The organism is Pseudomonas sp. JV449, assembly GCF_032424295.1.
GTDB classification, from domain to species: domain Bacteria; phylum Pseudomonadota; class Gammaproteobacteria; order Pseudomonadales; family Pseudomonadaceae; genus Aquipseudomonas; species Aquipseudomonas marginalis.
On record NZ_VYKD01000029.1, the window covers coordinates 1 to 55,466 of the forward strand.

The 55,466-nt window shown below is 60.6% G+C and carries 54 protein-coding genes and 1 rRNA gene (1 of these 55 running past the window's edge); 26 read left to right on the forward strand and 29 right to left on the reverse strand.

The annotated features are described in order from the left end of the window. Positions 1-444 (reverse strand): 16S ribosomal RNA (locus tag F6S08_RS26140); the annotation flags it as partial. Between the two features lie 602 nt (positions 445-1,046). On the opposite strand from F6S08_RS26140, the gene F6S08_RS26145 reads away from it, so the two are divergent. The 3 genes from F6S08_RS26145 to F6S08_RS26155 all read left to right on the forward strand — a co-directional run bounded on the left by F6S08_RS26145 (position 1,047) and on the right by F6S08_RS26155 (position 2,698). Next, positions 1,047-1,376 carry a hypothetical protein gene (locus F6S08_RS26145; RefSeq protein WP_065926021.1) on the forward strand — a complete coding sequence of 110 codons (330 nt, stop codon included), beginning with the start codon at positions 1,047-1,049 and terminating at the stop codon, positions 1,374-1,376. Positions 1,377-1,400: 24 nt separating this feature from the next. Next, positions 1,401-1,772: a PH domain-containing protein gene (locus F6S08_RS26150; RefSeq protein WP_065926020.1), complete on the forward strand. Its 372-nt coding sequence runs from the start codon at positions 1,401-1,403 to the stop codon at positions 1,770-1,772. Between the two features lie 347 nt (positions 1,773-2,119). After that, the gene (locus F6S08_RS26155) at positions 2,120-2,698 is read left to right on the forward strand and encodes an RNA polymerase sigma factor (RefSeq protein ID WP_065926019.1); all 579 of its coding nucleotides are present in this window, start codon (positions 2,120-2,122) and stop codon (positions 2,696-2,698) included. Positions 2,699-2,760: 62 nt separating this feature from the next. Here F6S08_RS26155 and F6S08_RS26160 read toward each other — a convergent pair whose 3' ends face one another. Beyond that, positions 2,761-3,453, reverse strand: coding sequence for an EndoU domain-containing protein (locus tag F6S08_RS26160; RefSeq protein ID WP_315872533.1), 693 nt, complete (start codon positions 3,451-3,453; stop codon positions 2,761-2,763). Positions 3,454-3,667: 214 nt separating this feature from the next. Here F6S08_RS26160 and F6S08_RS26165 point away from each other — a divergent pair, with 214 nt between their 5' ends. The 3 genes from F6S08_RS26165 (at position 3,668) to F6S08_RS26175 (ending at position 6,012) form a co-directional block, all read left to right on the forward strand. Further along, the gene (locus F6S08_RS26165) at positions 3,668-4,291 is read left to right on the forward strand and encodes a hypothetical protein (RefSeq protein WP_027607593.1); all 624 of its coding nucleotides are present in this window, start codon (positions 3,668-3,670) and stop codon (positions 4,289-4,291) included. A gap of 301 nt (positions 4,292-4,592) precedes the next feature. Then, positions 4,593-5,747 (forward strand): S-type pyocin domain-containing protein, encoded by a 1,155-nt coding sequence (locus F6S08_RS26170; protein WP_065947191.1) that lies wholly within the window; start codon positions 4,593-4,595, stop codon positions 5,745-5,747. 19 nt (positions 5,748-5,766) lie between these two features. Continuing rightward, positions 5,767-6,012 (forward strand): colicin E3-like toxin immunity protein, encoded by a 246-nt coding sequence (locus F6S08_RS26175; protein ID WP_370737660.1) that lies wholly within the window; start codon positions 5,767-5,769, stop codon positions 6,010-6,012. A 228-nt stretch (positions 6,013-6,240) separates the two neighbouring features. On the opposite strand, the gene F6S08_RS26180 is transcribed toward F6S08_RS26175, so the two are convergent. From F6S08_RS26180 to F6S08_RS26190, 3 genes are all read right to left on the reverse strand, one after another. Next, positions 6,241-6,807, reverse strand: coding sequence for a hypothetical protein (locus F6S08_RS26180; protein ID WP_065926017.1), 567 nt, complete (start codon positions 6,805-6,807; stop codon positions 6,241-6,243). A 124-nt stretch (positions 6,808-6,931) separates the two neighbouring features. Continuing rightward, on the reverse strand, positions 6,932-8,284 hold the full coding sequence (locus F6S08_RS26185) for a sensor histidine kinase (protein WP_315872534.1): 1,353 nt from the start codon (positions 8,282-8,284) through the stop codon (positions 6,932-6,934). Next, a complete protein-coding gene (locus F6S08_RS26190; RefSeq protein ID WP_137212827.1) occupies positions 8,281-8,943 on the reverse strand; it encodes a response regulator in 663 nt (220 codons plus the stop codon). The genes F6S08_RS26185 and F6S08_RS26190 overlap by 4 nt, the downstream gene beginning before the upstream one ends. A gap of 147 nt (positions 8,944-9,090) precedes the next feature. Here F6S08_RS26190 and F6S08_RS26195 point away from each other — a divergent pair, with 147 nt between their 5' ends. From F6S08_RS26195 to F6S08_RS26215, 5 genes are read left to right on the forward strand one after another with little or no spacing between them, the layout of a single operon-like run. Next, positions 9,091-9,357: a PepSY domain-containing protein gene (locus F6S08_RS26195; RefSeq protein ID WP_065926014.1), complete on the forward strand. Its 267-nt coding sequence runs from the start codon at positions 9,091-9,093 to the stop codon at positions 9,355-9,357. Continuing rightward, entirely contained in the window at positions 9,357-9,902 is a 546-nt protein-coding gene (locus F6S08_RS26200) for a cytochrome b/b6 domain-containing protein (protein ID WP_315872535.1), read from the forward strand. Before F6S08_RS26195 ends, F6S08_RS26200 begins: the two co-directional genes overlap by 1 nt. 22 nt (positions 9,903-9,924) lie before the next feature. Then, a complete protein-coding gene (locus F6S08_RS26205; RefSeq protein ID WP_065926012.1) occupies positions 9,925-11,193 on the forward strand; it encodes a sialidase family protein in 1,269 nt (422 codons plus the stop codon). Continuing rightward, positions 11,193-11,792 carry a hypothetical protein gene (locus tag F6S08_RS26210; protein ID WP_065926011.1) on the forward strand — a complete coding sequence of 200 codons (600 nt, stop codon included), beginning with the start codon at positions 11,193-11,195 and terminating at the stop codon, positions 11,790-11,792. Before F6S08_RS26205 ends, F6S08_RS26210 begins: the two co-directional genes overlap by 1 nt. Continuing rightward, positions 11,792-13,813 (forward strand): LTA synthase family protein, encoded by a 2,022-nt coding sequence (locus F6S08_RS26215; RefSeq protein ID WP_315872536.1) that lies wholly within the window; start codon positions 11,792-11,794, stop codon positions 13,811-13,813. The genes F6S08_RS26210 and F6S08_RS26215 overlap by 1 nt, the downstream gene beginning before the upstream one ends. Here F6S08_RS26215 and F6S08_RS26220 read toward each other — a convergent pair whose 3' ends face one another. Together F6S08_RS26220 and F6S08_RS26225 are read right to left on the reverse strand one after the other, a co-directional pair. Further along, a complete protein-coding gene (locus tag F6S08_RS26220; RefSeq protein ID WP_065926010.1) occupies positions 13,814-14,188 on the reverse strand; it encodes a c-type cytochrome in 375 nt (124 codons plus the stop codon). 42 nt (positions 14,189-14,230) lie between these two features. Beyond that, entirely contained in the window at positions 14,231-14,773 is a 543-nt protein-coding gene (locus F6S08_RS26225; protein ID WP_235865605.1) for a 3-demethoxyubiquinol 3-hydroxylase, read from the reverse strand. Positions 14,774-14,971: 198 nt separating this feature from the next. On the opposite strand from F6S08_RS26225, the gene F6S08_RS26230 reads away from it, so the two are divergent. From F6S08_RS26230 to F6S08_RS26240, 3 genes are all read left to right on the forward strand, one after another. Further along, entirely contained in the window at positions 14,972-15,352 is a 381-nt protein-coding gene (locus F6S08_RS26230; RefSeq protein WP_065926009.1) for a response regulator, read from the forward strand. Between the two features lie 196 nt (positions 15,353-15,548). Then, positions 15,549-16,163, forward strand: coding sequence for a biliverdin-producing heme oxygenase (locus tag F6S08_RS26235; RefSeq protein WP_065926008.1), 615 nt, complete (start codon positions 15,549-15,551; stop codon positions 16,161-16,163). Then, a complete protein-coding gene (locus tag F6S08_RS26240) occupies positions 16,160-18,403 on the forward strand; it encodes an ATP-binding protein (protein WP_315872537.1) in 2,244 nt (747 codons plus the stop codon). The genes F6S08_RS26235 and F6S08_RS26240 overlap by 4 nt, the downstream gene beginning before the upstream one ends. Before the next feature lie 22 nt (positions 18,404-18,425). On the opposite strand, the gene F6S08_RS26245 is transcribed toward F6S08_RS26240, so the two are convergent. Next, on the reverse strand, positions 18,426-19,745 hold the full coding sequence (locus F6S08_RS26245) for an ATP-binding protein (protein WP_137212828.1): 1,320 nt from the start codon (positions 19,743-19,745) through the stop codon (positions 18,426-18,428). After that, the gene (locus F6S08_RS26250; RefSeq protein WP_065926005.1) at positions 19,742-20,452 is read right to left on the reverse strand and encodes a response regulator; all 711 of its coding nucleotides are present in this window, start codon (positions 20,450-20,452) and stop codon (positions 19,742-19,744) included. Before F6S08_RS26250 ends, F6S08_RS26245 begins: the two co-directional genes overlap by 4 nt. A 164-nt stretch (positions 20,453-20,616) precedes the next feature. Here F6S08_RS26250 and F6S08_RS26255 point away from each other — a divergent pair, with 164 nt between their 5' ends. The 5 genes from F6S08_RS26255 to F6S08_RS26275 all read left to right on the forward strand — a co-directional run bounded on the left by F6S08_RS26255 (position 20,617) and on the right by F6S08_RS26275 (position 27,113). Continuing rightward, positions 20,617-21,405: a VacJ family lipoprotein gene (locus F6S08_RS26255; protein WP_315872538.1), complete on the forward strand. Its 789-nt coding sequence runs from the start codon at positions 20,617-20,619 to the stop codon at positions 21,403-21,405. Between the two features lie 454 nt (positions 21,406-21,859). After that, positions 21,860-23,758 (forward strand): alkaline phosphatase D family protein, encoded by a 1,899-nt coding sequence (locus F6S08_RS26260; RefSeq protein WP_315872539.1) that lies wholly within the window; start codon positions 21,860-21,862, stop codon positions 23,756-23,758. Positions 23,759-23,893: 135 nt separating this feature from the next. Further along, positions 23,894-24,895, forward strand: coding sequence for a diguanylate cyclase domain-containing protein (locus F6S08_RS26265; protein WP_315872540.1), 1,002 nt, complete (start codon positions 23,894-23,896; stop codon positions 24,893-24,895). 149 nt (positions 24,896-25,044) lie between these two features. Next, the gene (locus F6S08_RS26270; protein ID WP_315872541.1) at positions 25,045-26,295 is read left to right on the forward strand and encodes an aspartate aminotransferase family protein; all 1,251 of its coding nucleotides are present in this window, start codon (positions 25,045-25,047) and stop codon (positions 26,293-26,295) included. 101 nt (positions 26,296-26,396) lie between these two features. Next, positions 26,397-27,113, forward strand: coding sequence for a hypothetical protein (locus F6S08_RS26275; RefSeq protein WP_065925999.1), 717 nt, complete (start codon positions 26,397-26,399; stop codon positions 27,111-27,113). A gap of 50 nt (positions 27,114-27,163) precedes the next feature. Here F6S08_RS26275 and F6S08_RS26280 read toward each other — a convergent pair whose 3' ends face one another. From F6S08_RS26280 to hmpA, 9 genes are all read right to left on the reverse strand, one after another. After that, on the reverse strand, positions 27,164-28,246 hold the full coding sequence (locus F6S08_RS26280) for a pyridoxal phosphate-dependent aminotransferase (protein WP_315872542.1): 1,083 nt from the start codon (positions 28,244-28,246) through the stop codon (positions 27,164-27,166). Positions 28,247-28,405: 159 nt separating this feature from the next. After that, positions 28,406-29,104 (reverse strand): 7-cyano-7-deazaguanine synthase QueC, encoded by a 699-nt coding sequence (queC, locus tag F6S08_RS26285; protein WP_065925997.1) that lies wholly within the window; start codon positions 29,102-29,104, stop codon positions 28,406-28,408. 104 nt (positions 29,105-29,208) lie between these two features. After that, positions 29,209-30,096, reverse strand: a complete 888-nt coding sequence (cyoE, locus tag F6S08_RS26290; protein WP_027607620.1) for a heme o synthase — start codon at positions 30,094-30,096, stop codon at positions 29,209-29,211. Positions 30,097-30,107: 11 nt separating this feature from the next. Then, on the reverse strand, positions 30,108-30,449 hold the full coding sequence (cyoD, locus tag F6S08_RS26295) for a cytochrome o ubiquinol oxidase subunit IV (protein WP_010206434.1): 342 nt from the start codon (positions 30,447-30,449) through the stop codon (positions 30,108-30,110). Further along, complete coding sequence (locus tag F6S08_RS26300; protein WP_010206435.1) at positions 30,449-31,075, reverse strand: cytochrome o ubiquinol oxidase subunit III; 627 nt, start codon at positions 31,073-31,075, stop codon at positions 30,449-30,451. The genes cyoD and F6S08_RS26300 overlap by 1 nt, the downstream gene beginning before the upstream one ends. A gap of 3 nt (positions 31,076-31,078) precedes the next feature. Continuing rightward, complete coding sequence (gene cyoB, locus F6S08_RS26305) at positions 31,079-33,097, reverse strand: cytochrome o ubiquinol oxidase subunit I (RefSeq protein ID WP_065925995.1); 2,019 nt, start codon at positions 33,095-33,097, stop codon at positions 31,079-31,081. Between the two features lie 3 nt (positions 33,098-33,100). Further along, positions 33,101-34,042, reverse strand: a complete 942-nt coding sequence (gene cyoA, locus F6S08_RS26310; RefSeq protein WP_027607622.1) for a ubiquinol oxidase subunit II — start codon at positions 34,040-34,042, stop codon at positions 33,101-33,103. Between the two features lie 792 nt (positions 34,043-34,834). Beyond that, the gene (locus F6S08_RS26320; RefSeq protein ID WP_027607623.1) at positions 34,835-35,341 is read right to left on the reverse strand and encodes a disulfide bond formation protein B; all 507 of its coding nucleotides are present in this window, start codon (positions 35,339-35,341) and stop codon (positions 34,835-34,837) included. Positions 35,342-35,507: 166 nt separating this feature from the next. Further along, the gene (gene hmpA, locus F6S08_RS26325; RefSeq protein ID WP_315872543.1) at positions 35,508-36,689 is read right to left on the reverse strand and encodes an NO-inducible flavohemoprotein; all 1,182 of its coding nucleotides are present in this window, start codon (positions 36,687-36,689) and stop codon (positions 35,508-35,510) included. 147 nt (positions 36,690-36,836) lie between these two features. Here hmpA and norR point away from each other — a divergent pair, with 147 nt between their 5' ends. Next, positions 36,837-38,381 carry a nitric oxide reductase transcriptional regulator NorR gene (gene norR / locus F6S08_RS26330; protein WP_065925992.1) on the forward strand — a complete coding sequence of 515 codons (1,545 nt, stop codon included), beginning with the start codon at positions 36,837-36,839 and terminating at the stop codon, positions 38,379-38,381. A 66-nt stretch (positions 38,382-38,447) separates the two neighbouring features. Here norR and F6S08_RS26335 read toward each other — a convergent pair whose 3' ends face one another. Further along, positions 38,448-39,359: a DMT family transporter gene (locus tag F6S08_RS26335; protein WP_315872544.1), complete on the reverse strand. Its 912-nt coding sequence runs from the start codon at positions 39,357-39,359 to the stop codon at positions 38,448-38,450. A 138-nt stretch (positions 39,360-39,497) separates the two neighbouring features. Here F6S08_RS26335 and F6S08_RS26340 point away from each other — a divergent pair, with 138 nt between their 5' ends. Next, a complete protein-coding gene (locus F6S08_RS26340; protein ID WP_065947204.1) occupies positions 39,498-40,370 on the forward strand; it encodes a helix-turn-helix domain-containing protein in 873 nt (290 codons plus the stop codon). Here the strand turns inward: F6S08_RS26340 and F6S08_RS26345 are convergent. From F6S08_RS26345 to F6S08_RS26380, 8 genes are all read right to left on the reverse strand, one after another. After that, complete coding sequence (locus F6S08_RS26345) at positions 40,367-42,868, reverse strand: LuxR C-terminal-related transcriptional regulator (RefSeq protein WP_315872545.1); 2,502 nt, start codon at positions 42,866-42,868, stop codon at positions 40,367-40,369. The genes F6S08_RS26340 and F6S08_RS26345 overlap by 4 nt on opposite strands. Before the next feature lie 166 nt (positions 42,869-43,034). After that, entirely contained in the window at positions 43,035-44,393 is a 1,359-nt protein-coding gene (locus tag F6S08_RS26350) for a DUF1329 domain-containing protein (RefSeq protein WP_027607629.1), read from the reverse strand. Between the two features lie 26 nt (positions 44,394-44,419). Further along, on the reverse strand, positions 44,420-46,201 hold the full coding sequence (locus tag F6S08_RS26355) for a DUF1302 domain-containing protein (RefSeq protein ID WP_315872546.1): 1,782 nt from the start codon (positions 46,199-46,201) through the stop codon (positions 44,420-44,422). A gap of 482 nt (positions 46,202-46,683) precedes the next feature. Next, a complete protein-coding gene (locus F6S08_RS26360) occupies positions 46,684-47,595 on the reverse strand; it encodes an SDR family oxidoreductase (RefSeq protein WP_065925987.1) in 912 nt (303 codons plus the stop codon). A 237-nt stretch (positions 47,596-47,832) separates the two neighbouring features. Continuing rightward, entirely contained in the window at positions 47,833-48,735 is a 903-nt protein-coding gene (locus F6S08_RS26365; RefSeq protein ID WP_137212836.1) for an alpha/beta fold hydrolase, read from the reverse strand. Next, a complete protein-coding gene (locus F6S08_RS26370) occupies positions 48,735-49,517 on the reverse strand; it encodes a class II aldolase/adducin family protein (RefSeq protein ID WP_074847601.1) in 783 nt (260 codons plus the stop codon). The genes F6S08_RS26365 and F6S08_RS26370 overlap by 1 nt, the downstream gene beginning before the upstream one ends. A gap of 153 nt (positions 49,518-49,670) precedes the next feature. Further along, a complete protein-coding gene (locus F6S08_RS26375; RefSeq protein WP_065947207.1) occupies positions 49,671-50,357 on the reverse strand; it encodes an LrgB family protein in 687 nt (228 codons plus the stop codon). Continuing rightward, entirely contained in the window at positions 50,347-50,733 is a 387-nt protein-coding gene (locus F6S08_RS26380; protein ID WP_115488650.1) for a CidA/LrgA family protein, read from the reverse strand. Before F6S08_RS26380 ends, F6S08_RS26375 begins: the two co-directional genes overlap by 11 nt. A 98-nt stretch (positions 50,734-50,831) precedes the next feature. On the opposite strand from F6S08_RS26380, the gene F6S08_RS26385 reads away from it, so the two are divergent. Beyond that, positions 50,832-51,728 (forward strand): LysR family transcriptional regulator, encoded by an 897-nt coding sequence (locus F6S08_RS26385; RefSeq protein ID WP_065925983.1) that lies wholly within the window; start codon positions 50,832-50,834, stop codon positions 51,726-51,728. On the opposite strand, the gene F6S08_RS26390 is transcribed toward F6S08_RS26385, so the two are convergent. Beyond that, on the reverse strand, positions 51,709-52,164 hold the full coding sequence (locus F6S08_RS26390; RefSeq protein WP_065925982.1) for a flavodoxin: 456 nt from the start codon (positions 52,162-52,164) through the stop codon (positions 51,709-51,711). The two genes, F6S08_RS26385 and F6S08_RS26390, sit on opposite strands and share 20 nt — an antisense overlap. A 129-nt stretch (positions 52,165-52,293) precedes the next feature. On the opposite strand from F6S08_RS26390, the gene F6S08_RS26395 reads away from it, so the two are divergent. Together F6S08_RS26395 and F6S08_RS26400 are read left to right on the forward strand one after the other, a co-directional pair. Further along, positions 52,294-52,761: a PAS domain-containing protein gene (locus F6S08_RS26395; protein WP_065925981.1), complete on the forward strand. Its 468-nt coding sequence runs from the start codon at positions 52,294-52,296 to the stop codon at positions 52,759-52,761. 59 nt (positions 52,762-52,820) lie between these two features. Next, complete coding sequence (locus tag F6S08_RS26400) at positions 52,821-53,426, forward strand: hypothetical protein (protein ID WP_065925980.1); 606 nt, start codon at positions 52,821-52,823, stop codon at positions 53,424-53,426. A 2-nt stretch (positions 53,427-53,428) separates the two neighbouring features. Here the strand turns inward: F6S08_RS26400 and F6S08_RS26405 are convergent, their stop codons facing one another. Further along, positions 53,429-54,388 carry a MerR family transcriptional regulator gene (locus F6S08_RS26405; protein WP_065947208.1) on the reverse strand — a complete coding sequence of 320 codons (960 nt, stop codon included), beginning with the start codon at positions 54,386-54,388 and terminating at the stop codon, positions 53,429-53,431. Positions 54,389-54,602: 214 nt separating this feature from the next. On the opposite strand from F6S08_RS26405, the gene F6S08_RS26410 reads away from it, so the two are divergent. Together F6S08_RS26410 and folM are read left to right on the forward strand one after the other, a co-directional pair. Further along, the gene (locus F6S08_RS26410; protein WP_065925978.1) at positions 54,603-55,163 is read left to right on the forward strand and encodes an antibiotic biosynthesis monooxygenase; all 561 of its coding nucleotides are present in this window, start codon (positions 54,603-54,605) and stop codon (positions 55,161-55,163) included. Between the two features lie 57 nt (positions 55,164-55,220). After that, positions 55,221-55,466 carry the 5' portion of a dihydromonapterin reductase gene (gene folM / locus F6S08_RS26415; protein WP_065925977.1) on the forward strand. 465 nt of this gene lie beyond the right edge of the window, so 246 of the gene's 711 nt are visible here — the first part of the coding sequence; the start codon lies at positions 55,221-55,223; its stop codon lies beyond the right edge, outside the window.

Below are 55,466 nucleotides of genomic sequence, written 5' to 3' on the forward strand. Positions count from 1 at the left end.
CCTCCCAACTTAAAGTGCTTTACAATCCGAAGACCTTATTCACACACGCGGCATGGCTGGATCAGGCTTTCGCCCATTGTCCAATATTCCCCACTGCTGCCTCCCGTAGGAGTCTGGACCGTGTCTCAGTTCCAGTGTGACTGATCATCCTCTCAGACCAGTTACGGATCGTCGCCTTGGTGAGCCATTACCCCACCAACTAGCTAATCCGACCTAGGCTCATCTGATAGCGCAAGGCCCGAAGGTCCCCTGCTTTCTCCCGTAGGACGTATGCGGTATTAGCGTCCGTTTCCGGACGTTATCCCCCACTACCAGGCAGATTCCTAGGCATTACTCACCCGTCCGCCGCTCTCAAGAGAAGCAAGCTTCTCTCTACCGCTCGACTTGCATGTGTTAGGCCTGCCGCCAGCGTTCAATCTGAGCCATGATCAAACTCTTCAGTTCAAACATCTTTGGGTTTTTAAGAAACCCTAAACTTGGCTCAGCAATCGTTGGTTATTCTTTGATTTCTCGCGGAGTAACTTGTGATGCTGATAATCTTGTTGACTATCAGTCTGACTCCACAAGCACCCACACGAATTGCTTGATTCAGTTGTTAAAGAGCGGTTGGTTAAGAGCTTTCGTCTCAACCGAGGCGCGCATTCTACAGCAGCCTCATTTGCTGTCAAGTGATTATTTTCAGAAGCTTTCGAAGATTTCTTCAACAACTTCAACCACTTGCGCTTCCGATCTCTCGTCAGCGGGAGGCGAATAATACAGTATTGAATTACCTGGTCAACCCCTCTTCTGGAAAATCTTTTCCTTAACAGAGAACCCACACCGCGACGCAACGACGCCCACCTTTAAAAGAAGCGCATCGTTGCGTCTATATAGATAGAAGGGGTACTTGGCCAATAGGGGATGCGACTGCCAAGGATCACTCCGGTGTCCCCGTGAAGTCAGGCGACTCTTTAATACCGCAAGAGAGCCCGGTACGCATCGGGTCTTTGTTTTCACGCCCAGAACAGGGATCATCGCCCTCCCCCAACCCCAGAGGAACCGACACCATGGAATTGACGCTGGAAGCTGTTGCGCTCTTTGCACTCAAGCTCGTGCATGAGGAGGACGGCGGCAGCCCGGTGTTGAGGGACGACCTGGTGATGGATAGGTATGAGCGGGAGGTGTTCGGGTTGCTGGTGCGGCAGGGGGATCTGCCGGGAGTTCTGCTGAAGATAGACGAATGTGTGATGCAGGCACTGGTCGCTTTGGGTGGGGCCGATACGGTATTGGGACGTGAGCTGCAGCGGTTGTCTACCAACGTACAGCAAGCCTCAACGCTGGAGGAACTCAAGCCACTGCTCGCGACACTGAAGGACTACCTTAAAGCCATTCAGTAACGGACTCACCACAAGGACCTTCACATGATCGACTTCAACAACAAAGGCTTCTTCAAACTCAAGCAAAACAACGAATACGCCGAACGCGTCGCGGCCCTGCTGCTGGACGGCGAAGAAGTCATCGACGCCTACAAAGCCATGCGCGATGGCGTGGTCTTCACCACCAAACGCATCATCGCAGTGAACGTACAAGGCATAACAGGCAGCAAGAAGGACTTCACCTCGCTGCCGTACAAAAACATCGTCGCGTACTCGGTGGAAACGTCCGGGACGTTTGACCTGGATTCGGAACTGGAGATTTACTTTTCGTCGCTGGGAAAAGTGAAATTTGAATTCACCGGCAAGACCTCGATTGTCGAAATCTCCCGCTTGATCTCCAAGCACTTGCTGACCTGATCAGCAGGCATGCTCAGAGCATCAAAGATGACGCCTATTGATCGTCATCCTGCTGTTGAACCGAGCCCGATTACCTAAAAGTAAACCGCCGCTTACTACACGCAACCTCATCAACTAAGTGGAGCCCCCAGTCAACAGCTGACGCTACCCACATTCACCAAGCCAGAACTCAGGAGCATGAGGCTACCGCCCCCCAATCTGCATTTCCTACACCGTCTCCCCTTATTTCACTAGCCCACGTTCACAAACCCTGTCGTTATTCCGTCCTGCTTGCTCCGGCCAGTGCCTCACACGCTTTGCAAAAAAAGCCTGTCGGGCCTGGCGCCGCAGTTGATCAGGGAATGATTATGGCGAGTGACAGGGATGCGAAGCCGCACGGTGTCGAGCACGGCTGTGCGCCGAATGAAATTTGGCTGTTCTTGATCCATCACGACGCAATCATTCGTCAGCGCTGTCGACGGTTGCTGCGCCGCCCCCAGGATGCAGAGGACGCCTTGAGCGAGGTGCGCCTGCATTTGTTCAACCTGTTGAGCAAGGCCCCCGAACGCTTGAATAGCGTGGAGAATGTGCCCGCCTGGCTCAAGCGGGTGGCGCACAACTTTTGTATCGACCGCCTGCGCAAAACGCCGGTCACCTGCAGCCTTGAATGGCTTGATCACGATCTGTATGAAAGCGTCACCTGGCAACCGCCGCATGATGACCCGGAGCGCAATGCGTGCGGACAAGAAGCCTTGCAGGCCCTTAACCTGGCCATCGGCCGGTTGCCAGCGACACTTTCGCAGGCGTTGGCGCTGCGTTGCATCGATGGCCTGGAATACGAAGGTATGGCAGGGACGTTGCTGATCAGTGAGTCCAACGCCCGAAAGCGTGTGCAACTGGCACGGCAGCAATTACGGGGTTTACTCGGTCCGATTTGCGGCACTTGATCCATTGGCAAGCCCCGCAAGAACAAGCCTGCCCCAAATCATTGGGGCAGGCTTTTCCATACTCAGAAAGCCGCGATCGGGAAGGCGGAATTCACCCACCAAACCAAGGCAGCACCAGGTGCAGGGGGAATACCGTTGAGATAGCCGCCAACCGTAAATGCCAGCCCTTGCTCATCAACACAATAAGGATTGGGAACGACGGCGATCACCGTCGGCGCGGAAGGCCCGAAGAAAATCTGGCTGTTTCCCCCACCCATCACCAGGCCAGAGCTCAGGTGCATGAAGGCATAGCGAATCGACGTGACAACCTGCTGTTGCGTGCAACTGTCGGGGAAGAACGTGGAAGGCCCTGCCTTGGCCACCCACGTCCCCGTCGCCACGTTAAACACTTCTACGTTGGCGTTTGCATAACGGTAATCGTTAGGTGGATTAAGCCCGTAAGGCACCATGTATGTACGAGGACCGATGGTACGAGCGGCAACCGGGTCAAGCGCCAGTGGCCCCACCTGCGGATCATGGTTACCGGGCCGAGAGTGAAACCCCACCGCATTGCCAGCGGCGTTGATCTCGCCACAGAAGATATGCCGTTGGTTTATCTGCGGGTTGCTCCGGCTGTTAGGGATAGCCACGTTGCTGACCTGCACCGGTAGCGGGATCACCGCGGCTGAAGCCGCAGCGCAGTCCATCTGCGCAGCAGCCGACAGGCTCAGTAGTGCGCTGGCCACACCCGTGGCAACGACGGTAAGTGCGTGCATGACAAGACTCCTTTCTGACAATCGGGACGGAATGTCCCTTCGTCAGGACGCAACGCGACTACAGTTGTGAAGCGTACATGACCGCGTCTGCACGGCTTTCTTGCACCGAGAGGAAGAAGTTGAAACAGATCTTCACAAGCGGTGACTCGGTACGTCAGGAGGGATAAGCCAAGGCATGTTGCTCCGGCTTGAACAGGGAACAAGGAGAAGGACAATGACCACATTCAATGTGAACTTTGCTGTCGATGATATGGAAGGCAAGACCGTTCTGGTATTTCTCAAACCCCAACAGCCTCAGCGCGATTATCGGATTCACGCCTGGCAGATCCTGACCGGCTCTGCCGGTGCCACGGAGTCGTTCGACTACGAGGCCATTATTGAAACCGATGTCACCACCCTTGGTGAAAAAGACAGCAATACCATCATCTCGGGCCGTCGCACGCTTAACCCTGGTACCTTGCTTCAGGCGGTCAGCCCTAACGGATTGTCGCCGTACCTTGAGCCAGCGGCGCTTTCACTGGCCAAGGAGAAACTCACACCGCAGCAGTGCGGCATCATCAACAAAACCAACCCGTACCTGCAGTTCGACAGCAACTGGTACGTCAACGGTCGGCCTGTAGTGACCATGCCAAAAGTGGACTCGAGCATGACCGTAAGCTTTGAATACGAGCCCAACTTTTACTTCATGGTGGCAACGCCTCCGATGGTCGGGCAGACCTATATCGTGCAGAACTTCTCGGACATGACCCAGTTCATCGCCCCCATCACCGCCACTGAGGTGAACGTGACGGTAAGCCGTGCCAGCGGCCTGTGGTCGTTCGATTTCGCGCCGATGTAACGTTGAACCACGCGGCGAGCAAATCGCCGCGTGCCTTACCTGACCACACCCGTCCCCTCGCTGCGTGGCGTCTCGCCGGGTTGGATACGGAGAGTGTCATGCCAGTTGAAAACCCGGCCTTCACCGATAATTCCCACATTTGAGTCACTGAACGAAACAAACGAAAATCGAAATAATCGAAGCAGCGCGACTGACTCAAACATCAGTCTACTTTTCCGACACTAGCCAACGAATTAAGCCGATATCAGCTTCTGATCCCCCCTCGTAGCCTCACTCCCTAGCACAAGGAAGTGAGCCATCCATGTCAGAACGCTTTTACCCCCCCACCGAAGAAGAGTTACTCAAACAGCGAATCCTGACCCCACAGCCGTCGCGGGCGCCGTATTCGCCATCTGTTGATTTTTACGAGCCATCCCCTGCTCCGGCACCCACGCCAGCCAAACCTCCCGGCTGCGTCTTCATCAAGCCCTGCCAACTGCCTGACGGCATCACCCATTACTTCAACCCCGCCGATTATGTCCCGTTGGAGCTGATCAAAGAGTACGGCAATTTAAGCCTGCTGGGTGGGCGTGAGGTAGACGGTCGGCGCGCAGTTGCCTTGCGCAAGATCGGTGGCAGTGCACTACCGGCGGGTCTAGGACAGTTGGCGTTGCGTTCGGCGTTTTTTGAGTCGGCAGCCACTGCAGTCGGATCCGTCGCCGGTGGCCTGTTGACGGGTTTGGTGGCGTTGGCCTGGCCATCAGAGTTGGGAGATAGCGCGCTCTACAGCGAGGCGCAATTGCGTTCGATGCAAAGGGCGCGTTCGCAGATGCGTTTGCATATCGAGCAACGCGAGGACGGCACGCTCAAGGGGTATGGGTTTTACACCGGCAATAATCCTGATTGGCAAATGATTGATGTGGTGCAGTTCCAAAGCCGTGGCGATCAATTTGTGGCGGATTTGGGTGAGGGTGTCGAGCTGATCTGGACGCCCGCCGTTGATCCAAGTGACACGCTGGGTATTCCGACCCTGGAGGCTGCGCCGCAAGCACCGGTGATCTGGATTTACCCACCGACGGAGAAAGCGGCGCAGATTCTGGTAAACCCGATTTATCCGCCGGAGTATCGGGATTTTATCCTGGTGTTCCCGGTGGAGTCGGGGGTTCGACCACTGTATGTGGTGGTTAGTGTTAAGGCTGGGGATCACAAGTACCACAGGGCTCCAAATACTGAACAAATAACTGGCTTTGGAAACCTGATAAAAGCAAAACCCATGACTCCCAGACAGGGCGGTGCCGGGCTGAGAGAGCGTTGGATTGAGGAAAAAGGCAGGAGAGTTTATGAATGGGATTCCCAACATGGAGAGTTGGAAGTTTATCTTGCAAGTGATGGGAGCCATTTAGGTGCGTTCAGTCACATAACCGGCGAGCAGCTAAAAGAGCCGAAGAAAAAACGAAACATCAAAAAATATCTATGAGGGACACATGGGACTAAAAATGAGATTGGAATGGTTCGACAGAACCACAGAGCGGCTACGCGGAACGGAGGACTCAGCGGACCTAGGAAACGACTACTCCGTGATTTCTAAACTTGGACTGTCGATAGACGAGGACGTCAATAACGGTATGTTTGAACTGCGGCGGGAATGGCTATCACAGATACAGACACACTTCTCTCATGAAATTGCTCTTTCAGAAAGCGACTACTTCATCGCGTTTGATTACGAAGGTGCAAACGAATAACACAGACTTAGAGAATTCATCTTCATGCGCAGACTGTCGTTCAGGCAGGCCTCCACGAAGTTGGCTTTCACTTCATCCACGAGGACGAAAAAGGAAACGTTTTCGAATCAGAGCATTGGTACTTCGGCGAAGTCAGCACGACCGATGAAGACCCTGGCGGAGAGCGCTGGAAGTATCAAACCTTCAGGTCCTTCCAAGCGCAGCATCCGCATTTGTTCGGCCGTCCAACTAACCCTCTTTCGCCTCACTCCCCTCCCCCCCAATCAGAACCCGTTTCCCCGGATCCGTAATATCAAACACCTGCTGCGCACACGCCGAAGGTTTGAACTGGAACTCCACCAGATACACCTTGCCCTTTTCAGGCTGGAAGCTACTTAGCAGAGGCCCGCAAATGGCGTAGATGCCAGGGCGTGAGTCGGTGGACGAACTGGCAACGGTCAACTTCTTGCCAGGATCTGCCTGGATCTCCAACTGCGGGAAGCGCTTAAACCCAGCGCTGGCCACCGTCTGGTTGAGCTTTGCAATCCAGTTGAAGACGCGGCCTTCACCTGTATCCATCACCGTGCCCAGGGTTTCCATGCGTTGATCGGGGTCGCCTTCGCGACGTATCGAGAACTCGACGGGAGCGGTGCCGCCGTAGGCTTTCATGATGACTTTGGCGTGCTCAGCATCGACAGCCACGGTTTTCTGGCGCAGCTGGATGCCGTCCTTGAGCAGGCTGGGCGATGAGTCACGTGGGTTGGATTGGCAGGCACACAGCGCCAGGGCCAGGGAGAGCAGTGCGATTCGCTTCACGGGAGGATGTCCTTATCAGGGTGACAGATGATGATGACTGGACCAGTGATTAAACAGAATGTTCCGCAGTGGAGCGACCGCGATGCAGGGGCTCGACAGCTCCCACATTTGAGCCGTGATCGCTTCAGGCCTCGCTGAACACCAACCGCGCGCACAACCCGCCCTGCTCACGGTTATGCAACGCCAACCGGCTGCCGATCTTGCCCACGATCATCTCCACAATCGCCAGCCCCAGCCCTGCGCCATTGGCATTGCCACGACTGTAGAACCGCTCGAACAAACGCCCCATTTCCGCCTCATCAATGCCCGGCCCCTGGTCCTCCACGCTAAGGCAATGGGCACCAATCACCACTTTCACTTCGCTGCCCGGCGGGGAGAAGTTGAGGGCGTTGGTCACCAGGTTTTGCAGGGCGATGGCCAGCGCCACCGGTTCGGTTTCGATCCAGCAGTCTTCATCCCCTTCCAGCACCAACTCCACGCCTTTCTCCATGGCCAGCGGTGTCAGTTCGGCGAGTTCTTCGCGCACCAGCTCGGTGAGTTGTACGCGGCTGCGCTTGGGATTGTTCAACTGCGGTTCGATACGCGCCATGGTCAGCAGTTGGCTGCCAATGCGGGTGGCGCGGTCGACGCCGTTGACCAGGAAGTCCAACGCTTCGCGCCGTTGCTCGACCGTTGCGGCACTTTGGGCGTTTTGGGCGTGGATGCGCAGGATCGCCAGGGGGGTGCGCAGTTCGTGGGCGGCGTCGGCGATAAAACGGCGTTCGCGTTCCAATAGATCATCCACCTGGACCAGTAGCCGGTTGAGCGCGGTTTGCATCGGTTCCAGGTCGCTGGGCAGCGGCTTGAGGCGCAGCGGTTGCAGGGTATCGGCGGTTCGCCCGCGAATCTTGCGGGCCATGGCGCGCAGGGGTTTGAGGCCCCAGCCGATCACCAGCCAGATCAACACCGTGAGCAACGGCACGCCGATCAAGGTGGGCCAGAGGGTGTGGCGCATGATGCGCTGGATCACGTCCTGACGAATATCGTCGCGCTCGCCCACCCAGATCAGCAGGCCTTGCTGCGGGTCGGCAAGGAGAAAGGCGCACCAGTCGTTGCCGTTGTCCATGATGTCGTGGGAGCCCAGGGTAGCCGGCGGTGCGGCCAACACTGGCGCTTCGGCGGAGCGTACGAGTAATTGGCCGTCGCTGCGCCACACCTGGAAGGTCAACCGGGTTTCATAAGGGTGGGCAACGCCGTCTTCGCCGACACGGCTCATGGCCTGGTCGAAGGCCTGGTACAGACGGTCCCAATCAGCCTCGCCGGGGTCGCGTTGGCGCAGCACGCCTTGCAACAGGCGCGCGCTTTGGGCGAGCTGGGCGTCGTAGACTTCTTCGATTTCGTGGTGGCTATCGCGCAGCACCAGCCAACTGATCAGGGCGTCGCCCAACAGGATCAGCACCAGGACAGGGATGAGGATGCGCGCGCGAACCGAGGTCATGGTTTAAGCGCCAGTACATAGCCAACGCCGCGCACGGTGCGGATCAGCTCGGTGGATAACTTTTTACGCAGGTTGTGGATCAACACTTCCAAGGTGTTGCTCTCGACCCGGTCCTGCCAGCCATACAACGCGCGGGACAGGCGCTCGCGGGTCACCACTTTGCCGGGGCGTACCATCAGTTGGTGCAGCAATTGGTATTCCATCGGGGTGACGATGATGTCTTCCTCCAGATACCGCACTTGTTGGGTGGCCGGGTCGAGGCTGACGCCGGCATGTTCCAGCATCGGTTGCGCGCGGCCCTGACTGCGGCGCAACAAGGCGCGCACGCGGGCCTTGAGTTCTTCCACATCGAAGGGTTTGACCAGGTAGTCGTCGGCACCGGCGTCCAGGCCGGCGATGCGCTCGGCGGTGCCGTCGCGGGCGGTGAGGATCAGCACCGGCAGGTCGTGCTGCTCGGCGCGCAGTTGCTGCAACAGGTCCAGGCCATCGAGGCGCGGCAGGCCGAGGTCGAGCAGCAACAGGTCGAAGCTTTCCATGCGCAGGGCATGCAGGGCCGCAACGCCATCCTGCAACCAATCCAGGGTGTAGCCTTCAACGCCCAATGCCACGCGAATCCCTTGGCCAAGGGCACGATCATCTTCGACAAGGAGTAGGCGCATAGCAAAACCTCTGTAGGAATCGGCGGCATCATGCCGGGTTCTGGCCGAGGCTATTTCGGCAAAGATGTTACCGAGCGTTGCCAACTAAGGTTGCGCTAAGGTTGATTTTGCACTGTGAAATCTCCCACATCTGCTGAGAGCTTTTCCATGCGCAAAATTCTCCTGCTGTCCCTGATTATCGCCAGCCCCCTGGCCCTTGCCGGTCCGCAATGCACCACCGCCGAACGCTCACAATGGCAAGACGAAAAAGCCTTCCAGGACAAGCTCAAGGCCGAAGGCTACGAGATCAGCAAGTTCAAGGTCACCGACGGCAACTGCTACGAAATCTACGGTTTCGACAAGGACAAGCGCAAGGTAGAGATCTACCACGATCCGGTCACCGGCAAGGCCGTGAAGACTGAGATCAAAGGCTGATGCCAGGCGAATCCCTGCGCCTGTGGGACCCGCTGGTGAGGCTGTTTCATCTGTCGATCGCCGGGGTCTTTGTCGCCAATTACTTCTTTAACGAAGCAGGCGACGACTGGCATGTCTGGCTGGGCTATTACGCCATGGCCTGGCTGCTGGTGCGCGTGGTGTGGGGATTCATCGGGCCGCGCAGTGCACGTTGGGCGGATTTCTGGCCGACCCCGAAACGCTTGAAAACCCATCTGCGCTCGCTGCTCAACCGCCGCCCGCAGCATCGCCTGGGCCACTCGCCCCTCGGCGCGCTGGTGATGCTGTTGATGTTGCTGGCGTTGCTGGTCGTCGGCATCAGCGGCTTTTTGATGCAGGAAGTGGATGCCCTGTGGGGCGCCGATTGGCCCCTGCAAATCCATGAGACCGCCGCCAATGTGCTTTTGGGCCTGGTGTGCATCCATGTGCTGGCCGCGGTGTTTGAAAGTATCCAGGTGCGGGACAACCTGCCGTTATCCATGCTCACCGGTCGCAGGAAGCGCCTGCCGGATGAGCCTGCGCAGTAATCCTTTTCTCGACAGGTTCTCTATGCGCTCCGCCTTACTGATCTGCAGCCTGCTCGGCGTGTTCCTGGCCGCATGGCTAAGCCATCCGCCCCATGTACTGGCACACTTTGCCCAAGTGGCGCCGAACACCTCGAAGGTGGCGGCGGCCCCGCAATACACCAGCCGTTTTGTGTCCTCGCAGCTCACTGACTTTGTCCACGCTTCCTCGGTCACCGCCCTGCCCGGCGGCGACTTGATGGCCGTGTGGTTTGCCGGTTCCCGTGAAGGCGCCGCCGATGTGCAGGTGCGCACCGCACGCTTCGATGCCCGCAGTGGCGAATGGGGTGCCGAGCAGGTGCTGGCCACGCGGGAAAGCACCCGCGACGGCACCCAGCGTTATATCCGCAAGCTCGGCAATCCGGTGATTGCCCTGGGGCCGGATAAACGCCTGTGGATGTTTTATGTGTCGGTGTCGGTCGGTGGCTGGGCCACCAGTGCAATCAACCTGATGGTGTCCGACGACCTCGGCGCCAACTGGTCCGCGCCCCGACAGTTGGTGACCTCACCGTTTTTCAACATCAGTACCCTGGTACGCGCCGCGCCGGTGTTCCACGCCGACGGCTCCATCGGCCTGCCGGTGTACCACGAGTTCATGGGCAAGTTTGCCGAGTACCTGTACTTGAGTGCCGACGGCGCGGTAATCGACAAATTCCGCATCAGCCGCGGCAAGAACTCCCTGCAACCCACTATCGTGCCGCTGGATGGCAAGCGCGCGGTGGCGATGTTGCGCTACGCCGGCGACACCCACCACCGCGTCCTGGCCAGCCGCACCGAAGATGCGGGGCAAACCTGGAGCGAGCCGTACCCGCTGGAACCGGCAAATCCCAATTCATCGTTGGCGGCGGTGGGTACCGAGGACGACGGGCTGCTCGTGGCCCTCAACGACCTGCAGGACGGCCGCTTCAAGCTCAGCCTCTACGGCACCGACGCCCAGCTCAGCCAATGGCGCACCGTGGTGCAACTGGATGAGTCACCCGACCCGCTCGGCCAACCGTTCTCCCCCGAGGCCTATAAAGCAATCATCGGCGAAGGCTTCCGCGCCTCCAGCGGCGCCAAACGCCTGCCGCTGGAACAGCGCTTTCTCAGCAACCTCGATTACCGCGTATGCAAACCCCAAGGCTGCGATTTCGAATACGAGTACCCGTACTTCAGCCGCAGTCCGGACGGCATGTACCACGTGGTGTACTCGTGGAATAACACCTTCATCAAACATGTCAGCTTCAACGAAGCCTGGCTGGCGGAGCGTCTGTGATGGTTTCTGTGTGGCAGGCCCATTTGAGTTTTGTGCTGCTGGGGTTTGTGCTGTTGAGCGCGCTCAGGTTTACCGCTCCCTGGCGGCCATGGCTGCTGCCGGTGCTGGTAGCGGTCAGTTTTATCCCGGTCAACGAGCTGCCGCTGGCGGCGTATGTGCGCAGTTTTACCGATGACCTGGCCATCTGCACATTGGTGCTGTTGGCGTGGGTCATGCTCAGCCGCCTGGGCTTAGTGCAACCGCTCGCTCGTCGGCATCAAGTGCAGACGTTGCTGCTGTTTGGCCTGCTGAGCCTGGTGCTGTACCCGGCCACGTTGGGCCTGACCTACTTCGACCCGTACCGTTGGGGCTTCAACCCGCGACCGATGATCGCCCTGATGGCGGCGGCCGCACTGTTGATGCTGTGGCTGCGTAATACGCTGGCGGTGTGGATGCTGGCGATGGGCACGTTGGCTTTTGCGTTACGGCTCAAGGCGTCGGAAAACTATTGGGATTATCTGGTCGACCCGTTGCTGACCGGTTACTGCCTGATCGCCGGCGCGGGGCTGCTGATCAGCGCCGCCTGGCGCCCTCTTTTGAAATGGCACCGGGGTCAATGATGAGTGCGTTGCAATCACGCCGCCTGCGCTACGGCCTGGGCGCGATCGGGTTGGTATTTGTGTTGCTGGCTGCGTTGCGGCTGGTGTTTGTGCTGGTTTTTTCCGGCCTGGACTTGAACACCCCGGCGCTGCTGGAAACCCTGGGAATCGGCCTGCGTTTCGACCTGCGCCTGGCGGTGTTGATCCTGCTGCCGCTGGCCGTGCTGGCGTGGTTGCCGCGCTGGAACCTCACCACCCTGCCGGCCCTGCGCTGGCTGGCGCGCGGTTATCTGGTCATCGCGCTGGCGGGGGTGGGGCTGGTGTACATCATCGACTTCGGCCACTACGCCTACCTCGGCGTGCGTATCAATGCGACGGTGCTGCGTTACCTGCAGGATGCGCAGATTTCCCAGCAGATGGTGTGGGAAACCTACCCGGTACTGTGGATAACCGCCTGCTGGCTCGCGGCGGTGGCGCTTTGGGTCTGGGCGTTGGTCTGCCTGGAGCGGTTGACCCTGGATCGAGCGCCCACCGCCATCAGCAAACCGGCACTGGCGCTGGTGAGTGTGATGGGCGTCGTCGCGGTGCTGCTGGCCCTGCTGGGCCGTGTCGCCCATCTCAACCTGGAAAACCCGGTGCCCCTGCGCTGGAGCGATGCCTTCTTTGCCGGCAACAGCCAACTGGCCGCCGTGGGCCTGAACCCGGTGCTGTTTTTGTATGACACGCTCAAGGTCGGCCAATCGCAGTTCGATGAGGCCCAGGTCCGCCAGTATTACCCGCAAGTCGCCGAATACCTGGGCGTGCCCCAACCCGATGCCCAGTCCCTGGACTTCATCCGCGAACAAGGCGTGCAGCCCTATCGACTGGCCGGCGAGCGCCCGCCCAACGTGATTTTCGTGATGCTCGAATCCCTCGGCACCAGTGCCGTGGGTGCCTATGGCAACCCGCTCAACCCCACGCCGAACCTGGACAAACTGGCGACGCAAAGCTGGTTCTTCAAACACTTCTACGTGCCTGTCACCGGCACGGCCAAAACCGTGTGGGCCAGCATCAGCGGCGTGCCCGACGTTACCCGCCAGGAGACCGCCACGCGCAACCCGTTGATCACGCGGCAACACACGTTGATCAATGCATTCGAGGGCTACCAGAAGTTCTACATGATCGGCGGCAACGCCGGCTGGGCGAATATCAATGCACTGATCCGCCAGAGCATCGACGATGTGCAACTGTTCGAGGAGAGCGACTGGCAATCGCCACGGGTAGACGTGTGGGGGATTTCCGACCTGGACCTGTTCAAGGAAGCTGACGATCTGTTGAGCACGCTTCCCAAGGACCAACCGTTCTTTGCCTACCTGCAAACCTCCGGCAACCATCGCCCCTTCACCATCCCCAAACACAACGATGGCTTCCAGCTCAGCCACGTGACGCTGGAACAGGCCCAGGCCGCGGGCTCCCGCAGTGTCGAGCAGTACAACGCCGTACGCCTGCTGGACTACAACATCGGCCGGCTGATGGAAATCGCCAAGTCCGGTGGCTACTACGACAACAGCATCTTTGTGTTCTTCGGCGACCACAACACCCGCATCAGCCAGATCCCGCACATGGCGCCGGCCTTCGAACAGCTGGGCCTGGAAAGTAACAACGTGCCGCTGCTGATCCACGCTCCCGGCCTTGCGCCTCGGGTGATCGAGGAAGCTGTAGGGCTGGCCGACCTGCTGCCCACCGTGGCCGGCATGGCAGGCGTACCGTTTCGCAACGGTGCGATGGGCCGGGACATCCAGCAACCGGCGCCCGAGGGCGAACGCGTGGTGCCGCTGGTATTGCGCGAAGGCACCTTCCCGATCATCGGCGGCGTGACCCGGCACTTTTTGCTGCAGATGCAGCACGACGGCAGCTCACCCACCTTGCATGACCTGGCATCACTCACCCCGCGTGACGATGTGGCCGCGCAGCACCCCGAGGAATTCCAGCGCCTGCAGGCACTGACCCGTGGGCTGCACGAGAGTGCGCGATTGATGCTGTTCAGGAATGTGCGTGAGTGATTACTTGGATTGGAATGTCTCGAGGTACGCCAGGATATTGTCGATTTTTTCCGGGTCGCTGATGCCCCAGAAAATCATGCGCGTACCACTCACCACCTTTTTGGGCGCTTCGATGTAGGCCGCGAGCTTGTCGCGGGTCCAGACCACACCGGAGTTTTTCATCGCGTCCGAATATTGATAGTCGGCGGTGGTGCCGGCAGGTCGGCCGATGATGCCGTTGAGCTCCGGGCCAAAGCCACCGCGTGCGCCTTCGCCGACGCTGTGGCAGCCGCCGCAGGTCTTGGTGAAGAGTTTGCCGCCGGCCTCGGCATCGCCGGCGGCATTGGCGGCGCTGGTGTTGAGAATCAGCGCAAGGGTCAGCAGGACGTACTTCATGGGTGACTCCACATCGGTGTTGGCGGCGATTATGCCTGTTTGTCAGGAGCGCATGCCCATCCAGATCACCGCTTCGGTCCACGCCGTCACCACCGGCGTCAGCGCACGAAACCAGGGATCCTGCACATCGATCTGCGCAGCCGAGTGGTCATGGTGGTGTTGCTCTTCTTCAACGATGGAAGCAATGGCCGTCACGGCCAGTGGGTCGATTTCGCGTAACGCATGAAGCTGATGAGCCAGGTGCTTGAGCACCACGCTTTCCACCGCGACGGTGGTGGCAACAATAGCCTTGCGCCCGCACACCCCGGTGAGCAGGCCCAGCACCAGCCCGCCAAGGCCGCAAAGCCAGTAGCTGCGGCAGCGTCGGTAACCCCGTCGTTGCAACTCGGCCTGGAACACCGCGCGATGGCGACGTTCGTGGGACAGGAATTCCTCGAGCTCACCCACCATGCCGGGTACAAACAATCGCGCCATAAACAGCTGGCCGCTGTAGATACAGATCGCGCCATGCTCCCCGGCGTGGTCGACTTTGATCATGCGATTGCCCAGGTCAGGGTCGATCAAGGGGGCTGCGGAAGCGTTCACGGTTGACGACCTTGTGCGAGGGCCCACGGGATTCGGGCCGATCCTGATTGCAGAGCGCCGGTATCCTGCCGTACCTCCGCGCAAATGCGCAACCTAGACCCTCGAAACTGACCACCCATCGCCCCATACGCATCCAATCGAACCTAACCGGCCCCGTTCCACTCCACCTTACTGAACCCTGATGGTGGAGTAAGGATCATGGCTCAGCCATCGATTTTGGTATTGGAAGACGACGAGATCATTCGGTCGTTGATGGTGGATGTACTGGAGGATTTCGGCGCGGTTGTGACGTCTTTTCCTTCAGCCGATGAAGGAATGATTTACCTGGAACGCGGCGATGATCCGGTGGACTTGATTGTCAGCGATGTGCAGATGCCGGGGTTGCTCAACGGCTATGACTTGAGCCGGGTGGTGGCGCACCGTTGGCCATCAGTGCCGGTGCTGCTCACCTCGGGCAACGCCAGACTCGCGGAGCAATTGGGTGGCTCCGTGCGGTTCCTGCCCAAACCGTGGAGCACCGAGCATTTACTTGAGTGCGTGCAAACGGCATTGACCCAGCAGGGGGCGTCCATGCATTGATAGCGTCGCGATATCATTGATGCCGAACTTCGCAGCAGCCCTTATGGTCACTTACTTAAGCAGGGAGCGACTTTTCTGATCCGCTGGTCAGCCTTTTCGCCTTGTGCGTTCAGCTGATGCTTATGTGTTGTGTAGAATCGTCGCCTTTTTCAACGCGTCATTCATGGCCGAAAGGCCCACAGTTCGAGCTCATTGAATGCATTCACAGGCCCATGAAGGTGGTGCGCCCTCATTGCTGGACGCGTTGCGCGCAGGCACCGGCCTATTGCACGTGGCGTTGGAGAAACGACTGCCGTTTTTTTCCGAACATTTGGATGCCGGCTGGTATCAGCGCCTGATCCAGGCGTATTACGGGTTTTACCGGCCGATTGAAGCAGCGCTGTACGGCTGTGAGTTTATCCCTGAAGGCTTCGACCCGACGCTGCGTATGAAAACGCCGACGCTGATCAACGATCTTCACGCCCTTGGTCTGGACGCCTCCGCGATCAACGCCTTGCCGCACTGTGTGCAATTGCCCGCTTTCGATACCCCCGCCGCCTGCCTCGGCGCCTTGTATGTGCTTGAAGGCGCAACCCTGGGCGGCCAGGTACTGCGTCGGGAAATGGCTCGACGCCTGGCGCTGGACGCCGACAACGGAGGGGCGTTCCTCGATGTGTACGGTGCCGAAACCGGTCGGCGCTGGAAAGATTTTCTCGACTACCTGGGCCGCCTGCCGCTGGACACGCCAGCCAAACAGCGCGCGGTGCACGCGGCCCGCTCGACATTCAGCTGCTTTGAGCAATGGCTCGACAGCCAGGAGGTACTGCTATGAAACCCGACGATTTTGAAGAGCTGCTTGCCAACTGTGCCGACGAGCCCATCCGCTTTCCGGGGGCGATCCAACCCCACGGTGTGCTGCTGACGCTGTCGGAGCCCGACCTGAACATCATTCAAGTCAGCACTAACGTCGCCAGCCTGTTCAACCGCGCCCCCGAGTCGTTGCTGGGCCAGCCACTGCACGCGCTGATCGGTGCCGAGCACGCCCAGGCCGTGCAGGCCATGGCCGAACACAACAGCTTCCTTGATGCGCCGCCTTTGCACGTCACCCTCAACGGCGCCGAGTTCGAAGGCCTGTTGCACCGCCATCAGGACGTGCTGGTGCTGGAATTCGAACCGCGGCTCAAGGACTTCCGGCCACGGGCCCTGAAAGGCCGCAGCAGTGACTTGGGCAAGATGCTGCAACGTTTGCAATCAGCGAAAACCCTGCAAGCGCTGTACGAAATCAGCGTGACTGAAATCCAGGCCATGACCGGTTACGACCGGGTGTTGATCTACCGTTTCGAAGAAGAAGGCCATGGCCAGGTGATCGCGGAAGCGTCGGCACCGTCCATGGAGCTGTTCAACGGACTGTTCTTCCCCGCGTCCGATATCCCGGAGCAGGCCCGCGAGCTGTATCGCACCAACTGGCTGCGCATCATCCCGAATGCTGCCTACGAGCCGGTGCCCCTGCTGCCCAAGCTGCGCCCGGATACCGGTGAGCCGCTGGATTTGAGCTTTGCCACCCTGCGCAGCGTGTCGCCGATTCACTGCCAGTACATGCAAAACATGGGCGTGCTGTCGTCCATGAGCATTTCGCTGATGAAGGGCGACAAGCTCTGGGGCCTGATCAGTTGCGGCAACCGCGAGCCGCTGCTGGTGCCCAATGACCTGCGTATCACCTGCCAGACCATCGGTCAGGTGCTGTCATTGCAGATCAGCGCCATGGAAGCCCTGGACCTGAGCCGTCAGCGAGAAGAAAAAGTCGAGGCCCTGGCGTTGCTGGATAAAGCCATGAAGGCCTCCGAAGAAAACGTGTTCGACGGCCTGGCCCAGCGCGGCCAGGTGCTGATGGACCTGACCTTGTCCGGCGGCGTGGCGATCATCGAAGACAAGCAACTGCACCGCTACGGCAACTGCCCGGAACCGGCGCAGATCCGGGCCTTGCACAAGTGGCTGCAGGACAGCGGCGAGCCGGTGTTCTCCAGCCATAACCTGGTGTCGATCTACCCGCCAGGCGCCGAGTTCCAACAGGTGGCCAGCGGTGTCCTGGCCATGAGCCTGCCAAAGCCTGTGGATAACGGCGTGCTGTGGTTCCGCCCGGAAGTGAAAGAAAACATTAACTGGAGTGGTGACCCGAAAAAGCCGCTCGACCTGGAAAACTCCGACGCCGGCCTGCGCCTTCGCCCGCGTACCTCGTTTGAAATCTGGAAGGTGGAGATGGCCGGTATTTCCACCAAGTGGAGCCATGGCGACCTGTTCGCCGCCAACGACCTGCGTCGTTCTGCCCTGGAAAACGACCTGGCTCGCCAGGTGCTGCGCGAGCAACAGGCCGTGCGCGCCCGTGATGACCTGGTGGCGGTGGTGTCCCACGACCTGCGCAACCCGATGACGGTGATCTCCATGCTCTGCGGCATGATGCAAAAGGCCTTCAGCTCCGACGGCCCGCACACCTCGCGACGCATTTCCTCCGCCATCGACACCATGCAACAGGCCGCCGGACGCATGAACGTCTTGCTGGAAGACTTGCTCGACACCTCGAAAATCGAGGCCGGGCGCTACGTGGTCAAACCCGTTGCCCTGGACGTCAGCCAAATGTTCGAAGAGGCCTATTCCCTGCTCGCGCCGTTGGCGATGGAAAAAGGCATCGACCTGTCGTTCAACGCCGAGCCTGGCCTGCAGATCAACGGCGACCCGGAGCGGCTGTTCCAGGTGCTGTCGAACCTGATCGGCAATGCCATCAAGTTCACTCCGCGCCAGGGCAATATCGGCATCAGTGCGATGACCAATGGTGAAGAGATCGTGTTTTCGGTGCGTGACTCAGGCGAAGGTATTGCGCCTGATCAACTGCCCCACGTGTTTGATCGCTACTGGACCCAGTCGGAAAACAATCCCACCGGCACCGGCCTGGGGCTGTATATCACCCAAGGGATTGTCCACGCCCATGGCGGCAAGATCATGGCTGAAAGTGAAGTGGGGCGTGGCAGTGAGTTCCGGTTTACGGTGCCGAAGGTGATTGAGGACTCCCATACCTGACCGCCTCTGTGGCGAGCACCGGTTACACCGGCAATACCACCACCGCCTCCAACCCGCCACCCTGGCGCTCCGACAGGGTGAGTGTGCCGCCGTGTTCCAGCACAATCGCACGGGCGGTAGACAGCCCAAGTCCGACGCCGCCGGTGCTCTTGTTGCGTGAATTTTCGAGGCGGTAGAACGGCAGGAACACCTGTTCGCGATACTGCGCCGCAATCCCCGGGCCGCGATCCAGCACGCGGATCACCACTTCGGCCGGCCCTTGTTGCAGTTCGATTTCCGGCGCCCGACCGTAGTGGATGGCATTGTCCATCAGGTTGGTCATCACCCGCTTGAGGCCCAAGGGCCGGCCAAAGTACACCAGGCGCGGCGGTCCGCTGAAAGCCAGTTCAATCGCCTGGTCGCGGTAGTCGTCGATCAGGGTTTGCAGCAGTTCCGCCAGGTCCAGCTGGGTGGCCTGCTCCAGGCGTGCGTCGTCGCGGAAGAACGCCAGGGCCGTGTTGATCATGGCCTGCATTTCATCGACATCATTGAACAGCCGGCGTTGCTGGTCGGCATCTTCGATGAATTCACCGCGCAGGCGCAGGCGGGTCAGGGGCGCACGCAGGTCGTGGGAGATGGCCGCGAGCATTTGCGTGCGGTCCTGGATAAAGTGCCGCAACTGCGCCTGCATGCCGTTGAACGCGAGGATCGCCTGGCGGATTTCGTGGGGCCCGACCGGCTCGATGGGCGGCGCGCGGAAGTCGGCGCCAAAGCGCCGCGCGCCCTGGGCGAAGTGTTGCAGGGGGCGAGCCAGGCGACGGGTCGCGACCAGGGTAACCAGCGCAGTCGAGATCAGCACCAGCAGCACCACAATCACGCTGCGCGCGCCCTCGTCCAGCCCCCAACTGCGGGCACGGGCGCTGAACATCAGCCAGGACTGATCGGCCAGTTGCATCAGCAGCACATAGTGGCCATCGCCGCCCGGCCAATCGGAGGGTTCGTAGGCTTCCATGGGACGCACCGGCCCCTGGAGCAGGTTCTTGAAGGCCTGTTCGCCCGAATGAAAATCCGGGTCGGCGAGCACAGGCAGCTCAAAGGCTTCCCGCTGCGCCGCCCACGTCACACTGAAGGATTCGTCGCCTACAACCTGCGCAAGGTGCGCGCGTTGCGCCGGTTGCGAACCTTCAACCACGCGCACCACCACGGCGATTTTTTCCAGCAGCCCGGTTTCGGTCAACGGCGGCCGTGCCCACACGCCCGCCAATTGCACAAACAGGGCGTTGAACGCCAACGCAGTCAGCATCGCCACCAGGATGGTCAGGGCGATCCAGCGGGCCACCGTGTCACGCGGGCGGCGGCTCATGAACGGCTCACGCTGGCGGTGAATTGATAACCGCCATTGCGCACGGTGCGGATCATGGCCGGGCGCTTGGTATCGAACTCCAGCTTGCGGCGCAGGCGGCTGACCTGCACGTCGATGCTGCGGTCGAACGCGTCATGGCTATGGCCCCGCGCCAGGTTCAGCAGTTGTTCGCGGGTCAGCACGCGCTGGGGGTGTTCGACGAAGACCAGCAGCAGGTCGAACTCACCGGATGACAGCGGGATCATCACCTCGTCGGGGGAGCGCAGTTCACGGCGCGTAACGTCCAGTTGCCAGCCCGCAAAGCGAATCAAGGGACGGGCAGACTCGCCCAACACCGGCCGCCCCTCGCCTGCCCGACGCAATACCGCACGCACCCGCGCCAGCAGTTCACGGGCGTCGAAGGGCTTGCTCAAGTAGTCATCGGCGCCCATTTCCAGGCCTACCACGCGGTCACTGAGTTCGCCCATGGCGGTGAGCATGATCACCGGTGTTGCGTACTGCTGGCGCAGGCGCTGGCACAGCAACAAGCCGTTCTCCCCCGGCAGCATCAGGTCAAGAATGATCAGGTCGGCGGGATGACGCTCCATGGCGGCCCACAGCTCGGTGCCACCGGCGACGGTCTCGACCGCATAGCCATGTTGCATAAAGAATTTCTTCAGCAGCGCGAGGACTTCAAGGTCATCGTCCACGATCAAAAGGTTGCTCACAGGCGGGCATCACTGGGTGTTGTCGATGCGCCATCTAAAACCATTCGACGCAGCCCGTCATATATTTCAATCGTGCAATAAAGCGTCAGCGCCGCAATAAACCAGACATCTTTGCGCAAGGGACGGCTGCCAGCATCGGCCTCCCTTTTGCGGAGACCGTGCTTATGCGCTCGCTGACCTATCCCCGGCACCTGGCTCGCCAGGTCGTGCTGTTGTTGACCGTGTCTTACCTCACGGGCTGCGCCAGCCCGGCCCCCTCGGGCACCACCACCCGCTGCGCACAGGTGAATTACCCGGTGTATGACCCGGCCGAACCGCTCAATCGCGGGGTGTTTGCCTTCAACCGGACGGTGGATAACTACGTCCTGGCGCCGGTAGCACGTGGCTACCGCTACCTGCCGGATTTTTTCCAGCAGGGTGTGCATAACTTTGCGAGCAACTTCAGCGAGCCGAAGGTGTTTATCAATGACCTGTTGCAAGGCAACCCAAGGCGCTCGGTCAATACCCTTGGCCGTTTTGCGCTGAATACCACAGTGGGCGTGGTGGGGCTGATCGATGTATCAGACCGCGTGGGCATCCCGCGCCATAGCGCCGACTTCGGCCAGACATTCGGCGTGTGGGGCATCGGCAACGGGCCGATTGTCGAACTGCCACTGCTGGGCACCAGCAACAGCCGCGATGCGGCAGGCAAAGTCTTGAGTTTCCTGGTCTCGCCGTTGGGAGACAGTGACACCGTGCAGACCCTGGGCACCCTCAGCCTGGTAGGTGGCACCGTGGATACCCGGGCATCACTGTTGCCGCTCACCGACAGCCTGCAAAAATTGCCGGACTATTACAGCGCAATACGTAATGTCGTGGCACAAAACCGTGCGGCGTTTGTGCTGGATGGCAAGGACGGCGCGACCACTCCCGCGACCGGGGGTTGCGCGAACGGCGCCGCTGATGACTTCTGAGCCGAGTAGCCAAAGGTCGTCATATCTTGCAGCAGGACGTTTATAGCTCGCCAGCGCCCTGCTCTATAAGTTTGGCGGCACTTCGCTCCAAGGGGTGAAGTAACACTCGACTAATAGATAAAAGGACACTGCCATGCTCAGCTCCATCAACGCGACACCGCTCCCCCCTCCTCCCCCCACTACGCCGCAGGACGACACAGCCCTGCAACGCAAGAAACGCAGCATTGAAGACCCTCAGTTGCAACTGGAGCCTCAGGAAGCTGACGGTTCATCGCGCAACCGCCCCAGAAGTGGCGGCCTGGATAGCCTGGGCAAGGGGAACTTGCTCTGAACCGCAGGAAGAAGGGCAGCGTATTGCCCTTCTTCTTTTTTACAGACCGCCCCGCCTTAACAAAACACTGACATCCGTTGCGCTAACCTTGCCGGTTCAACCCTGGCCGGAGCCTGTTACCGCATGCCACATCCCGACACCTTGCCCGCCGTACTCGCCGGCCCTCTGCTGCGGCGCCTGGAACCCCGGCGCCTGGTGCTGTGGCTGGTGGGGAGCCGGGCATTGCCCCTGAGCCTGAAACTGCACTGTGCCGACCAGTGCCTGGACATACCGCTGGGCCAGGACCGGTGCCAGGTCGTGCCAGTGGGGCGCCAGGCGTACATCCATCTGATTGATGTACGCCTGGACGAGGCGCTGCCCCAGGACGTAGTCATCCACTATGATCTGCTGGTCGACGATGCCGGCATTGCCGAATGGGCACCGCACCTGCTGTACACCGACACATACTGCCCAAGTTTCGTACTGCACAGCCACATCCATCAGCTGGTACACGGCTCCTGCCGCAAACCTCACCACAGCGCCGACGAAGGCCTGCTCTGCGTTGATCGGCTGCTGGCCGATGCACAGACCCCGGCCGACCGCCCAGCCTTGCTGATGATGAGCGGCGACCAGGTGTACGCCGACGATGTGGCCGGGCCGATGTTGCGGGCGATCCATGGGCTGATTGCGCGCCTGGGCCTGTTCGATGAGTACCTGGAAGGCGCGGTGGTAGACGACAGCGCCAGCCTCTACGGGCATCACGCCAGCTACTACCACCGCGCAGACCTGCTACCCGCGCTGGACAGCAATGAGACCCTGCGCGAACGTTTCTTTGGCGGCGTGAAAAAGCCGATTTTCACCAGCAGCACCGCCGACAATCACCTGGTGACGTTCGCCGAAGTCATGGCGATGTACCTGCTGGTGTGGTCGCCCGTCCCCTGGTCCCTGCTCACCGTACAGCCACCGCAACTGAGCGCCGATGAAGCTGCGCGCTATGCCCGCGAACAGGTGCAGGTGGATAAATTTCGCGACGGCCTGCCGGGCGTGGCGCGGGTATTCGCCCATCTACCCACCTTGATGATCTTTGACGATCACGACATCACCGACGACTGGAACCTCAGCGCGCAATGGGAAGAAACCGCCTACGGCCATCCGTTCTCCAGACGCATCATCGGTAACGCCCTGCTGGCGTACCTGCTGTGCCAGGGCTGGGGCAATAACCCGGACGCCTTTGATGAGCTGGTGGGCCACACCCAGGCACTGGCCAGCCAGGCGCAGAGCAATCACTTGGACGCCCAGGCACAGGATGCTTTGCTCGCGGCGCTGCTGAAGTTCCAGCAGTGGCACTACGTGCTGCCCACCACGCCGGCCCTGGTAGTGCTCGACACCCGCACCCGGCGCTGGCGCAGCGAATTCACCCTCAAGCAACCGTCCGGCCTGCTGGACTGGGAAGCCTTGAGCGAACTGCAACAGGAACTGCTCGACCATCCCTCGGCCATCATCGTCTCCCCCGCACCGATCTTTGGCGTCAAGCTGATCGAGACCGTGCAGAAAATCTTCAGTTGGTGCGGCCACCCGTTGCTGGTGGACGCAGAAAACTGGATGGCCCATCGCGGTGCAGCCCAAGTGATCCTCAACATCTTTCGCCACTCGCGCACACCGGGTAACTACGTGATCCTCTCGGGCGACGTGCACTACTCGTTCGTCTATGAAGTACTGATCCGCCATCGCAACGCCGGTCCCAGGATCTGGCAGATCACCAGCAGCGGCATCAAGAACGAATTTCCACCGCGATTGCTGGAATGGTTCGACCGCCTCAATCGCTGGCTGTACTCGCCACGTTCGCCCCTCAACTGGTTCACTCGCCGCCGCACCATGCAGGTGGTGCCGCATATCCCGGAGCATGCCGAGGCCGGTGAACGGTTATGGAATTCGGCAGGCATCGGCCAAGTGTTCTTCAACGAGCGGGGGCAGCCTGACAAGATCTACCAGCACAACGCCGACGGGAAGGCGCGTACGAGGATGATCGCGCCGAAGCAATAGCCCATGGCCCGCTCCTGTAACCGTCCATCCGCCCTATTCAAAGCGCACAAGCTCCGTTGTACAGTAGCTCCAGCCACGGAGTATCGGCATCAATATGACTGGCCTTGGACGCCAGCCCATGCAAGGAGCGCGCAGATGGACGATATCTCCGACAACGGCAATTTCTCCCACCTCAATGCCGACATGCTGCATACCGTGCTGGAGCTGGTCAGCGACGGGATCTGGGACTGGAACGCCAATACCGGGTTCGTCTACCGCAACCCAGGCTGGTACGAAATGCTGGGCTACCCCCGCCACTCCCTGGAAAACAGCGTGTTCACCTGGGAGACCGTCATCCACCCGGAAGACTACCCCCACGTGATGACGCTGTTCGATGACTACATCCACCGTCGCGCCCCCCATTATCAAATCGAATACCGTTGCCGCAAAAAAGATGGCAGTTACCTGTGGATCGAAGACCGGGGCTACGTGATTGCGCGCAACCCCGACGGCTCGGTGGCGCGGATGGTGGGCGCCCATCGCGATATTCATATGCGCAAGTGCTCCGTCGAACAGCTGGAGCGGCGCAACCAATCCCTTGAGGCGCTGGTGGCCGAGCGCACGCGCGAATTGTCACGGGTCAACCAGCAGCTGCAATTGCAGCTGGACGAAAACCGCTCCCTGGCCGAACGGGATGCCCTGACCCTCGTCGCCAACCGCTATCGCCTGGAAAAAGTCCTGCTGGAAGAGTGCGACCGCGCCCAGCGTTTTCGCCTGCCGCTGGCATTGATCGCGATGGATATCGATGATTTCAAGCCGATCAATGACCAGCATGGTCACGGCGTGGGCGACCAAACCCTTTTGCAGGTAGTGGAATGCCTGGAAAGCTGCCTGCGCCCAGGCGATCTGCTCGCCCGCTGGGGTGGCGATGAGTTCATCGCGGTCCTGCCCAAAAGCGCACTGCAAACCGCCAGGGAACTGGCCGAGAAAATCTGCCAAAAGATGCGCAAGATCCCGATGCGCGGCGGCCTCCACGTCACCCTGAGCGTGGGCGTGGCCGAGCGCCGTATGGATGAATCCCCCAGCGCGCTTATGACGCGTGCCGACCAGGCGTTGTATCGCGCCAAGGCGGCGGGCAAGGATGGGGTGTCGGCGTAGCATCGACGGGGCTACGGCGTTGCCAAAAACGAGCTTTTGGCAACAGCTCCTTCCGATTTGGAATGACCCGGCGACTTTATTTCGTTTGCGGCAGGGCCTGGCCCACGGCTTAGATAAAAGCACGCCCGCCACTGCCGAGTCCGAGATTCATGAGCCGCGAAACCATCAGCCAGTCGATTTCCATCGTTCATCCCATCAGCCTCAGCCATGGCAGCAACGCCGAGGTCTGGGACACCACGGGCAAACGCTATATCGATTTTGTCGGCGGGATCGGCGTGCTCAACCTTGGCCATTGCCACCCGGGCGTGGTGGCGGCGATTCGTGAACAGGCGACGAAGTTGACCCACTATGCGTTCAACGCTGCACCGCACACACCCTACATCGAACTGATGGATCGCCTGGCCGGGTTTATCCCGGTGGACTACCCCGTCAGCGGCATGCTCACCAACAGCGGTGCGGAAGCGGCAGAAAACGCCTTGAAGATCGTGCGCGGCGCCACCGGCCGCACGGCGGTGATCGCCTTTGACGGAGCCTTCCACGGCCGCACCCTGGCCACCCTCAACCTCAATGGCAAGGTGGCGCCCTACAAACAGAAGGTCGGCGTCCTGCCCGGCCCGGTGTATCACCTGCCCTACCCCAGCGCCGATAACGGCGTGGGCTGCGCTGAAGCGCTGAAAGCCATGGACCGCTTGTTCAGCGTGGAAATCGACGTCGGTGACGTCGCCTGTTTCATCATCGAGCCGGTGCAGGGCGAAGGCGGTTTCCTGGCGCTGGATATCGAGTTTGCCCACGCCCTGCGGCGCTTTTGCGATGAACACAACATCCTGTTGATTGCCGATGAAATCCAGTCGGGCTTCGGTCGCACCGGACAGCGTTTCGCCTTCTCACGCCTGGGCATCGAACCGGATCTGATCCTGCTGGGCAAAAGCATCGCCGGCGGCGTGCCGCTGGGCGCGGTGGTCGGGCGCAAGGCCTTGATGGACAACCTGCCCAAAGGCGGCCTCGGTGGTACTTACTCGGGTAACCCCATCGCTTGCGCGGCAGCATTGGCCACCCTCGATGCGATGACGGATGAACACTTGCAGGCCTGGGGCTCGCAACAGGAAGAAGCGATCGTTGGCCGCTATGCCGCCTGGCGTTCGCAGCACCTGTCGCCGTATCTGGGCCGCCTGACCGGCGTCGGTGCCATGCGCGGCATCGAACTGGCCAACGCCGACGGCACGCCCGCGCCCCGGCAACTGAGCCAATTGCTGAGCCTGGCGCGAGACGCCGGGCTGTTGTTGATGCCCAGCGGCAAGTCGCGGCACATCGTGCGCTTGCTGGCACCGCTGACCATCGAGCCTGCGTTGCTGGAAGAAGGACTGGATATTCTCCAGGCGTGCCTGAAGCAGTTGGTTTGACGCCCTGCATTCGCCGGTCGGCAGCCTTGACCTGATCCCCCTCCCCGCTGAAAATGCGCGACGCTTTTTTGTCTTCCGTTTACTGAAGTAGTGAAATTTCAATGTCCGATTCTTACACCGAACACTCCGCCGAAGAATCCGTAGTCGCCTTGCACGCCAAGGCTGAATACGAAAACGCCATCAATCTTTCACAGCATGTGCCAGCCGCCAAGATCATCAGCGAGATGGTGCTGGACGCCTTTCACACCTCCAAGGAAAGCGACCAGATCCGCGAACTGCGCGTGGCCATTCGCCAGGCCCACGACGCCTTCGACGACGACAAGGCCTACGACCTGATGGGCCAGCTCAAGCAGCTCAAGGACGCCGAAGCCGCTGACAACCTCGCCCTTGAAGACCTGAGCGGCAAGTTCTCCATCAGCCGCATCCTGTCGAGCTTCAAGGATGATCCAGAGTTTCAGGAGCTGGTCTACGGGCTGGCCCTCAAAGTGCTGAACCAGTCTCACCAGGCCATCAGCAACCCAAGCGCCGGCAAAGGTAAGGCCGCTCGCCCCAAGAAAGAAGCCGAAGTGTTTGTGATCAGCAAGGACGGCATCAGCGTCACCCTGCCGCTGCGCACGCCACGCTCGCGGTTGAACGTCGACCGTGAGGCGTTTGAGTTCCTGGGCTTCAGCTTTGTAGGCGAAGGCGACGAAGCCGAGTTGGAGGTTGAAAGCTTTGTGGATAACGCCGGCGTCGAACAGCCGCTGAGCCGCAAGAGCGTGATTACTGCGCTGCAACAGCAGACGGCGTTTGAGGGCTACAGCATCGCGCAGCAGTGACACCCCTGAACTGAATGTGGGAGGGAGAAAGCCCCCCTCCCACATCGGCGTTAGACCGTCGCCGCAAACACCTCGCGAAACCGCTCCATCTCCCGCTTGTTCCCCACCGTCACGCGCACCCACTGCGGCCAGTTTTTCCACACCCGCCCGATGAACACGCCCTGTGCGGCAAGCTTGTCGATGACCTGCTCGGCCGGTTGCTTCACATCGATCATGAAGCAGTTGGCCTGGGACGCCGTGCAGGTGAAGCCACGGCCCTTGAGCCAGGTGATTGTTTCATCGCGCAGCTGGGCATTGAGCGCCTTGCGTTGTGGCAGCAGCTTCACGTCTTCCAGGCTGGCGATGCCGCCGAGCAGGGAGGAACCCGCCGGGACATTGTCACCGCCGAACACCGCCAGCCGTTCCAGCAGCGCCGGGTGGCCGATCGCCAGGCCCAGACGGGCGCCGGCCATACCGTAGATTTTCGAGAAGGTGCGCAACACCAACAGGTCGTCATGGTCCTTGACCCAGCTCACCACGCTTGGGGTGTCGGCGAAGTCGATGTAGGCCTCGTCCACCACCAATACGCTGCCTTTGGGCTTGTTCGCCAGCGCCTGGCGAATAGCCTCGGTGGAGGTGATGGTGCCCGTCGGATTGTTGGGATTGCAGACATAGAGCATCCCCGCCTGGGGATCGGCGGCGAGCATGGCGGGAACGTCGTGGGCGTGATCGGCGTCAAGGTCCACTTCGCGCACCGGCGCCTTACGGGACTCGGCGGTCTGGCGCGGTACTTCGTAGGACGGCGTGGCCATCACCAGGCCGCGGGTTTCGCTGGTGAACGCCAGCACCGCGTAGCGCAGCGCGGCCATGGAGCCGGCGAACACCGCCACCTGCTCTTCGGCAATCCCGTGCTGCTGGGCAAACAAGCCGGCCAAGGCGTACATATGTTTGTACGGATACCGCCCGGCTGTCGCGATGCCGCGCTGCATCGCTTCGCGGGCCGCCGTCGAAGGCCCGTAGGGGCTTTCGTTGTAGTTGAGCAGTACCTTGTCAGCCTTGGTCGGCGCGGGTGCGGCGAGCGCCCAATCCAGGCGCCCGAGCAAAGGCAGGGCGGCGCCAAGAGCGAGAAGGGATCGACGACTAACGCTGACCATGGTGACTACTCCTTGTAGACGGGTGAGGAATTCGCACAGCTCGTATAGAAGGGTATGACGAGACAAGGAACAAATGATTTAACCGACCCGCCATAAAAAAACCCGTACGACTTGCGAAGACGGGGCTTTTTTCTGGCCAGGGTCTGCTACGTATTGGGGTCAGTTCAGCTGCAATTTCTGCTTCAGGCTCTGCATGACCACTGCCTTGTTCTGCAGGTAGTCATTCAAGCCACGTGCACGCAGGTTGCACGCATCGCATTCGCCACAGCCGGTGCCGATAATGCCGTTGTAGCAGGTCAGTGTCTGCTCGCGGACCAGGTCCAATTGCCGGTGGTAATCCGCCAGTGCCCAGGTCTCAGCCTTGTTCAGCCACATCAACGGGGTTTCCAGGCGTACGTCGTACTCCATGCCCAGCTTGAGCGCCTGGTTCAAGGCTTTGACGAACTCATCGCGGCAATCGGGGTAGCCGGAGAAGTCGGTTTCACACACGCCGGTGATGACCGTCCCGGCCTTGACCTGATACGCGTAGATAGCCGCCAGGGTTAAAAACAGAATATTGCGGCCCGGCACGAAGGTGCTCGGCAGGCTTTCGCCGGAGCTGTTCACGGTCGGCACTGGAATGTTGTCGCGGGTCAGGCTGCTGATCGCCAGTTCGTTGAGCAGCGACACGTCCATCACTTTGTGAACGGTGGCCCCCAGTTGCTTGGCCAGCTTCCGGGCGACTTCGATTTCCGCGACATGGCGCTGACCGTAATCGAAGGTGATGCAGTGCACTTCGTCATACAGCGGCAGCGCCTGGATCAGGCAGGTCGTCGAATCCTGACCGCCACTGAACACCATAACGGCTTTTTTACTCATCACTTTGCTTCCTGCAGGGGTAGGGTTTGGTCGTAGTTTAAAGGTCACTCAATAAAAAACCCCGCGCTTCTTTCGAAGGCGGGGCCTTTTTATTACTCAGACACTCAGTGGGCGTAGGTCAGCAACAGCTCTTTCGGCACTTGGAAATCCAGGGACATCATCACGCTCAGCGCGGTGATGGTGAAGATCGAGAACACGAACAGCTTGCGCGCCCAGACGGTGTCGTCCACCGCCTTGTAGCCGGTCCAGGCCATGTACAACCAGTACATGCCCATGGCGGCGGCGACGGCAAGGTAGCTCATGCCGGCGTAGCCACTGAAGGTCAACATCAAGGTCGCCACGAGGAAGGCCAGGATGTAGAGCAGGATGTGTTTCTTGGCGACCTGGATGCCACGCTTGACCGGCAACACCGGAATCGAAGCAGCCAGGTAGTCGTTGAAGCGGAAGATCGCGATGGCGTAGGAATGCGGCATCTGCCACAGGCTGAACATCACCAGCAGCACCAGCGCAGCCATGTCGAAGCTATTGGTCACAGCCACATAACCAATCACCGGCGGCATCGCCCCCGACAGACTGCCCACCAGCGTGCCGTGCACCGACTTGCGCTTGAGGTACAGGCTGTAGAGGCCGACGTAGATGACAAAACCGATCACGGCAAACAACGCCGCCAACGGGTTGGCCACCTGGTACAACAGGGCCACACCGGCAACACCCAGGACGGTCGCGAAGATCAGCGCCAGTTTCAGGGAGATCAGGCCCTGGACCAGCACGCGATTCTTGGTGCGCTCCATCTTGATATCGATGTCACGGTCGATGCAGTTGTTGAACACACAACCGGAAGCTACCACCAGGGACGTACCGATCATCGCAGCCAGGAAGATGGCCAGATCGACATGTCCCTTGGAGGCCAGGAAGAAACCGCCCGCCACAGAAAGCACGTTACCGAAAATGATCCCCGGTTTGGTGATTTGGATAAAGTGCTTAAGCGACATCGGGTCTTACCTCACTTCGCCATCATGAACGTATGGATGCTGAACATGATCCATATCGACAGGCCAACCAGCAGCAGGATCACAAGACCTGCGAACACAAACGCAATCACGTTATCGCGCTGCTCTTTCGAGCGATCCAGGTGCAGGAAGTACACCAGGTGAACCAGCACCTGAATCACTGCGAACGCCAACACGATCATCAAGGTGATCGACTTCGGCAGGGTCGGGTACATCACCAGACCGAACGGGATAAGCGTCAGGATTACCGACAGGATGAAGCCGATGGCGTACGACTTAACGCTGCCGTGGCTCGCATCATGGCTGTCATGGTCATGGGAGTGTGCATTAGCCATTACAGAGTCCCCATCAGGTAAACAACGGTGAAGACGCAGATCCAGACCACGTCCAGGAAGTGCCAGAACAGGCTCAGGCAGCTCAGGCGAGTCTTGTTGGTGTTGGTCAGGCCGTGTTTATTGACCTGATACATCATCACCGCCATCCACAGCAGGCCGGCCGTTACGTGCAGACCGTGGGTACCTACCAGCGTGAAGAACGCCGACAGGAAGCCGGAACGGTGCGGGCCGTAGCCTTCGGAGATCAGCAGGTGGAACTCGTTGATCTCCATGCCGATGAAGCCCAGGCCGAACAGGAAGGTCAGTGCCAACCAGCTCAGGACGCCTTTCTTGTTGCCCTTGTAGAAGGCCAACATGGCGAAGCCGTAGGTGATCGAACTGAACAACAGCAAGGCGGTTTCGCCGAGCACGTAAGGCAGTTCGAAGATGTCGTGGCCCGACGGGCCACCCGCTACGTTGTTTACCAGTACCGCGTACACCGCGAAGATCGACGCAAACAAGATGCAGTCGGTCATCAGGTAGAGCCAGAAACCGAAAACGGTCATCGGCCCCGAGTCGTGGTGATGGTCATCGTGCCCATGGTCATCGACATGGGCGTGTCCAGCATTGGTCACTAAGTTCGACATGGTTTAAGCCTGTTCCAACGAGGTTTCTACACGGTTGGCCGGGATTTTCTTCTCGGCGACCAGGCGAGCGTGCTGCTCGGCTTCGATGCGCTCGATCGTTTCGACCGGCACCATGTAGCCTTGATCATCACGTGCTGCGTGGACAATGAAGTAGCCGATGGTGCCCACCAGGCTCACGATTGCCAGCCACCAGATGTGCCAGATCATCGCGAAACCGAACACGGTCAACAGCGCACCCATCACCACGCCAGTGGCGGTGTTGCTTGGCATGTGGATCGGTTCGTAGTGCTTAGGTTGCTGGTACGCAGTACCGTCTTCCTTGGCTTCGGTGAACGCATCGATGGTGTTCGCAGTCGGGATCACCGCGAAGTTGTAGAACGGTGGTGGCGACGAGGTCGACCATTCCAGGGTGTGGCCATTCCATGGGTCGCCGGATTCGCAAGCGTTCTGCTTACGGTCACGGATGCTCACGTACAGTTGGATCAACTGGCAGGCGATACCCACAGCGATCATGATTGCACCGAACATGGCGACGTACAGGTACGGCACCCACTCAGGGTTGGTAGTGGCGTTCAGACGACGGGTCATGCCCATGAAGCCCAGTGCATAGAGCGGCATGAACGCAACGAAGAAGCCCGAGATCCAGAACCAGAATGCAGCCTTGCCCCAACCTTCGTGCAGCTTGAAGCCGAACGCTTTCGGGAAGTAGAAGCTGAAACCAGCGATGTAGCCGAATACAGCACCACCGATGATCACGTTGTGGAAGTGAGCGATCACGAACAGGCTGTTGTGCAGTACGAAGTCAGCACCCGGGATGGCCAGCAGTACGCCGGTCATGCCGCCGATGGCGAAGGTCACCATGAAGCCCAGGGTCCACAGGACCTGGCTGGTGATACGCAGACGGCCGTGGTAGATGGTGAACAGCCAGTTGAATAGCTTCACCCCCGTCGGGATGGAAATCAGCATCGTCGCCAGGCCGAAGAAGGCGTTGACGCTGGCCCCCGACCCCATGGTGAAGAAGTGGTGCAGCCACACCATGAAGCCCAGTACGGAGATTGCGCCCGATGCGTAGACCATCGAGTGGTGACCGAACAGGCGCTTGCCGGTAAAGGTCGAGATCACTTCGGAGAAGATACCGAACGCTGGCAGGATCAGGATGTACACCTCAGGGTGACCCCATGCCCAGAACAGGTTCACGTACATCATTGGATTGCCACCAAGTTCATTGGTGAAAATGTGGAAATCCAGGTAACGGTCAAGCGACAGCAGCGCCATGGTAGCGGCCAGGATCGGGAACGAAGCCACGATCAGGACGTTGGCCCAGGTGCAGGTCCAGGTGAAGATCGGCATGTCCATCAGTTTCATGCCAGGGGCGCGCATTTTCAGGACGGTGGCCAGGAAGTTGACCCCCGTCAGCGTCGTCCCGAGTCCTGATAACTGTAGCGCCCAGATGTAGTAGTCCACACCCACGCCAGGGCTGTACTGGATGCCCGACAATGGCGGATACGCAACCCAACCGGTCTTGGCGAATTCGCCGACACCCAGGGACACGTTGATCAGCACCACGCCGGAAACCAGCAGCCAGAAGCTCAGGGAGTTCAGGAACGGGTAGGCAACGTCACGCGCACCGATCTGCAGCGGCACTGCAAGGTTCATCAGGCCGGTGAAGAAAGGCATCGCCATGAAGATGATCATGATCACACCGTGGGCGGTGAAGATCTGGTCATAGTGTTCAGGCGGCAGGTAGCCAGGCGAACCTTCGGTGGCCATGGCCAACTGGGTACGCATCATGATGGCGTCGGCAAAACCACGCAGCAGCATGACCATGGCAACGATGATGTACATCACGCCGATTTTCTTGTGGTCGACCGACGTCAGCCACTCGGTCCACAGGTAGGTCCACTTCTTGAAATAAGTGATTGCTGCAAACAGTGCCAGACCACCCAGCGCGATCATGGCGATGGTAATCATCACAATCGGCTCGTGGAACGGGACCGCATCCCAACTTAATTTACCAAACATCGTTTACTCCTCTGCCCCAGCAGTTGAATGCGAGCCCGTGTCAGAACCTTCAACCGCGGCCACTTCTTTCTTCTCGTGCTTGACCGGCTTGCCTGGCTTCATACCTTCGTACTTGTCGACGATTTTCTGAAACAGGTTCGGCTCATACGCGGAGTACAGGGCGACAGGGTTGTTCTGGCTTGGTTTGGTCAGGGCGTCGTATTCAGCTTGATCAAGCTGTTTAGGTGCGGCCTTGACTTCGGCTACCCAGGCGTTGAAATCTTCCTGGCTCGTCGAGATCGCTTTGAATTTCATGCCGGTGAAGCCAGCGCCGCTGTAGTTCGCGGAGATGCCTTCCATTTCAGCTTTTTCGTTGGCGATCAGGTGCAGTCGGGTCTGCATGCCTGCCATCGCGTAGATCTGACCGCCCAGGGCAGGGATGAAGAACGAGTTCATCACGGCGTCGGAGGTGATCCGGAAGTTAAGCGGGGTGTTCTCAGGGAAGCGAATCTGGTTAACCGTGGCGATACCCAGGTCCGGGTAGATGAACAGCCACTTCCAGTCCAGCGCGACCACTTCGATGTTGATCGGCTTGACGTCGGACTCCAGCGGACGGTATGGGTCCAGCTCGTGGGTCGACTTATAGGTGATGTAACCCAGGGCGATGATGATGAGGATCGGGACCAGCCACACCGCGATTTCGATCTTGGTGGAGTGCGACCACTTAGGCGCGTAGGTCGCGCTGGTGTTCGACGCGCGGTATTTCCAGGCGAAGGCAAAGGTCATGATGATCACAGGCACCACGACCAACAGCATCAGCAGGGTGGCAGTGATGATCAGGTTTCGTTGATCCAGACCGATCTGTCCTTTTGGGTCCATCAAGGTCCACTTGCAGCCTCCCAGCATTAACATCATGCCAAGCAGCGGCAAAAAGCCTAGTAATCGGGGGTACCTGTTTTTACTCATCTCACGACCTCTAAAGCAGCTTGCGCAATGCAGTTGGGTTTTGATCGCCAACACTTCACCCTGCCAAGGGTTGGCATTTCTCTTCGATTGAATAAGAGCCTGCCCGTCACGTCATATAGGTACGCTTCACGAGCCTGCGGTGAGTTCTTATTCGATTTCGTGGTTAAAGGCCTTGTTACAGACCAATTCCCTTTGGTGCGGATAGTTGAAAGGCTGCCGGAACCTTGGGGTCGCACAGAGCCGTCCATCTGCCCCTCGACCGCTCCAGTGCTCAAAGATTGAGCAGCACCGGACATTCAGTGCGGGCGATTGTAGTTAGCTAGCGATGTATAAACCATGTCTTATAAAGAAATAATTTTTATCGATTACAGCAATAATCCTTCACCAATATTGCAATGGTTCGCGATCTTATCGCGTTCGATTCTCAACAAAAACCACAAAAATTGCCGTGTTATAGGGCAAACCGTCACAGCCCTTACACCCCGTAAGGGCCTGCAAAACCTATGCAACCCCCCATAAAACAAGGCATTCGGACATCACTCAAAGCCTTGTACGACGTGAGGTACGTGGCGGCGTCCAAACCACGAACTGACAGCACATCCTGGAGGCTTTTTGCAAATTTAAGCGCGGGTTTGGCAGGTCAGAAGCGTCCTGCGGCGGCTTCCGTGTGACAACATGTCGCACATTGCGCGCACCCAAAATTGTCCGGCGTCACGCTCTGTTCACAAAAGCCTACATGCAAAAACGCCCCGGCCTTCCTTGAAGAAAGACCGGGGCGTTTCACTGATGGGTTCAGCCTTTGTGGCGGCGATTGCGATAGATGCCCAGGGGCACCAGGATGACCGTCAGCACGAACGCCACCAGTGCCCATTGCGCCAGGGACAGGCCGAGCACCGGCGGGTAAGGGGTGCTGCAGAAGCCGTCGACCTGGAAGCCCAGTGGGAAGACCTTGGCCAGGGGCAGGTCGTCGACGATAGGTTGCAGTACATCGACGCCGCAGCTCACCTGCGGGAAGAACTGGGTGTACACATGGTGACCGGCCGCGGCCACCCCACCGAGAGCGCTGAGTACCACCAGGCCTTCGAACAGCGTGAGGGCGCCCTTGGTGCGCATGGCGGCACCGATGAACGCGAAGATCGCAATCAACAGCAAGGCATAGCGTTGCAGGATGCACAACGGGCACGGCGCCTCGCCCAAAACCACCTGCATGTACAACGCCCCACCGATCAGCGCCAGGCAGATGATGCCCAGCAACACCAGAAAGCGCCGCTCCCTGCCTAAACGCAATTCGTCACTCATCCCCGTATCCCTTTGTTTGGTTGTGCCAATGGCCGCAAGTTTACACACAGAGAGTGGTTTAAACAGAGAGGGGTTAACAGGGGATTAATCGAGAGGAACAGAGATCCAAATGTGGGAGAGGCGAGCCCCCTCCCACATTATTTTGAACAGTGTGAACCTTCAGGTCCTATTCCAAGGCAGCCGCCGGGCCGAAGAATTCGTAGCGACTTTGCTTTTCGGGTACGCCCAGAGCCTTGAGGTGGCGCTTGATCGCCGCCATGAAACCTTTGGGGCCGAGGAAGTACGCATCCAGGTCACGCTGCTCCGGCAACCATGCGGCCAGTTGCTCCTGGCTCAGCAGGCCGACCTTATCCGCCGCAGGGCTCACGCCGTCGTCCTCGGCATAGCAATAGAAGCGCTTGAGCTGCGGGTGCTTGGCCGCCAGTGCATCCACCCAATCGCGGAACGCATGCACCCCGCCATTGCGCGCGCAGTGGATAAAGTGCACCGGGCGCTCGGTGGCCAGCGCAGCCTCCAGCATCGGCAAGGTCGGGGTGATCCCTACCCCGCCGCTGATCAGCACCAACGGCTTATCGCTGGCCGCCAGGGTGAACTCGCCCGATGGTGGAAACAGGTCAATCGTCGCACCGACCTGCAACTGGTCATGCAGGTAGTTGGAAACCCGCCCACCGGCCTCGCGCTTGACGCTGATGCGGTACTGACCTGCATCACTCAGCGCCGACAGTGAATAATTGCGGCGCACTTCCTCACCGTCGAGCACCAGCTTCATGCCGATGTATTGGCCCGGCGCGGCAGCGAGGATCGCCCCGTTGTCCGCCGGCGCGAAATAGAAGGAAGTGATCTCGGCGCTCTCCTCCACACGCTTGACCAGGGTAAACGCCCGCGCACCGCGCCAGCCGCCGGGGGCCTGGGCTTTCTCTGTATAGATAGCGGCCTCGGCACCGATCAGGATATCCGCCAGTTGGCCGTACGCGGCGCCCCAGGCATTCATCACCTCAGGGGTGGCGATCTCACTGCCCAGCACCTCGGAAATCGCCCGCAGCAGGCAAGCGCCCACGATCGGGTAATGCTCCGGCAGGATCTGCAAGGCGACGTGCTTGTTGATGATCTTCGCCACGAGGTCGCCCAGTTGGTCGAGCTGGTCGATATGCCGCGCGTACATCAATACGCCATTGGCCAGGGCCCGGGGCTGGTCACCGCTGGCCTGGTGGGCCTGGTTGAACAGCGGGCGAACCTCAGGGTACTCGGAGAGCATCATGCGGTAGAAATGGGTGATCAGCGCTTCGCCGCCGCTTTCCAGCAGGGGCACGGTGGATTTGACGATGGCACGGTCTTGGGCACTAAGCATGGGAGCCTCCTGGGCTTCTTTACTGATTGCCCTTAGCTACTCAGTATTCATGCCAACTAATAAATCATTTAATTTCAATAGCTTGAGCGATATGTAGTCAGTATGACCTCCTACACCTTATAGTCATACGGACCACAAGGAGTCATTATGACTGCACACTCACTGCTCACCACCCTGCTGCCGCTGGTCGCCGACCTGTCGCGGGAACTGCCCGAAGGCGAACGCTATCGACGCCTGCTGCAAGCCATGCGCGCCCTGTTGCCGTGTGATGCGGCCGCCCTGCTGCGCCTGGACGGCGAATCGCTGGTGCCGCTGGCGGTGGATGGCTTGAGCGCAGACACCCTGGGCCGCCGCTTCAAGGTCAGCGAACATCCGCGCTTCGCCGTGCTGCTCAGCAGCCCTGGGCCCACACGCTTTGACAGTGACAGCGAATTGCCCGATCCCTACGACGGCCTGGTCGATGGCGTGCACGGCCACCTGGAAGTCCACGACTGCATGGGCTGCCCGCTGTTTGTCGACGATCTGCCCTGGGGCCTGTTGACCCTGGACGCGCTGGACACCGAACGCTTCGAACGCGTGGAACTGGACGCGCTGCAAGCCTTCGCCAGCCTCGCTGCCGCAACGGTGAATGTTGCCGAACGCATCGAACGCCTGGCCCTGCGGGCCGAAGACGAACACCAGCGGGCCGAAATCTACCGCCAGGCCAGCGGCCAGCAGCACAAGGAAATGATCGGCCAGAGTAAAACCCACAAGCGCCTGGTGGAGGAAATCAAGCTGGTGGGTGGCAGCGACCTCACGGTACTGATCACCGGCGAAACCGGGGTGGGCAAGGAACTGGTGGCCCAGGCCATTCACGCGGCGTCGTCCCGCGCGGACAAACCACTGATCAGCCTCAACTGCGCGGCCCTGCCGGAAACCCTGGTGGAAAGCGAGTTGTTCGGCCATGTGCGTGGCGCCTTCACCGGCGCGCTGAATGAACGGCGCGGCAAGTTCGAGCTGGCCAATGGCGGCACGCTGTTTCTGGACGAAGTGGGCGAGTTGTCCCTGAGCGTGCAGGCCAAGCTGCTGCGGGTGCTGCAAAGCGGCCAGTTGCAGCGCCTGGGCTCGGACAAGGAACACCAGGTGGATGTGCGCCTGATCGCCGCCACCAACCGCGACCTCGCCGATGAAGTGCGCAACGGCCGCTACCGCGCCGACTTCTACCACCGCCTGAGCGTGTACCCGCTGCAAGTGCCGGCCCTGCGCGAGCGCGGGCGTGATGTGTTGCTGCTGGCCGGCTTCTTCCTCGAGCAGAACCGCTCACGCATGGGCCTGGGCAGCCTGCGCCTGACCAGCGATGCCCAGGCGGCGCTGCTGGCCTATAACTGGCCGGGCAATGTGCGGGAGCTGGAACATTTGATCGGGCGCAGTGCGTTGAAGGCACTGGGTAACTGTCGCGAACGCCCGAAGATTCTGAGCCTGAGTGCCCAGGACCTGGATTTGCCCGACGTCAGCACGCCGGTGATCGAAGCACCGGCAGAAGCAGCCCTGGCCGTCACCGGTGACCTGCGCCAGGCCACCGAGCACTACCAGCGCCAAGTCATCAACGCCTGCCTGGAACGCCACCAGCACAACTGGGCCAGCGCCGCCCGCGAACTGGGCCTGGACCGCGCCAACCTCGGCCGGATGGCCAAGCGTTTAGGGCTCAAATAAACCAGACAACTCGGTCAAATGTGAGAAATGCAGGAAATGTGGGAGGGGGGCTTGCCCCCTCCCACACTAGACCTGCTTTGCCTGGAGGATCGGATTCACCGGCTGAGCCACCTTGGGCTTACGAAACACCAACACATTCCCCAGCATCACCAGTACCAACCCCGCCAACGCCGGCGCGGTCCACTGGTAGCCTTCGGCAAACGCCGACACATTCAGCGCCACCACCGGGAACAGCACCGTGCAATACGCCGCACGCTCCGGCCCCATGCGCCCGACCAAGGTCAGGTACGCGGTAAACCCGATCACCGAACCCGGAATCACCAGGTACCACAACGCACCGATGTACCGTGCGCTCCAGTCCATCTCAAACGGAATACCGCGCACCACGCAGTAGGTCGCCAGCATCAACGAACCATACAACATGCCCCAGGCATTCGTGGTCAGCGGCCTCAGACCGGCCTTCTGCTGCAGGCTCGAGAGCATATTGCCCGCCGAGAAACACATCGTCCCCAGCAACGCCAACCCCAACCCCAGCAAGGTCTGCGGGCTGGCGGTATGCCCCACCAGTTCCGGCCAGAACAGCAGGCCCAAGCCCGCCAGCCCGAGGCCGCCTCCCATCAACACAGTGCGTGCCACCCGCTGGCCGAAAAACACCCGGGCGTTCAGCGCATTCCACAGCGTGGCCGTGGAAAACACCACCGCCACCAGGCCGCTGGGGATCCATTGGCTGGCGGTGAGAAAGCACATGAAGTTGACACAGAACAGGCACAACCCCTGGGCCAGGCAGATAAGGTGCCCACGCCGATTCATCACCTGCAACTTGCGACTGACCAGCAGCAACGCAAACAACACCGGGGCCGCCAGGCCGAAGCGGTAGACGATGGACACGGGAATCGCCACCACGCCCAATTGCCATTTGAGGGCGATCCAGGTGGTGCCCCAGATCAGCACGGTGAGTAAATACAGGGAAAGGTTCATAGCGGGCTCCATCGATTGAGCCACAGTGTCGCCTTCAACCCGGGCAAGGCTCTTGCACAATCTTGCGCTTTTGTCGGGCGATGGGATCACAGCGCCAGCCTCGCGGAGTAGGATGCAAGGCGTCGGAGAACACACACCATGCCAGACCTGGAATCCCTGCAAGTCTTCCAAGCCCTTAACCGCTCGCCCAACGCACGCCTGGAAGCCTGCGCCGAGCTCGGTGACGGCTTGTCCGCGGCCTTGTGGAGCAACCATCATGATTCCCAGGACTACCAGGCGCCCAGCCATCACACCTTGTCCTGCTATGTCGGTGGCGGCACCGGCACGTTTCGGCGTGACCGGCCGGGCACCAAGGGCGGCCCCGACAAGCTGTGCATCCTGCCTGCCGAGCACCAATCGGCCTGGGTGATCAACGGTGAGATCCGCCTGGCCCACGTGTATTTCAGCCCGGAGCAATTTGCCCTGGGCTGCGTCACCCTGCTTGACCGCGAACCGCGCACGCTGGAGCTGCGGGAAAGTACCTTTCTGGAAGACCAGCGCCTGGCCCAACGCTTCCACCAACTGATCGCCCTCAACTGGCACGAGCCCGCCGAACGCCTGCTTACCAGCAGCCTCGCCCATGAAATGCTCAGCCACACCCTGCTCAGCCAGGTGGGCGCCCGCGAAGGCCTGCGGTTGAAAGGCGGGCTGGCCGCCTACCAACGACGGTTGCTGGTGGACTACATCGACCAGCACTTGGAGGAGCCCATCAGCCTTGGGCAACTGGCTGGGTTGTGTGCGTTGTCGGAGTACCATTTCGCACGGATGTTTCGCCAAAGCTTCGGACTGCCGCCCCATCAGTACCTGCTGGCGCGCCGGCTGACACGCGCGCAAAACCTGCTGCGTGGCGGCGCCCTGCCGTTGGGCGAGATTGCCCTGCTGTGCGGTTTTTCCAGCGCCAGCCACTTTACCCATCGCTTCCGCCAGGCCATGGGCGCCACGCCCGGCGAATACCGTCAGGCGTTCATCTAAACCATCAGGCCCAAGGTCTTGGCCTTGGCCACCGCCTGGGTACGCCGCTCTACGCCGAGCTTGCTGTGAATGCGCCGCGCGTGGGTCTTGACGGTGTGCAGGGAGATAAACAGCCGGTCGGCGATCTCCAGGTTGGAACTGCCGAGGGCGATCAGTTGCAGCACTTCCAGTTCGCGCTGGCTCAAGGGGTTTTCCACCGTGCCGGGGGTTGATGCCTGAGGTTCCAGGCCCAGCTCACTCAGCAGTCCCGGCGCGCGCAGACGCAGTTCGCGAATCGCTTGCTGCACCTGGCAACGCCCGGCCAACTCCAGGCCGGCTTGCAGCGAGCGGCGCGCCAAGGCCTGATCACCCAGCTGCCAGGCGACTTCGCCGAGCACCAGGTGCAGTTCGATTTCCAGGCACAGCATGCCGCGCTGATGGGTGGCTTGCAGCAAGGCGTTGAGCCGTTCCAGCGGTTGCTCGGCGCAGCCCAGCTTCACCTCCGCCAGCACCAACAGGTATTCAAGACGCGGGATCAGTTCCAGGGTGGCCGGCGGCGCCTGCTTGCCCTGGGGCCCACGGAAGTGACGCAGCACGCGACGCACCGCTTCCACGGTCAATTCGGCGCGCCCCTGCTGCAACCAGAAGTGCCCGCTGACCAACAGCAGCACCGCGCGGTACACCGTGTCCGGCACCTGGCGTTGCTGCATCAGCCGCTCGGCCTCACGCAACTGGACAAAGGCCTGGGCGTAATCGCCACGGTTGGCAGCCAACAGCGCCAGGCCGAGAAAGCCGTAGAGCACGCGCTTGTCCTGGCTGTGCAGGCACATCTTCAAGCCCGTGTCGAAACACTCGGCGGCCAGGCTGTCCTGGCCCTGGCGCAAGGCCAGGTGCCCGCGTCGCAAGGCGATACGCCCCACCAAGGGGCCGGCCTTGAGCCGCTGTTCAAGTAACATGGCCTGTACATTTTCCAGCAGGCTCTGGGCCCGGTACGGTGCCCCGCGCTGTTCCAGCAGTTGAGCGTGATCCAGCTCTAGCAGCGCCTCCAGCAGCAACGAACCATGGGCGCGCGCCAGGCACAGCGCTTCGCGGTTCAGGCTTTGGGCCACGTCCAATTCGCCGCGCAACAAGGCTTGCTGGGTCAGGCCAGACAGGCACATCAGCCGCGAGGTCCACGCGCTGTCGGGCAAGGCTTGCAGCGCCTCCAGAAAATGCAGGCGCGAGCCCTCGGCATCGCCGCCCAGGTGCAGCAGCCAGCCCCATTGCGCCTGCCAGCGCGCCAACAAATACCGCTGTTGCGCCGCCGTCGGTTGCGGGGCAAACCGGGCCAGTTGATCGATGCACACCGCTGCCTGCTCGAAACGCCCGGCAAACAGCAACGCCGCCGTCACCAGCCCCACCAGTTGTGCCGAGCCGAGCATCAACTCATCGCCATGTTGCTCATGCAGGTGCAACAGCAAGACGGCGTTCTGCTGGCGGAACAGGTCCTCGAAACTGAAATGCTGCAACAGGCTCACCGCCATTTCATATTCTTCGGCCAGCAGCGCCTGTTCGAAGGCGGCCTGCCAGTCCTGTTCGGCGCAGAACCATTGGCAGGCGCGGCGATGCCAGGAGCGTTTGGCCGGCCAGGGCTCGTTTTGCATCAGCTGCGCCAGGGGCGGAAAAACCTGCAGCCAGTCGGTGTCTTCCCACGGCTGGATAAAGGCGCCGAGCACCTGCAGATCCCTCAGGTACTGGTCACCGTCCCCCGCGCCGAACAAGTGCTCGCACAAGCCGGCGTTGAAGCGCGGCAGATGAGCCAGTACGCGCCAGGCCTCCGCCAGCTCCGGCGGCAGTGTGCTGAACAGTTCGTGTCGCAGGTAGTCGAGCAAGGTCTTGTCGGGGTGCCCATCCCCCAGCAGGGCGATGCGCACGCCCGCGCACCAACCGGCGCTGAATTGCTGCACGCTGTCGACCGAATGCCCGGGGGCATGGCTGAGCAGTTGCTGGATCTCCCCAGGACTGAAGGCCAGTTCGGCGCCACATTCGAGCAACTCATCGTCGAGCAGCAGGCGCGGCCAGTTGCACGCCGGTCGCCGCCGTGCGCCCAGCCACCAGGTCAGGGCCGGGCTGCTGGCGGTGAGCAGCCGGTCAAGCAAGGCGTCGGTGTCGGGCGTGGGCAAGCGGCAAAAATCATCGAGGAACAGCCACGCCGAGGCCTGCCAGCGGCTGAGGTCGAGCAGCAAGGTGATTTCATCGGTAAACGTCAGGCCCAGGTTTTGCGCCAGCCGCAGGCACAGGTCGAGGGGGCTGAGCACCGCGCCATTGAGCGGCAACCAGTACACCTGGCAACCCGCAGGCGCCTGCAACGCACATTCGGCGAGCAGCGCGCTCTTGCCACTGCCGCCGGGGGCGCAGAGTAATTTGACCCTGGCCTGGTCCGTCAGCAACGGCTCGGCCAGGCGTGGGCGCAGCAGATGGTGAGCGGACAGCCGGGGCATGAATCCAGGACGGTCCAGGCAGCGTGTCATGGCAGTCATTGCTGCATCCTGCTTTTTTATTGTTATGCAACCTGGTGCTTACCCTAGTCCTGTGGCGGGTGGTTGTTGAAGAAGTATTCAGCACAATGATTGAAGGCCATGCACAAAACCCAATGTGGGAAAGGGCAAGCCTCCTCCCACATTTTGACTCCGCTTCGATCCGGGATCAGCGTACGCCTTCAGCCCTCAACGCCGCCGGGGTGTAGTCCGCTGCCTTGGCCGCAAAGCCGAACACGAAGCTGCTCTTCTCCTCGTTCTTCATGCCCAGTGCGATGTAGCGCCCGGCAATGATGTCATACAGGGTCTCGACGGTGTAGGCCGGCACCTGGTGGTCGTAGTAGAACTGCGCATGGCCTTCGGCGACGCGCCACAGTTGGCCACGACCGTCGTAGTGATCCACCAGCGCGACTTGCCAGCTGTCTTCGTCGATGTACATGTGGCGCTTGGCGTAGATGTGCCGCTCGCTCGGTTTGACCGTGCCGACCACTTCCCACACGCGGTGCAGTTCGTAACGGGTCAGGTCCTGGTTGATGTGACCGGCCTTGATGATGTCGTCGTATTTGAGCGACGGCGAATCGAGCTTGTAGCTGTTGTAGGGGATGTACATCTCTTTCTTGCCCACCAGCTTCCAGTCATAGCGGTCGGGGGCGCCGGAGAACATGTCGAAATTGTCGGTGGTGCGCAGGCCGTCGGACGCGGTGCCCGGGCCGTCATAGGACACTTGCGGCGCGCGGCGCACGCGGCGCTGGCCGGCGTTGTAGATCCAGGCCAGGCGCGGCTCCTTCACCTGGTCGAGGGTCTCGTGCACCAGCAGCACGTTACCCGCCAGGCGTGCCGGGGCGGTCACCGATTGCTTGAAATAGCTCAGCACGTTGGCCGCCTTGGCCTGGTCGATATCGGGAATCGCCTGGGGCACCGCCACTTCCTCCTCGAAGCGGATCGGCGTGTAGCTGCCATTGGTCTGCGGGGTGGCCTGGGTGATGATGCGGCGCAGGTTGCCACCGTGGTAGCGGGTGATGTGGTTCCACAGCACTTCCACGCCATTCTTGGGAATCGGGAACGCGTAGTAACGGTTACCGGTGAAGTTTTCCAGGCCGTTGCCGTCGTTGATCGTCTTGACGTTCAGCGCGCTGCGCTTGATCGACTCGTAGATGTCCGGTGGCAGGTTGACCGTACGGTGGCTCGGGTACACCGGGATCTTGTAGGTCTCGGGGTAGCGCTTGAACATCGCGACCTGGCCGTCGGAGAGTTTGTCCTTGTACTTGTCCACCGTGGCGGCGGTGATCACGAACAGCGGTTTTTCATTGGCGAACGGATCGGCGAGGAAGCCCTTGCTGTCCACCGCGCCGGCGTTTTTCGGGATACCGCCGGTCCACGCCGGGATCGAGCCATCGGCGTTGCCGGCTTTTTCGGCGCCGACCGGTGTCAGGGTGGTGCCCAGCTTGGCCGCCTCTTCCGGCGACACCGCCGCCATCACGTGGGAAGCCAACAGGCTGAGGGCCAATACTGCAATTGTCTTACGCATGGATTCTTGTCCTTCTTTAAGCCAAATCAGAAGTTCACGCCGAAGCTGAGGGCGAGGAAGTCGCGGTCGGTCAAGGTGTTGTAGTCGCCGCCAAAGAAGTCGGTGTAGCTGAGGCTGGCGGTGTAGGTGCTGCGATAGTCCGCATCCACGCCGACGCTGAGGGCCTTGGCGCCTTTATTGAAGATCCCGTTGGGCCCGTAGCCGGCCACGTCATGGGACCAGGACAAGTTGGGCTTGAGGTTCACCCCGGCAATCGCATTGTTGTAGTCGAGGATCGCCCGTGCGCGGTAGCCCCAGGAAGTGGAGGTGACGAAACCGTCGGTGTCCCCCTGGAAACCGTAGGCGCCATACACCGAGTCGCGGCCGTAACGCAGCTTGGATTTGTCTTCCAGGCCGGCCACATGCACAACGGCGGCTTCGCCCACCAGGGTCAGGCGTTCAGCGCCCAGTACCTGGTCGAAGAACTGGGTCATGGTGCTTTGGATCTGGGTGATTTCCTTGCGGCGGTAGCCCTTGTTGTCACTGCCGAAATTGCTGCGGATAGGCGAGGCCAGTTGGCCGGCGATCGGGTTGATAAGGGACAGGGTCAGGTCGGTGGAATTCAACTGCACCGGGGCATTGGGCCGGTAGCTGATTTCCCCGGTCCACGCTGTGCCGGTAGGCAAGGTTGTGGAGAAGCTCGCGCCGAACAGGCGAATGTCTTCCGGGTACTCGAGGTAGTACTGTCCACGGCCGAGCATGGTGCTCTGGGCCAGGGCCGAACCGAAGCCGGCCGGGGCAGCCGCCGCGATACCACCGATGGTCGCCAGATTGGTGTTGGCGGTAATCGTGCCCACAGTCGGCGTACGGCTGTGGTAGTTCATAAAGTACAGGCCGTACTCCGTGTCATCGCCCAGCCAGCGCAAGGCTGCACCGAATTGGCCGGAGTCCCGTGCATCGCGATCACCGGCACGCTGCACCACCACACCTTCGCGGGTCACCACAAAGCCTTGGCCGCGAGCCGCTGCGATCGGTTGGAGCGGGGCAATCGCCGGACTACCCACCGTGTAGTTGCCGGTGCAGCCATCCGCCGCCACGTCATTGCCAAAGAAGGTGCCGCAGTTATCCAGCACCGTCTGGTCCCACTCCAGCTGGTAGAAGCCTTCCACGGTCAGTTGGTTGGTCAGGCTCTGGGACGCGAACAGCATGTTGACCGGGATCAGCCCTTCCTTGATCTCGGCACCGGGCCGACGGAACGCCGACACGTCAATCGGGTTGATGCTGTTGATGGAGTTGCCGATGAAAGTACTTTCGCCCCAACTGACCACCTGCTTGCCGGCGCGCACGGTGCCCGGCAGGTCGCCCAGGGAGTAGTTGTGGTAGACGAACGCATCGAGGATCTGCGCACCGCTGGACTTGGCGCCTTCCTTGCGGTTGTGGTCGCTGATCTGCTTGAACTCGCGGTCTTCGTCCTTGAGTTCGAAGTCGTACCAGTATTTGCCGCGCACGAACACACCGGTATCGCCGTATTTCAGCTCCAGGTCATGCAGGCCTTTGAAGATCTTGGAGAAGGTCTCGCCCTTCTTGAAGTTGAGACGCCCGTCATCCCCCGTGGAAGCCTGGCCCGTGCCGCCATTGACGGTGCCCACGAGCTTTTTATCGGCATCGCGCATGCCCCAGCTCGAGCCGACCGACAGCGAGGAGTCGAATTGCCCTTCGATCTCGCCAATGTTGAAGGAAACAGCCTGTGCCTGGGCACAGCAACCCAACGCAACCGCAGCGGCCAGCGCCTGTGGCGTGAAGATGGCGCGCATTGTTGTTTTTGTCATGCGTCTTCCCCGGTGAGTGACAGAAGGCCTCACCCTACTGCCGCGCATCAGGAGCGATAAGCGCACCAAGGAGGGATTCGCTCTATCGCTCGAAAGGATGACAAGCCGCTCTGGCCGGGGTGTGGGCGGGCCCATGGATTGGGTGGATGGCGGGTTATCAGGGGAATGGATGGCTCGCCCTCAAACTGTTGCGCTTTCAGTAACAGTCCTTGTCATGAATCGGGATTACTCATTTTGTAACAACCGACTATTCTTGCCTCGCTTTCAGGGCAAACAGCCCGTTTCCCCATCGGGAAGAACAGCCAGACTCGAATGGATTGATGCCTTTTTTCAATCTGTTACCCGTGTTCACTGACGTTGATTTGTCGCTCCTTGATCCAACGTCTGACTTCAGCCGCTGCGTTTGCAGCGGCTTTTTTTTGCCTGAAATAAAACGGGGCGCCATCAGCGCCCCGTGGGATTCAAGCTTTTTCAAGCAACGATCACAGGCTGTACTTCTGCAAGTTCGCCATCATCTCCTTCAACGCTTCGATGTTGTCGTTGGGGTGGGCTGCGCCTTCAAAGTCGCAGATCTGCGCCCAATGCGCCGCCACATCATCGGGGGAGAACCCGGCTTCAGGGTCGAAGCCCACGCCCAGGCTGCGCTCCCAGCGGGTCTTGCCGATCCAGCCGCCACCGACCTCGAACAGCCCGGACGTTTCCTGGCACGCTTCGCTGCCCAGGTACACCACCAGCGGGCTGACCAGTTCCGGCTTGAGGCGCTCAAATACTTGCGGCGGGATCAGGCCTTCGGTCATGCGCGTACCGCCGGTAGGGGCAATCGCATTGACCAGGATGTTGTTCTTGCGCCCTTCCAGGGCCAGGGTGCGGGTCAGGCCGTACAGCCCGAGCTTGGCCATGCCGTAGTTGGACTGGCCGAAATTGCCGTAGATGCCCGAGGTAGACGCAGTGAAGATCACCCGGCCGTAGCCTTGCTCACGCAGGTAAGGCCAGGCGGCGCGGGTGACTTTGTAGGCACCTTCGACATGCACGCGGTAAACCAGGTCCCAGTCGGCGTCGTCCATTTTGTGGAAGGTTTTGTCACGCAGGATGCCGGCGTTGTTGACCACTACGTCGATGCGACCGAAAACGTCGAGGGCGTTCTGGACGATCTTGTCACCGTCGGTGACAGAGTCATGGTTGGCCTCGGCGACACCACCCGCAGCACGAATCTCGGCCACCACTCGGTCGGCGGCGGACGCATTGGCGCCCTCGCCCTGGGTAGAGCCGCCGAGGTCGTTGACCAGGACCTTGGCCCCGTGCCTGGCGAACAGCAGCGCATGGGCCCGGCCCAATCCGCCGCCGGCACCGGTGACGATCACGACCTTATCCTGGAACTGCACTGACTCACTCATACCGAACTCCGCTGGCGACAATGGGAATGGTTCGAGTGTCCGGCAACGCGCCTGCGGTCACAATAAATACGGCGGAGGCTGAATGGTGCCCGATAAGGCTGGGGGATGATGACTCGTCTCTCTGTAGGAGCGAGCTTGCTCGCGAAAAATCCCAGAGCGCCGCGTGGTGTCAGGACTCCCGCGTTATCGTTGACGATTTTCGCGAGCAAGCTCGCTCCTACAGAAAAGGATTCGGGATCAGGAATAGGCCACTTGCGAGGCCGGCTGCCGGAGCCGATCACGAAACGCCTGGTAGTGCCTGAGCACCTGCACCGGCGCCTCGATCTGCGGGTAGTGGCCGATATTGGCCAGCAACACCGTGTCGGCGTCGGGCACCAGTTGCTGGTAACGCTCGACCATATGCGCGCCGGAGATCGGGTCCACTTCGCCGTCGATCACCCGCAACGGCACTTCGCCGCGCTGCATGGCGGCGACCCAGCGATCACGCAGGCGACGGCGCTGGGGGACGTAGGCGATCAGTTTGTGCAGGATGCGCGTGCCGTCGTTGACGTTGATCAGGCTCCAGAAATCATCCAGGGCACTTTCACTGGGGCGGGTGTCGGGGCCGAATATCTGGCTGAAGCTGTCCGCCAGGGCATTGCGCCCGAAGGCGCGGCCGATCATCCAGCCCAGGGGGCTGAGCAAGAGTTTTTGCACCAGCGCCAGGCGATGGGTTTCGGGGAACAACCCGCCATTGAGGAACACACAGCTGGCCATCTCAAACCGGCCTTCGTAGTGCCGGGCCAGGAGTTCCTGGGCGACGCTGTCACCGTAGTCGTGGGCCAACACATGCACCGGCTGTTCCACTCGCAAGTGTTCGAGCAGGGCCTGTTGCAAGTCCGCCTGTTCCAGCAGGCAGTAATCGTGGTCCAGCGGCTTGGCCGAGTCACCGAAGCCGAGCATGTCGCAGGCGATCACCAAGTGCCGCTGGGCCAGGGGTTGCCATAGGTAATGCCAGTCCCAACTGGCCGTGGGGAAGCCATGGATCAGCAGCAGCGGTTCGCCCTGCCCGGCCACCCAATAGCGAAGAGTACGGCCGCGAAAGACGAAATCCTGGCCACGCTTGCGCCAGACTCTGAGCGGGATTTCGGCGAGTGGCATCAGCGGTTATACCCCGGGTCTTGCAGGTCCAATTTGCGCAGCAAGGCCGGCCAGGCCAGCGCGCCGCCCATGCCTTGGGCGCTCTTTGTGACAGCCGCCACCATCGCCTTGGCACCGGCAAGAATCTGCGGCCCGATGGCGATCAATTCGGCGCCGCCGCTCTGCGCCAGCACCTGAATATCGCAGGCACGCTGGAAGGTGAACATCATCAGAAAGGTGTCGGCAATGGTACTGCCGCAGGTCAGCAGGCCATGGTTGTGCAGCATCAGGAAATTGCTATCCCCGAGGTCGGCCTGCAAGCGGGCTTTTTCTTCATGGTTCAAGGCCACGCCTTCGTAGGCGTGATAGGCCAGGCTCGACAGCACGAATAGCGATTGCTGGCTGATGGGCAACACGCCCTGCTTCTGCGCAGCGACGGCCACCCCCGCGGCCGTGTGGGTGTGCAGTACGCACGTCACATCGTGGCGCACTTCATGGATGGCACTGTGGATGGTGTAGCCCGCCGGATTGATTTCGTAGGGGCTGTCCATCAGTTTGTTGCCGGCCTGATCGACCTTGACCAGGCTGGACGCGGTGATCTCGTGGAACATCAGCCCATACGGGTTGATCAGGAAATCATCGGTGCCCGGCACCTTGGCCGAGATATGGGTGAAGATCAGGTCATCCCAGCCATGCAGCGCCACCAGGCGATAGCAGGCCGCCAGGTCGACGCGGGTCTGCCATTCGGCAGCGCTGACCTGGTCTTTGACATTCTGCGGCGATAGAACGGGGGCTAGGCTCACGGCGATGACCTCCTTGGCGCACTGTCTTATTGTTGTTTTTTTGTGTGATGGGCCAGTCTAGTCAGACCTCATGGCCGCCGGAGTTGCCTTGGCAGCCAGCTTGATGACCGAGCGGGTCAGTTCAGAGAATAGTTGAAATTTGTTTAAAGCGCGTCAGAGAAGTGCCGCCAGAAAAGGCACGGCAAACAGGTTGAGCAACCCCGTCAACACCATCACCAGGCCGGCGACCGAGCCCTCTTCGCCGCCCACTTCATGGGCGCGGCTGACACCCGCACCGTGGGCGCCCACGCCAAACAACGCGCCACGTGCCAGGGGTGTCCGCAGCGGCAGCCATTTGAGCAATACACCACCGAGCATGGCGCCGAACACACCGGTGAACATCACGAACACCGCCGTCAGCTCCGGCACGCCGCCCAGGTCGGAAGACACCGGCATGGCGAACGGTGTGGTGATCGAGCGCGGCACCAGCGACAGCGTCACCGCACCGTCCAGCGCCAGTGCCTTCGCCAGGCCGAACGAAGTCGCGATCGACGCCACACTGCCCGCCACCATACCCAGCAGCAACGCCGGCCAGTGCCGCGCCAGCAAGCGGCGCTGCTGCCAGATCGGCACGGCAAACGCCACGGTCACCGGGCCCAGCACCAGCATCAGCCAGTGGGTGTCGGTGGCGTATTCGGCATAGGCGGTGTGCATCGGCACGGCCACCGCCAACAACAGTGCCGGCACCAGGATCAGCGGCGACAGCAGGTAGCGCCCGGTACGCCGGTAGAGCCAGCGGCTGAATACGTAGGCGCCCAGGGTCAAGGCGAGCCAGAACACCGGCATCAGTTCAAGCTTCATGGCGCAACCTCCAGCGGCACACGGCTTCCACCGTAAATGCCGTGACCAGCATCACCGCCAGCGTGCTCAAGCCGATCACCAACAGGATGCGCCAGCCATCGTTGCGCAGCAGGCCGCCGTAATCGAGCAGGCTCATCAGGGCCGGGATGAAGAACAGCAGCATCTCGGCCATCAACACCCCGGCGCCCAATTGCAGTGCCGCCGGCTTGACCAGGCCGCTGGCGAACGTTGCCAGCAACAGGCCCAAGCCCACCACGCCACCGGGAATGGGCCAGGCCAGCCAGGTCGCCAACTGGGTGCCCAGCAGATAAATCGCGAGCAGCACAACCAATTCAGTCAGCAAACGGCCAAGGTGTTTGAAGGGAAAACGTTTCATGGGCTTTGGGTCCTCGCAGGCCCCCATTTTAGAGCGCGGCCTTCCATCCCCACAGCGAATTGTTAGACTGCCAACCATTCCAAACTGGAATCAGGCCGATGGAATTCAAACAGCTGCGCAGCTTTGTCGAAGTGATCCACCGAGGGGGCTTTACCCAGGCAGGGAAAACCCTGCATATCAGCCAGTCCGCCGTCAGCAAGCAAGTCGCGCAATTGGAGCAAAGCCTGGGCACGCCGCTGCTCGATCGTATCGGCTCGCAGATCCGCCTGACCGCCGCCGGCCAGGTCGTGCTGCAACGCGCCGAAGCCATGTTGCGCCTGCAAGCCGAACTGCTGAGCGAGCTGGACGATATGCAGCAGCTCACCCGCGGCGAGTTGCGCCTGGGCCTGCCGCTGCTGGCGGGTGACACGCTGTTCGCCGGGTTGTTTGCCGAGTACCGCCGGCGCTACCCGAACGTCATCATCCAGTTGCTGGAGGGTGGCAGCCGCAATATCGAACAGGCCATCCTGAGCGGTGAGCTGGAAGTGGGCGGCAGCTTGAAACCCAATGACCCGGCGTTTGCCTGGCAAGCCTTTTGCGATGAACCCCTGGACGCACTGCTGCCGATTGACCATCCCCTGGCGGACAACGCCCAGGTGCGCCTTGAGGAATTGGCGGACACGCCGTTCCTGATGTACCAGCGCAGCTTTGTGCTTAACGACCGCCTGATGCAGGCGTGTCAGCAGTTGGGTTTTACCCCGAAGGAAATCGGCCGCAGCGGCCAGGCGGACTTCCTCGCAGCCTTGGTGGCCGCCGGCCAAGGCGTGGTGCTGCTGCCCAGCGTGGTCGCCCGTGGGCTGGTGCGACCTGGGGTGGTGCGCCTGACGTTGAAGGCGCCCGACTACCTGCGCTGGGACATTGCCTTTATCTGGCGTGAGGGCGCCTACCTGTCGAAAGCCGCCCAGGCCTGGCTGGCGTTGTTACGCGAGTTTCCGGTCAAGCGCGCAGTGCAGTGACCAGCTCGGCCAGCCATGGCTCGGCGTCGGCTTCCGGGGTGACGCTTTCGCTGGCGTCCAGGCGCAGCATCGGCAGCACTTCACGCACACCCAACTCGCCGAACAGCTCGCGCATTTGCTCGCCACCGCCACAGAAGGTGTCGCCGTAGCTGGCATCGCCCAGGCCGATCACTGCGCCGGGCAGGCCGCGCCAAGCGGCGGGCAGTTGGTCGCGAATGGTTGAATACAGGGGTTGCAGGTTGTCGGGCAATTCGCCCATGCCGGTGGTGGAGGTCACCGCCAGAAAGGCTTGCGGACTGAAGGCTATTACATCCGCCAAGGTCGCACGGGGATTGTGCCAGGCCTCAAAGCCGGCCTTGTTGAGGAGGTCGGCGGCGTGGCGCGCGACTTCTTCAGCCGTGCCGTACACCGAGCCGGAAAGGATGGCGACTTTCATCAATCTGATCCTGTAGTTGAGCGAAAGCCTGGGATATTAGCAGCTGGCGCAAATATTTCGGCGCCCGCCGTGCAAGATTCAAGGCATGTCTTAAACTGCCCACTCCAATCACAAGCCATGGACCGCTCAATGATTAACGCCAAGCTGATGCAAATGGTGATCAACGCTTCCAACGACGGCATCGTCGTCGCTGAAAGAGAAGGCAAGGACAAGCCGCTGATCTACGTGAACCCTGCATTCGAACGGCTGACCGGCTACACCCTCGACGAAATCCTCTACCAGGATTGCCGCTTCCTGCAATCCGGCGACCGCGACCAGCCGGCCCTGATGGCCATCCGTGACGCGTTGGAGAACGGCGGTGCCTGCCGGGAAACCCTGCGTAATTACCGCAAGGACGGCAGCCACTTCTGGAACGAACTGTCCCTTTCAACGGTTTACAACGCCGCGGACAAGCAGACGTATTTCGTCGGTGTACAAAAGGACGTCACGCTCCAGGTCAAGGCCCAGCAGCGTGTCGCGCAGCTGGAAAGTGAACTGGCCGAGGTCAAGGCCGAGCTGGCAGCGCTCAAAGCGACAAGCGGATTAAACAAAATTTAGAAACTGCGGCCATAACAGCGGATAATGGCACTTTAACACCCCTCCATTGAGCAAGCACGATGCAACGCAATGCGCTTCTGACCCAGGATGAGCTGGATTTCATTCAGAGCATGCAGCACAACCCGCAACTCAACCTGCGGGATGCTTCGTCGAGCCTGACCGTCAACGGCGGTGCACAGATTCGCGACTTGCTCACCCGCCTGGCCGCCCACGACCACCTCACCATCCAGGCGCAGTTCGACAACCAGCAACTGACCTTCCCCCTGCATCTGGTAGAGGATGAGTTCAATGCGGTGCATCTGCGTTTGGGCGTGCCGAGTATTTTCGAAGACGGGCCAATGATACGCCCGTGGCGCCTGGCGCTTGAAACGCCGGTGGCGCTGGAGAACATCCGTGGCGCTGCTGGCGCCCTGCGGGTGCATGAAGTGTCATTCAAGGGTGTGCTGGTGGAGATTCGCGGCCGGATCAAGCCGCCAAAAACCTTTTCCCTGTGGTTCAGCCCGTCGGGCTACGAACGCATCGCGCTGCGCGGCGCATTCGAGCGGGAAACGGCGCGGGGTTTGTTTGCCTACCGCTTGAGCCAAAGCGACGTGGATGAAACCGAGCGTCTGCGTCAGTTCATCCTGCACCAGCACCGCCTGGTCCACCCGCACATGCATGCCTGAAATCAGGTATCCAGCCCGCCGCTGAGAAACTGTTGCAAGCGCCGCCGCATCAAGCGACCTTCATTGCCCAGGCAGCCGAGGGACGTGCCGGCCAGGCCGTCCTCGGCAAGATCCGACGCCGCACCTGCAAGCAGCAGCGGGCAATCCAGGGTCAACGCCAAGCGGTTCAAGCGCCCCGCAAGATCATGGTTATGCGAGTAATTGGAGAAGAGGATCAGCGCCTGTGGGTGAGTCTTCTCGCAGACCAGCGTCAACTCGTCAAACGGCTGTCCCATGCCCAGCACTTTCACGGCCAGGTCATCCCGGCTCATCAGGAGCGCCGCCACCAGCAACTCCAACTTGCGGCACTCACCCGCCATGGCCGCCAGCAATACCCGCGGCACGGGTGAAGCACACGCCAGTTGCAGGCGCTCCAAGGCACGTACTCGCAGGAAGTTGTCGAAGAACAGCCACTCGCTGGCCTGGCCAAAACGCCCCTGATGACGCAACAGCTCATTCCACAGGGGCATCAGAATGTCCTGGAACACCACGTCGAGTGGGTAGGTCGCCAGGACCTGCCCATACACACGTTCCAGCTGACGGTCGTCGAAGTCGCTGACGGCCTGCATCAACCGCGCCTGCCACTGCGGCCATTCGCTTTCCTCGACCGCATCGCGCTGCGCACGAACGGCTTCGGCCTGCTGATCGTCGCGAGCGAGGATCTTGCCCACTTTGCTCACGGCGACGCCGCGCTCGATCCAATCGAGAATACGATGGACTGTCTGTATATCGGCCTTGGAATAGAGGCGATGCCCACTTTCGGTGCGCGTGGGCTGTATCAGCCCATAACGGCGCTCCCAGGCACGCAGGGTGACCGGGTTGACGCCTGTCAATCTCGAGACTTCACGGATCGGAAACAGCTCATCGGAATCAGTGGAATCCAGATGCGAAACACTTTCAAGCGGAGCAGTAATCACGGGCATTTTTGACCAAAAAACCAACGTTAACTGGGCGCTCATTTAACCCCTTTACACCTGTCTTTTTCAAGTTTCCCGCTTTTCGGACCAATGTCGCTGGTGTATTCGGGTAAAACAGGAATAATCCTTGCCTGCTTTTTACACGTCGCTGCAACACCCCGCAGCTTCGTCTGTGCGCCACCTACACGGTCCAGTGCACCCGTACATTTGGAGATACACAATGTCTACCTCTCCCGTCACCTTGATGGTTGCGCGCCGCGTGGCCAAAGGGCGCTATAAAGAACTGATGGCCTGGCTGCGCGAAGGCGAGCAATTGGCCACCGACTTCCCCGGTTACCTGGGCTCCGGCGTGCTGGCCCCACCGCCCAATGACGATGAATTCCAGATCATTTTCCGCTTCGCCGATGAGAAGACCCTGCACGCCTGGGAGTTTTCCGCCTCACGCAGTGCGTGGTTGAGCCGTGGCAGCGATTTGTTCGCCGACCCGTCCGAGCACCGTGTACGGGGCATCGATGGCTGGTTTGGCGCAGCGGGTGCGCGTCCGCCACGCTGGAAGCAGGCGGTGGCGATCTGGCTGGCGTTTTTCCCGGTGTCGCTGCTGTTCAACTTCGTCCTGGGGCCGCTGCTCAGTGAATTCGAACTGGGGCCACGTGTGCTGGTCAGCACAATGGCACTCACGCCCTTGATGGTGTACTGGTTCATTCCGCTGTCGACCCACCTGCTGGCGAACTGGCTGCACCCAGCGCCAGCACCTCGCAAGGCCTCCGAAGCGGCGGCGTGAGTACAGGGGCGGCCCGTCGCTGGTATGATTTGCGCCTGCCAGCGACGCGAGCCTCCCATGACTGCAACGAACGCCCCGATCCTGATCACCGGCGCCGGCCAGCGCGTCGGCCTGCATTGCGCCGAGCGCCTGCTGGACGAAGGCCAGCCGGTGATTTTCAGCTACCGCAGCGAACGCCCCGGCGTGCAGGCCCTGCGTGAGCGTGGCGCAGTCGGCGTGTTTGCCGACTTCTCCACCGAAGCCGGAATTCTCGCGTTTATCGCTGAACTGAACAGCCAAACCCAAAGCCTGCGTGCGATCATC

Excerpts from the sequence above, each read along its gene's own strand:
- F6S08_RS26355 (WP_315872546.1), bottom strand. The coding sequence starts at position 46,201 with ATGACAAAAACAACAATGCGCGCCATCTTCACGCCACAGGCGCTGGCC.
- F6S08_RS26240 (WP_315872537.1), top strand. The coding sequence starts at position 16,160 with ATGAAACCCGACGATTTTGAAGAGCTGCTTGCCAACTGTGCCGACGAG.
- F6S08_RS26185 (WP_315872534.1), bottom strand. The coding sequence starts at position 8,284 with ATGACCTCGGTTCGCGCGCGCATCCTCATCCCTGTCCTGGTGCTGATC.
- queC (WP_065925997.1), bottom strand. The coding sequence starts at position 29,104 with ATGAGTAAAAAAGCCGTTATGGTGTTCAGTGGCGGTCAGGATTCGACG.
- F6S08_RS26150 (WP_065926020.1), top strand. The coding sequence starts at position 1,401 with ATGATCGACTTCAACAACAAAGGCTTCTTCAAACTCAAGCAAAACAAC.
- F6S08_RS26335 (WP_315872544.1), bottom strand. The coding sequence starts at position 39,359 with ATGAACCTTTCCCTGTATTTACTCACCGTGCTGATCTGGGGCACCACC.
- F6S08_RS26265 (WP_315872540.1), top strand. The coding sequence starts at position 23,894 with ATGGACGATATCTCCGACAACGGCAATTTCTCCCACCTCAATGCCGAC.
- F6S08_RS26405 (WP_065947208.1), bottom strand. The coding sequence starts at position 54,388 with ATGCCCGTGATTACTGCTCCGCTTGAAAGTGTTTCGCATCTGGATTCC.
- F6S08_RS26210 (WP_065926011.1), top strand. The coding sequence starts at position 11,193 with ATGGTTTCTGTGTGGCAGGCCCATTTGAGTTTTGTGCTGCTGGGGTTT.
- F6S08_RS26400 (WP_065925980.1), top strand. The coding sequence starts at position 52,821 with ATGCAACGCAATGCGCTTCTGACCCAGGATGAGCTGGATTTCATTCAG.
- F6S08_RS26255 (WP_315872538.1), top strand. The coding sequence starts at position 20,617 with ATGCGCTCGCTGACCTATCCCCGGCACCTGGCTCGCCAGGTCGTGCTG.
- F6S08_RS26230 (WP_065926009.1), top strand. The coding sequence starts at position 14,972 with ATGGCTCAGCCATCGATTTTGGTATTGGAAGACGACGAGATCATTCGG.
- cyoA (WP_027607622.1), bottom strand. The coding sequence starts at position 34,042 with ATGAGTAAAAACAGGTACCCCCGATTACTAGGCTTTTTGCCGCTGCTT.
- F6S08_RS26145 (WP_065926021.1), top strand. The coding sequence starts at position 1,047 with ATGGAATTGACGCTGGAAGCTGTTGCGCTCTTTGCACTCAAGCTCGTG.
- F6S08_RS26350 (WP_027607629.1), bottom strand. The coding sequence starts at position 44,393 with ATGCGTAAGACAATTGCAGTATTGGCCCTCAGCCTGTTGGCTTCCCAC.
- F6S08_RS26205 (WP_065926012.1), top strand. The coding sequence starts at position 9,925 with ATGCGCTCCGCCTTACTGATCTGCAGCCTGCTCGGCGTGTTCCTGGCC.
- cyoB (WP_065925995.1), bottom strand. The coding sequence starts at position 33,097 with ATGTTTGGTAAATTAAGTTGGGATGCGGTCCCGTTCCACGAGCCGATT.
- F6S08_RS26165 (WP_027607593.1), top strand. The coding sequence starts at position 3,668 with ATGACCACATTCAATGTGAACTTTGCTGTCGATGATATGGAAGGCAAG.
- F6S08_RS26200 (WP_315872535.1), top strand. The coding sequence starts at position 9,357 with ATGCCAGGCGAATCCCTGCGCCTGTGGGACCCGCTGGTGAGGCTGTTT.
- F6S08_RS26300 (WP_010206435.1), bottom strand. The coding sequence starts at position 31,075 with ATGTCGAACTTAGTGACCAATGCTGGACACGCCCATGTCGATGACCAT.
- F6S08_RS26385 (WP_065925983.1), top strand. The coding sequence starts at position 50,832 with ATGGAATTCAAACAGCTGCGCAGCTTTGTCGAAGTGATCCACCGAGGG.
- F6S08_RS26215 (WP_315872536.1), top strand. The coding sequence starts at position 11,792 with ATGAGTGCGTTGCAATCACGCCGCCTGCGCTACGGCCTGGGCGCGATC.
- F6S08_RS26395 (WP_065925981.1), top strand. The coding sequence starts at position 52,294 with ATGATTAACGCCAAGCTGATGCAAATGGTGATCAACGCTTCCAACGAC.
- F6S08_RS26340 (WP_065947204.1), top strand. The coding sequence starts at position 39,498 with ATGCCAGACCTGGAATCCCTGCAAGTCTTCCAAGCCCTTAACCGCTCG.
- F6S08_RS26190 (WP_137212827.1), bottom strand. The coding sequence starts at position 8,943 with ATGCGCCTACTCCTTGTCGAAGATGATCGTGCCCTTGGCCAAGGGATT.
- F6S08_RS26380 (WP_115488650.1), bottom strand. The coding sequence starts at position 50,733 with ATGAAACGTTTTCCCTTCAAACACCTTGGCCGTTTGCTGACTGAATTG.
- F6S08_RS26275 (WP_065925999.1), top strand. The coding sequence starts at position 26,397 with ATGTCCGATTCTTACACCGAACACTCCGCCGAAGAATCCGTAGTCGCC.
- F6S08_RS26320 (WP_027607623.1), bottom strand. The coding sequence starts at position 35,341 with ATGAGTGACGAATTGCGTTTAGGCAGGGAGCGGCGCTTTCTGGTGTTG.
- F6S08_RS26175 (WP_370737660.1), top strand. The coding sequence starts at position 5,767 with ATGAGATTGGAATGGTTCGACAGAACCACAGAGCGGCTACGCGGAACG.
- F6S08_RS26195 (WP_065926014.1), top strand. The coding sequence starts at position 9,091 with ATGCGCAAAATTCTCCTGCTGTCCCTGATTATCGCCAGCCCCCTGGCC.
- hmpA (WP_315872543.1), bottom strand. The coding sequence starts at position 36,689 with ATGCTTAGTGCCCAAGACCGTGCCATCGTCAAATCCACCGTGCCCCTG.
- F6S08_RS26280 (WP_315872542.1), bottom strand. The coding sequence starts at position 28,246 with ATGGTCAGCGTTAGTCGTCGATCCCTTCTCGCTCTTGGCGCCGCCCTG.
- cyoE (WP_027607620.1), bottom strand. The coding sequence starts at position 30,096 with ATGTCGCTTAAGCACTTTATCCAAATCACCAAACCGGGGATCATTTTC.
- cyoD (WP_010206434.1), bottom strand. The coding sequence starts at position 30,449 with ATGGCTAATGCACACTCCCATGACCATGACAGCCATGATGCGAGCCAC.
- F6S08_RS26375 (WP_065947207.1), bottom strand. The coding sequence starts at position 50,357 with ATGAAGCTTGAACTGATGCCGGTGTTCTGGCTCGCCTTGACCCTGGGC.
- F6S08_RS26410 (WP_065925978.1), top strand. The coding sequence starts at position 54,603 with ATGTCTACCTCTCCCGTCACCTTGATGGTTGCGCGCCGCGTGGCCAAA.
- F6S08_RS26260 (WP_315872539.1), top strand. The coding sequence starts at position 21,860 with ATGCCACATCCCGACACCTTGCCCGCCGTACTCGCCGGCCCTCTGCTG.
- F6S08_RS26160 (WP_315872533.1), bottom strand. The coding sequence starts at position 3,453 with ATGCACGCACTTACCGTCGTTGCCACGGGTGTGGCCAGCGCACTACTG.
- F6S08_RS26365 (WP_137212836.1), bottom strand. The coding sequence starts at position 48,735 with ATGCCACTCGCCGAAATCCCGCTCAGAGTCTGGCGCAAGCGTGGCCAG.
- F6S08_RS26245 (WP_137212828.1), bottom strand. The coding sequence starts at position 19,745 with ATGAGCCGCCGCCCGCGTGACACGGTGGCCCGCTGGATCGCCCTGACC.
- F6S08_RS26270 (WP_315872541.1), top strand. The coding sequence starts at position 25,045 with ATGAGCCGCGAAACCATCAGCCAGTCGATTTCCATCGTTCATCCCATC.
- F6S08_RS26390 (WP_065925982.1), bottom strand. The coding sequence starts at position 52,164 with ATGAAAGTCGCCATCCTTTCCGGCTCGGTGTACGGCACGGCTGAAGAA.
- F6S08_RS26235 (WP_065926008.1), top strand. The coding sequence starts at position 15,549 with ATGCATTCACAGGCCCATGAAGGTGGTGCGCCCTCATTGCTGGACGCG.
- F6S08_RS26360 (WP_065925987.1), bottom strand. The coding sequence starts at position 47,595 with ATGAGTGAGTCAGTGCAGTTCCAGGATAAGGTCGTGATCGTCACCGGT.
- norR (WP_065925992.1), top strand. The coding sequence starts at position 36,837 with ATGACTGCACACTCACTGCTCACCACCCTGCTGCCGCTGGTCGCCGAC.
- F6S08_RS26345 (WP_315872545.1), bottom strand. The coding sequence starts at position 42,868 with ATGACTGCCATGACACGCTGCCTGGACCGTCCTGGATTCATGCCCCGG.
- F6S08_RS26220 (WP_065926010.1), bottom strand. The coding sequence starts at position 14,188 with ATGAAGTACGTCCTGCTGACCCTTGCGCTGATTCTCAACACCAGCGCC.
- F6S08_RS26170 (WP_065947191.1), top strand. The coding sequence starts at position 4,593 with ATGTCAGAACGCTTTTACCCCCCCACCGAAGAAGAGTTACTCAAACAG.
- F6S08_RS26155 (WP_065926019.1), top strand. The coding sequence starts at position 2,120 with ATGGCGAGTGACAGGGATGCGAAGCCGCACGGTGTCGAGCACGGCTGT.